Annotated in this window: 59 protein-coding genes, 1 tRNA gene and 1 riboswitch (1 of these 61 only partly in view); of the genes, 32 read left to right on the top strand and 28 right to left on the bottom strand. The window is 68.5% G+C overall.

Annotated elements, in window-relative coordinates; genetic code table 11:
- From EV643_RS38420 to EV643_RS38400, 5 genes are all read left to right on the top strand, one after another.
- Nucleotides 1–1069 carry the 3' portion of an ATP-binding protein gene (locus EV643_RS38420; RefSeq protein ID WP_133805151.1) on the top strand. 125 nt of this gene lie to the left of the window's left edge, so only the last 1069 of its 1194 coding nucleotides appear in the window; the start codon falls outside the window, past its left edge; it ends in the stop codon at nucleotides 1067–1069.
- Between the two features lie 107 nt (nucleotides 1070–1176).
- Complete coding sequence (locus tag EV643_RS38415; RefSeq protein ID WP_133805150.1) at nucleotides 1177–2034, top strand: DUF3152 domain-containing protein; 858 nt, start codon at nucleotides 1177–1179, stop codon at nucleotides 2032–2034.
- Nucleotides 2035–2086: 52 nt separating this feature from the next.
- Nucleotides 2087–2941: a hypothetical protein gene (locus tag EV643_RS38410; RefSeq protein WP_133805149.1), complete on the top strand. Its 855-nt coding sequence runs from the start codon at nucleotides 2087–2089 to the stop codon at nucleotides 2939–2941.
- The gene (locus EV643_RS38405; RefSeq protein ID WP_133805148.1) at nucleotides 2938–3630 is read left to right on the top strand and encodes an alpha/beta fold hydrolase; all 693 of its coding nucleotides are present in this window, start codon (nucleotides 2938–2940) and stop codon (nucleotides 3628–3630) included. The genes EV643_RS38410 and EV643_RS38405 overlap by 4 nt, the downstream gene beginning before the upstream one ends.
- Nucleotides 3631–3654: 24 nt before the next feature.
- Nucleotides 3655–3780: riboswitch (TPP riboswitch) on the top strand.
- Nucleotides 3774–5096 carry a purine-cytosine permease family protein gene (locus EV643_RS38400; RefSeq protein WP_133805147.1) on the top strand — a complete coding sequence of 441 codons (1323 nt, stop codon included), beginning with the start codon at nucleotides 3774–3776 and terminating at the stop codon, nucleotides 5094–5096. Its footprint overlaps the riboswitch before it by 7 nt.
- On the opposite strand, the gene EV643_RS38395 is transcribed toward EV643_RS38400, so the two are convergent.
- The 5 genes from EV643_RS38395 to EV643_RS38375 form a co-directional block, all read right to left on the bottom strand.
- Nucleotides 5044–6255 (bottom strand): cation:proton antiporter, encoded by a 1212-nt coding sequence (locus tag EV643_RS38395; RefSeq protein ID WP_133805146.1) that lies wholly within the window; start codon nucleotides 6253–6255, stop codon nucleotides 5044–5046. The genes EV643_RS38400 and EV643_RS38395 overlap by 53 nt on opposite strands.
- Nucleotides 6256–6335: 80 nt before the next feature.
- Nucleotides 6336–6566 carry an anti-sigma factor family protein gene (locus EV643_RS38390; protein ID WP_133805145.1) on the bottom strand — a complete coding sequence of 77 codons (231 nt, stop codon included), beginning with the start codon at nucleotides 6564–6566 and terminating at the stop codon, nucleotides 6336–6338.
- On the bottom strand, nucleotides 6563–7201 hold the full coding sequence (locus EV643_RS38385; protein ID WP_238166096.1) for an RNA polymerase sigma factor: 639 nt from the start codon (nucleotides 7199–7201) through the stop codon (nucleotides 6563–6565). The genes EV643_RS38390 and EV643_RS38385 overlap by 4 nt, the downstream gene beginning before the upstream one ends.
- A 29-nt stretch (nucleotides 7202–7230) precedes the next feature.
- Complete coding sequence (locus EV643_RS38380; protein ID WP_133805144.1) at nucleotides 7231–7935, bottom strand: flavodoxin family protein; 705 nt, start codon at nucleotides 7933–7935, stop codon at nucleotides 7231–7233.
- A gap of 29 nt (nucleotides 7936–7964) precedes the next feature.
- Nucleotides 7965–9899, bottom strand: a complete 1935-nt coding sequence (locus EV643_RS38375) for a thiamine pyrophosphate-binding protein (RefSeq protein WP_133805143.1) — start codon at nucleotides 9897–9899, stop codon at nucleotides 7965–7967.
- 87 nt (nucleotides 9900–9986) lie between these two features.
- Here EV643_RS38375 and EV643_RS38370 point away from each other — a divergent pair, with 87 nt between their 5' ends.
- Nucleotides 9987–10613, top strand: a complete 627-nt coding sequence (locus EV643_RS38370) for a hypothetical protein (RefSeq protein WP_133805142.1) — start codon at nucleotides 9987–9989, stop codon at nucleotides 10611–10613.
- A gap of 54 nt (nucleotides 10614–10667) precedes the next feature.
- On the opposite strand, the gene EV643_RS38365 is transcribed toward EV643_RS38370, so the two are convergent.
- Nucleotides 10668–11387: an SDR family oxidoreductase gene (locus EV643_RS38365; RefSeq protein WP_133805141.1), complete on the bottom strand. Its 720-nt coding sequence runs from the start codon at nucleotides 11385–11387 to the stop codon at nucleotides 10668–10670.
- Between the two features lie 57 nt (nucleotides 11388–11444).
- Between EV643_RS38365 and EV643_RS38360 the strand changes: the two genes are divergently transcribed.
- Together EV643_RS38360 and EV643_RS38355 are read left to right on the top strand one after the other, a co-directional pair.
- Complete coding sequence (locus tag EV643_RS38360; protein WP_133805140.1) at nucleotides 11445–12005, top strand: TetR/AcrR family transcriptional regulator; 561 nt, start codon at nucleotides 11445–11447, stop codon at nucleotides 12003–12005.
- Nucleotides 12006–12075: 70 nt separating this feature from the next.
- Nucleotides 12076–12756, top strand: coding sequence for a class I SAM-dependent methyltransferase (locus tag EV643_RS38355; RefSeq protein WP_133805139.1), 681 nt, complete (start codon nucleotides 12076–12078; stop codon nucleotides 12754–12756).
- Between the two features lie 22 nt (nucleotides 12757–12778).
- Here EV643_RS38355 and EV643_RS38350 read toward each other — a convergent pair whose 3' ends face one another.
- From EV643_RS38350 to EV643_RS38340, 3 genes are all read right to left on the bottom strand, one after another.
- Nucleotides 12779–13435 (bottom strand): alpha/beta fold hydrolase, encoded by a 657-nt coding sequence (locus EV643_RS38350; protein WP_133805138.1) that lies wholly within the window; start codon nucleotides 13433–13435, stop codon nucleotides 12779–12781.
- Between the two features lie 280 nt (nucleotides 13436–13715).
- A complete protein-coding gene (locus EV643_RS38345) occupies nucleotides 13716–14282 on the bottom strand; it encodes a methylated-DNA--[protein]-cysteine S-methyltransferase (protein ID WP_133805137.1) in 567 nt (188 codons plus the stop codon).
- Entirely contained in the window at nucleotides 14275–14769 is a 495-nt protein-coding gene (locus tag EV643_RS38340; RefSeq protein WP_133805136.1) for an RNA polymerase sigma factor, read from the bottom strand. Before EV643_RS38340 ends, EV643_RS38345 begins: the two co-directional genes overlap by 8 nt.
- A gap of 144 nt (nucleotides 14770–14913) precedes the next feature.
- Between EV643_RS38340 and EV643_RS44465 the strand changes: the two genes are divergently transcribed.
- From EV643_RS44465 to EV643_RS38300, 9 genes are all read left to right on the top strand, one after another.
- A complete protein-coding gene (locus EV643_RS44465; RefSeq protein WP_166665732.1) occupies nucleotides 14914–15060 on the top strand; it encodes a hypothetical protein in 147 nt (48 codons plus the stop codon).
- Between the two features lie 145 nt (nucleotides 15061–15205).
- On the top strand, nucleotides 15206–15760 hold the full coding sequence (locus tag EV643_RS38335; protein WP_133805135.1) for a flavin reductase family protein: 555 nt from the start codon (nucleotides 15206–15208) through the stop codon (nucleotides 15758–15760).
- 31 nt (nucleotides 15761–15791) lie between these two features.
- A complete protein-coding gene (locus tag EV643_RS38330) occupies nucleotides 15792–16847 on the top strand; it encodes an ABC transporter substrate-binding protein (protein WP_133805134.1) in 1056 nt (351 codons plus the stop codon).
- The gene (locus tag EV643_RS38325; protein ID WP_133805133.1) at nucleotides 16844–17692 is read left to right on the top strand and encodes an ABC transporter permease; all 849 of its coding nucleotides are present in this window, start codon (nucleotides 16844–16846) and stop codon (nucleotides 17690–17692) included. The genes EV643_RS38330 and EV643_RS38325 overlap by 4 nt, the downstream gene beginning before the upstream one ends.
- The gene (locus EV643_RS38320; RefSeq protein ID WP_133805132.1) at nucleotides 17668–18426 is read left to right on the top strand and encodes an ABC transporter ATP-binding protein; all 759 of its coding nucleotides are present in this window, start codon (nucleotides 17668–17670) and stop codon (nucleotides 18424–18426) included. Before EV643_RS38325 ends, EV643_RS38320 begins: the two co-directional genes overlap by 25 nt.
- Complete coding sequence (locus EV643_RS38315) at nucleotides 18423–19775, top strand: LLM class flavin-dependent oxidoreductase (RefSeq protein ID WP_255513080.1); 1353 nt, start codon at nucleotides 18423–18425, stop codon at nucleotides 19773–19775. The genes EV643_RS38320 and EV643_RS38315 overlap by 4 nt, the downstream gene beginning before the upstream one ends.
- Before the next feature lie 169 nt (nucleotides 19776–19944).
- On the top strand, nucleotides 19945–20838 hold the full coding sequence (locus EV643_RS38310) for a glycerophosphodiester phosphodiesterase (RefSeq protein ID WP_133805130.1): 894 nt from the start codon (nucleotides 19945–19947) through the stop codon (nucleotides 20836–20838).
- A gap of 376 nt (nucleotides 20839–21214) precedes the next feature.
- Nucleotides 21215–21631 carry an ATP-binding protein gene (locus EV643_RS38305; protein WP_133805129.1) on the top strand — a complete coding sequence of 139 codons (417 nt, stop codon included), beginning with the start codon at nucleotides 21215–21217 and terminating at the stop codon, nucleotides 21629–21631.
- 138 nt (nucleotides 21632–21769) lie between these two features.
- On the top strand, nucleotides 21770–22738 hold the full coding sequence (locus EV643_RS38300) for a DUF5926 family protein (RefSeq protein WP_133805128.1): 969 nt from the start codon (nucleotides 21770–21772) through the stop codon (nucleotides 22736–22738).
- 280 nt (nucleotides 22739–23018) lie between these two features.
- Here EV643_RS38300 and EV643_RS38295 read toward each other — a convergent pair whose 3' ends face one another.
- Nucleotides 23019–24218, bottom strand: coding sequence for an arginine deiminase (locus EV643_RS38295; protein ID WP_133805127.1), 1200 nt, complete (start codon nucleotides 24216–24218; stop codon nucleotides 23019–23021).
- A gap of 280 nt (nucleotides 24219–24498) precedes the next feature.
- On the opposite strand from EV643_RS38295, the gene EV643_RS38290 reads away from it, so the two are divergent.
- Genes EV643_RS38290 through EV643_RS38280 form a run of 3 tightly spaced genes read left to right on the top strand, consistent with a single transcriptional unit; the run spans nucleotide 24499 to nucleotide 27130 of the window.
- Nucleotides 24499–25254, top strand: coding sequence for a glycosyltransferase family 2 protein (locus tag EV643_RS38290; RefSeq protein WP_133805126.1), 756 nt, complete (start codon nucleotides 24499–24501; stop codon nucleotides 25252–25254).
- A complete protein-coding gene (gene mptB / locus EV643_RS38285) occupies nucleotides 25251–26816 on the top strand; it encodes a polyprenol phosphomannose-dependent alpha 1,6 mannosyltransferase MptB (protein ID WP_133805125.1) in 1566 nt (521 codons plus the stop codon). The genes EV643_RS38290 and mptB overlap by 4 nt, the downstream gene beginning before the upstream one ends.
- A complete protein-coding gene (locus EV643_RS38280) occupies nucleotides 26813–27130 on the top strand; it encodes a cupin domain-containing protein (protein WP_202869951.1) in 318 nt (105 codons plus the stop codon). Before mptB ends, EV643_RS38280 begins: the two co-directional genes overlap by 4 nt.
- 24 nt (nucleotides 27131–27154) lie before the next feature.
- On the opposite strand, the gene larC is transcribed toward EV643_RS38280, so the two are convergent.
- Complete coding sequence (gene larC, locus EV643_RS38275) at nucleotides 27155–28474, bottom strand: nickel pincer cofactor biosynthesis protein LarC (RefSeq protein ID WP_133805124.1); 1320 nt, start codon at nucleotides 28472–28474, stop codon at nucleotides 27155–27157.
- A complete protein-coding gene (gene larB, locus EV643_RS38270; protein ID WP_133805123.1) occupies nucleotides 28471–29187 on the bottom strand; it encodes a nickel pincer cofactor biosynthesis protein LarB in 717 nt (238 codons plus the stop codon). The genes larC and larB overlap by 4 nt, the downstream gene beginning before the upstream one ends.
- Nucleotides 29188–29286: 99 nt before the next feature.
- On the opposite strand from larB, the gene EV643_RS38265 reads away from it, so the two are divergent.
- Nucleotides 29287–29793 (top strand): DUF4446 family protein, encoded by a 507-nt coding sequence (locus tag EV643_RS38265; RefSeq protein ID WP_238166095.1) that lies wholly within the window; start codon nucleotides 29287–29289, stop codon nucleotides 29791–29793.
- A 46-nt stretch (nucleotides 29794–29839) separates the two neighbouring features.
- Here the strand turns inward: EV643_RS38265 and EV643_RS38260 are convergent, their stop codons facing one another.
- Nucleotides 29840–31432, bottom strand: coding sequence for a bifunctional phosphatase PAP2/diacylglycerol kinase family protein (locus tag EV643_RS38260; RefSeq protein WP_133805121.1), 1593 nt, complete (start codon nucleotides 31430–31432; stop codon nucleotides 29840–29842).
- Nucleotides 31433–31526: 94 nt separating this feature from the next.
- Here EV643_RS38260 and serS point away from each other — a divergent pair, with 94 nt between their 5' ends.
- Entirely contained in the window at nucleotides 31527–32804 is a 1278-nt protein-coding gene (serS, locus tag EV643_RS38255; RefSeq protein WP_133805120.1) for a serine--tRNA ligase, read from the top strand.
- Nucleotides 32801–33592, top strand: coding sequence for an HAD family hydrolase (locus EV643_RS38250; protein WP_133805119.1), 792 nt, complete (start codon nucleotides 32801–32803; stop codon nucleotides 33590–33592). The genes serS and EV643_RS38250 overlap by 4 nt, the downstream gene beginning before the upstream one ends.
- Nucleotides 33593–33724: 132 nt before the next feature.
- Here the strand turns inward: EV643_RS38250 and EV643_RS38245 are convergent, their stop codons facing one another.
- Nucleotides 33725–34228 carry a WhiB family transcriptional regulator gene (locus EV643_RS38245; protein ID WP_238166094.1) on the bottom strand — a complete coding sequence of 168 codons (504 nt, stop codon included), beginning with the start codon at nucleotides 34226–34228 and terminating at the stop codon, nucleotides 33725–33727.
- A 595-nt stretch (nucleotides 34229–34823) separates the two neighbouring features.
- Here EV643_RS38245 and EV643_RS38240 point away from each other — a divergent pair.
- On the top strand, nucleotides 34824–35627 hold the full coding sequence (locus EV643_RS38240) for an HAD family hydrolase (protein WP_238166093.1): 804 nt from the start codon (nucleotides 34824–34826) through the stop codon (nucleotides 35625–35627).
- A 3-nt stretch (nucleotides 35628–35630) separates the two neighbouring features.
- Here EV643_RS38240 and EV643_RS38235 read toward each other — a convergent pair whose 3' ends face one another.
- Nucleotides 35631–36242 (bottom strand): bacterial proteasome activator family protein, encoded by a 612-nt coding sequence (locus tag EV643_RS38235; protein WP_133805117.1) that lies wholly within the window; start codon nucleotides 36240–36242, stop codon nucleotides 35631–35633.
- Complete coding sequence (locus EV643_RS38230; protein WP_133805116.1) at nucleotides 36239–36814, bottom strand: CGNR zinc finger domain-containing protein; 576 nt, start codon at nucleotides 36812–36814, stop codon at nucleotides 36239–36241. Before EV643_RS38230 ends, EV643_RS38235 begins: the two co-directional genes overlap by 4 nt.
- Before the next feature lie 25 nt (nucleotides 36815–36839).
- Between EV643_RS38230 and EV643_RS44460 the strand changes: the two genes are divergently transcribed.
- Nucleotides 36840–37010 carry a hypothetical protein gene (locus EV643_RS44460; RefSeq protein ID WP_166665731.1) on the top strand — a complete coding sequence of 57 codons (171 nt, stop codon included), beginning with the start codon at nucleotides 36840–36842 and terminating at the stop codon, nucleotides 37008–37010.
- 52 nt (nucleotides 37011–37062) lie between these two features.
- Here EV643_RS44460 and EV643_RS38225 read toward each other — a convergent pair whose 3' ends face one another.
- The 5 genes from EV643_RS38225 to EV643_RS38205 form a co-directional block, all read right to left on the bottom strand.
- Nucleotides 37063–39714: an ABC transporter permease gene (locus EV643_RS38225; RefSeq protein ID WP_133805115.1), complete on the bottom strand. Its 2652-nt coding sequence runs from the start codon at nucleotides 39712–39714 to the stop codon at nucleotides 37063–37065.
- Nucleotides 39714–40436, bottom strand: a complete 723-nt coding sequence (locus tag EV643_RS38220; RefSeq protein ID WP_133805114.1) for an ABC transporter ATP-binding protein — start codon at nucleotides 40434–40436, stop codon at nucleotides 39714–39716. Before EV643_RS38220 ends, EV643_RS38225 begins: the two co-directional genes overlap by 1 nt.
- Entirely contained in the window at nucleotides 40433–41026 is a 594-nt protein-coding gene (locus tag EV643_RS38215) for a PadR family transcriptional regulator (protein WP_133805113.1), read from the bottom strand. The genes EV643_RS38220 and EV643_RS38215 overlap by 4 nt, the downstream gene beginning before the upstream one ends.
- 75 nt (nucleotides 41027–41101) lie before the next feature.
- Nucleotides 41102–41689, bottom strand: coding sequence for a TetR/AcrR family transcriptional regulator (locus EV643_RS38210; protein ID WP_133805112.1), 588 nt, complete (start codon nucleotides 41687–41689; stop codon nucleotides 41102–41104).
- 38 nt (nucleotides 41690–41727) lie between these two features.
- Nucleotides 41728–42303 (bottom strand): TetR/AcrR family transcriptional regulator, encoded by a 576-nt coding sequence (locus EV643_RS38205; RefSeq protein WP_133805111.1) that lies wholly within the window; start codon nucleotides 42301–42303, stop codon nucleotides 41728–41730.
- Nucleotides 42304–42376: 73 nt separating this feature from the next.
- Between EV643_RS38205 and EV643_RS38200 the strand changes: the two genes are divergently transcribed.
- Nucleotides 42377–42793: a VOC family protein gene (locus EV643_RS38200; protein WP_133805110.1), complete on the top strand. Its 417-nt coding sequence runs from the start codon at nucleotides 42377–42379 to the stop codon at nucleotides 42791–42793.
- Nucleotides 42794–42856: 63 nt separating this feature from the next.
- On the opposite strand, the gene EV643_RS38195 is transcribed toward EV643_RS38200, so the two are convergent.
- From EV643_RS38195 to EV643_RS38180, 4 genes are read right to left on the bottom strand one after another with little or no spacing between them, the layout of a single operon-like run.
- Entirely contained in the window at nucleotides 42857–43834 is a 978-nt protein-coding gene (locus tag EV643_RS38195) for an NAD(P)H-quinone oxidoreductase (RefSeq protein WP_133805109.1), read from the bottom strand.
- Between the two features lie 23 nt (nucleotides 43835–43857).
- Nucleotides 43858–44763, bottom strand: coding sequence for a phosphotransferase family protein (locus tag EV643_RS38190; RefSeq protein ID WP_238166092.1), 906 nt, complete (start codon nucleotides 44761–44763; stop codon nucleotides 43858–43860).
- 42 nt (nucleotides 44764–44805) lie between these two features.
- On the bottom strand, nucleotides 44806–45414 hold the full coding sequence (mobA, locus tag EV643_RS38185) for a molybdenum cofactor guanylyltransferase (protein WP_238166091.1): 609 nt from the start codon (nucleotides 45412–45414) through the stop codon (nucleotides 44806–44808).
- A 20-nt stretch (nucleotides 45415–45434) separates the two neighbouring features.
- On the bottom strand, nucleotides 45435–46226 hold the full coding sequence (locus EV643_RS38180; protein WP_133805108.1) for a carbon-nitrogen hydrolase family protein: 792 nt from the start codon (nucleotides 46224–46226) through the stop codon (nucleotides 45435–45437).
- A gap of 172 nt (nucleotides 46227–46398) precedes the next feature.
- Here EV643_RS38180 and cobC point away from each other — a divergent pair, with 172 nt between their 5' ends.
- From cobC to EV643_RS38160, 4 genes are all read left to right on the top strand, one after another.
- A complete protein-coding gene (gene cobC / locus EV643_RS38175) occupies nucleotides 46399–47502 on the top strand; it encodes an Rv2231c family histidinol phosphate aminotransferase CobC (protein ID WP_133805107.1) in 1104 nt (367 codons plus the stop codon).
- Nucleotides 47503–47616: 114 nt separating this feature from the next.
- Entirely contained in the window at nucleotides 47617–48048 is a 432-nt protein-coding gene (locus EV643_RS38170) for a BatC protein (RefSeq protein WP_133805106.1), read from the top strand.
- Nucleotides 48045–49292, top strand: coding sequence for a cupin domain-containing protein (locus EV643_RS38165; RefSeq protein WP_133805105.1), 1248 nt, complete (start codon nucleotides 48045–48047; stop codon nucleotides 49290–49292). The genes EV643_RS38170 and EV643_RS38165 overlap by 4 nt, the downstream gene beginning before the upstream one ends.
- 114 nt (nucleotides 49293–49406) lie before the next feature.
- Nucleotides 49407–50369, top strand: coding sequence for a ferredoxin family protein (locus tag EV643_RS38160; protein WP_166665730.1), 963 nt, complete (start codon nucleotides 49407–49409; stop codon nucleotides 50367–50369).
- Between the two features lie 36 nt (nucleotides 50370–50405).
- Here EV643_RS38160 and EV643_RS38155 read toward each other — a convergent pair whose 3' ends face one another.
- Entirely contained in the window at nucleotides 50406–51008 is a 603-nt protein-coding gene (locus EV643_RS38155) for a gamma carbonic anhydrase family protein (protein ID WP_133805103.1), read from the bottom strand.
- A 501-nt stretch (nucleotides 51009–51509) separates the two neighbouring features.
- On the opposite strand from EV643_RS38155, the gene EV643_RS38150 reads away from it, so the two are divergent.
- A complete protein-coding gene (locus tag EV643_RS38150) occupies nucleotides 51510–52178 on the top strand; it encodes a Type 1 glutamine amidotransferase-like domain-containing protein (RefSeq protein WP_133805102.1) in 669 nt (222 codons plus the stop codon).
- A 63-nt stretch (nucleotides 52179–52241) separates the two neighbouring features.
- Here EV643_RS38150 and EV643_RS38145 read toward each other — a convergent pair whose 3' ends face one another.
- Both EV643_RS38145 and EV643_RS38140 read right to left on the bottom strand, forming a co-directional pair.
- Nucleotides 52242–53459 carry an MFS transporter gene (locus EV643_RS38145; RefSeq protein ID WP_133805101.1) on the bottom strand — a complete coding sequence of 406 codons (1218 nt, stop codon included), beginning with the start codon at nucleotides 53457–53459 and terminating at the stop codon, nucleotides 52242–52244.
- 63 nt (nucleotides 53460–53522) lie between these two features.
- Nucleotides 53523–54755 carry an MFS transporter gene (locus EV643_RS38140; RefSeq protein ID WP_133805100.1) on the bottom strand — a complete coding sequence of 411 codons (1233 nt, stop codon included), beginning with the start codon at nucleotides 54753–54755 and terminating at the stop codon, nucleotides 53523–53525.
- A gap of 335 nt (nucleotides 54756–55090) precedes the next feature.
- Here EV643_RS38140 and EV643_RS38135 point away from each other — a divergent pair.
- Nucleotides 55091–55179 (top strand) — tRNA-Ser (locus EV643_RS38135).
- Nucleotides 55180–55182 lie beyond the last annotated feature (3 nt).

The raw sequence follows: 55182 nt of genomic DNA, 5'->3' as shown, positions 1-55182 counted from the left end.
GCGGAGCCTGGTGTTGTCGGGGCTGCGCGGCGTCGGCAAGACAGTGCTGCTCAACACGTTGCGGAGCCAGGCGATCAAGCGGGCCTGGGGTACCGGCAAGATCGAGGCCCGGCCGGATCAGAGCATCCGGCTGCCGATCGCGCAGGCGATGCACACCGCGATGCGCGAGCTCGGTCACCGGCACCGTGACGACGACCGGGTCGACCAGTTCAGCTCGGTGCTCAAGGCGTTCGCGCTGCGGACCGCGCAGAACGATCGCAAGGGAGTCCGCTGGCATCCACCGGTCGACGTGATCGCCGCGAAGGGGCGCGCGGATTCCGGCGACCTCGAGATGGATCTGATCGAGCTCTTCACCGACGCCGCCGATCTCGCGAACGATCTGTCGGTCGGCGTGGGCGTGTTCATCGACGAGATGCAGGACATCTGCGCCGACGACCTGTCCGCGCTCTGCGCCGCGTGCCATGAGATCTCCCAGCAGAGTGCGCCGCTCGTCGTTGTCGGAGCCGGCCTGCCCCACCTCCCCGCCGTACTGTCCGCCAGCAAGTCATACTCCGAACGGCTGTTCCGCTACATCCGAGTCGACCGCCTCGCCCGGGACGCGTGCGACCGTGCGCTGATGGTGCCGGCCGAGAGCGAGGGAGTGCAGTTCGAGGACGAGGCCCTCGATGAGCTCTACGCGCATACCGACGGCTATCCGTACTTCGTCCAGGCTTTCGCGCACGCGACCTGGGACCACGCGCCCACCAACCCGATCACCATCAAGGACGTCGCGGTCGCGGGCCCCGAGGCGTCCGCCGAACTCACCGTCGGCTTCTTCGGCTCCCGCTACGAACGCGCGACCCCAGCCGAACGTGAGTACATGCGCGCGATGGCCGAGCTCGGTGTCGGCGTAGGCGACGGCTCCGTCCCGACCGCAGAAGTCGCCAGCAACCTCAACCGCAAACCCCAGTCCCTCTCCCCGGCCCGCGACGGCCTGATCAAGAAGGGCCTGGTCTTCTCCGCCGAACGCGGCACAGTAGCTTTCACCGTCCCCCACTTCGGCAAGTTCCTCCGAACCCGAACGGCCTGACCTTCGGTTCGGGTGAGCTCAGCGGTGCCCGGCCGACGGTTCGTTTGTGGACTTGGCAGGAAGATGCACTTTCGTGATCTTGGTGAGAGTCGCTAGGGTGAATCGACATGACCACCGGGCGGACTGGCCAGCGCAGCGCGGCTGCGCGTCGGCGTCGGCGCGGTGGGCGGCACAGCCGGAAGAAACCGCACAAAGCGCAGTGGTTCTCGGTGACGGCGCTGGCCGTGCTCGGCATGGTGATGGTCGTGCACCCGGGCGCCACTGGTCGGCAGAGTCTGGCCGCGCAGTTCAGTGAGGGCGGGACAGCCGTGCGTGACGTCGCGCAGCCGCCCGCCCCGACGCCGACCGTGATTCCGACGCCGACGGCAACGTTCACCACTCCACAGCGACCGGCGCCGACGCTGACCCGGAAGCCGAAGGGCGCCAAGCCCAACGTGACAGTCTCGACCGGGCGGCTCGCGGTGGTGCCGGGGTTCAACAAGGCGTCGGGGATGCGGGACAAGCTCACCTACCGGGTCGAGATCGAGGAAGGACTCTCCTTCAACGGGACCGCGGTCGCCGCGGCGATCCACAAGACGCTGACCGACGAGCGCGGCTGGCAGGCCGTCCACCCGGTCAACTTCGAGCGGACCGACAAACCGGACGCCGACCTGCGCATCATCGTGGCGACGCCGACGCTGACCGACAAGCTGTGCCTGCCGCTCGACACCGGCGGCGAGTTGTCCTGCCGGGTCGAGGACCGGGTGGTGCTCAACGCGAAGCGCTGGATGTACGCCATCCCTTGGTACGCCGGAAAGGTCGAGCTCTACCGCAACTACCTGGTGAACCACGAAGTCGGCCACGCCCTCGGCCACGGCCACTCCACCTGCGCGAAGGCGAACACGCCCGCGCCGGTGATGATGCAGCAGAGCAAGGGCCTCGGCGGCTGCCTCCCGAACGCGTGGCCCACGATCAAAGCCACCTAATTCCGCTCGGCTCGTGAGAACCTGTCGATAGACCGAGTCCGAGGGAGCACCGATGTCGTCACCCCAGTTCCCCACGTACGGCCGGGGCGACGACCCGGACGAGCCCAACGAGGATGAGCGCTACGCCAAACCCGCTCCGTACGGGCACGGCACCTACAGCGAGGGCTCACCCCAGCCACCGGCGCAGTACCAGCCGCAGCCCTACCCTCCCCAGCAGTACCCCGGGCAACAGCCACCCCAGTACCCAGAGCAGCCGTACCCCGGGCAACAGCCGCCGTACGCCGCACAGCAACCGCAGGGGTACACGCAGCCGCCTACCTACCGTCCCGGCCACCCGTACGGCGCTCCGGCGCATCCCCAGCAGCACGAGCTCCCGACGTACGGCCGACCCGCGCCGACCCGCGATCCCCGCGCGGCGCGAGTGGTCCTGATCGCCGCGATCCTGGCCGCTGTCTACGGACTTCTGGTGCTGACCGTCCAGCGGGTGTCGCTCCGCGAGATCGCCCAGGCCCCCGGCTCACCTCTCAACCACCCGCTGCGCACCGACGTGATCGACACGATCGGCCAGTTGCTCCTCGTCATCGTCGGCCTGGCCGCGCTGGTGATGTGGTTCCGCGACCTCACCGGCCGTCGCCGGGCCGGCCACCAACCTGATCCGGTGGAGGTCGTCGGACTCGGCCTGGTCGGCGTCTCACTGATCCCGATCCTGTTCTGGGCGGTGATGGTGCTGAGCACCGGGATGGGCGCGATCGACGATTCGCTCGACCGCCTGCCCACGGCGTACGGGTGGGGTGGAGTCGGCCTGCTGATCCTGGCCGCCGGGTTCGCGCTCGGCTATCGCGAGCTCCGGCCGGAGGTGGCGAACCCAGTGGTTCAGCCGGCCCCCGACCGGCCGCCGTGGGAATGACCGCGCCGATAGTCCTGGTGCCCGGGCTTGGTCTCGGGCCGGAGTCGTACGCCCCGACGTGTAAGCACCTGCAGGCGCAGTACGAGGTCGTCGCGCTGCCGGGCTACGGGATGAAGGCGGGCCGCGACGATGACCTTCACATCGAGGCGCTGGCCGAGCGACTCGTCCAGCAGGTCAAGGAACGGTCCGTCCTGGTAGGGCATTCGGCCAGCTGCGAGATCGTGGTCGAGGCGACCCTCCAGCATCCCGAGCTGGTCGCCGCGCTGGTCCTGATCGCGCCGAGTGGCGACCTGACCGCATCCAGTTGGCCGAGGATGACCGGTCGCTGGCTCCGCTCCGCGCTGTGGAGTCCGCCGACCCTCATCCCGACCCTGACCAAGCAGTACCGGCGTACCGGTGTCACGTCGATCACCCGCGCCATCGAGGCCGCCCGGTCCTACGACCTCGCTGCCGCCGCCTCGAAGCTGGCCGCTGGTTCGGCCGACGGTTCGAGGCCGACCGTGCCGACCGTCGTGATCCGTTCGGCCCACGACAAGCTGGCGCCCGCGCTCTGGACCCAGCAGCTCGCCGACCTCACCGGCGGCGAGGCATGGACCCTGCCGACCGGCTCACATCTGCCGGTGCTGACCAACGGCCGCGAGCTGGCCGCGTTCATCCTGCGAGCAGCGGCTGTGGCCGGCGACGGCTGAAGGGTTATCGTTGACGAGGTAACAACACACCTCCGCGGGAGCTCGCACCGGATTGCGGGCTGAGAGGGCGACGAGCTGGAAGCAGCCGGGTCGCCGACCGCCTGAACCTGACCGGGTAATGCCGGCGTAGGGAGCAGGTCAACATGTCGACGACTGCTGTTCGCAATCCTGGGGATTCGACCGAGGCACCGCTGGTGCTGACGACGGACGCCCCTCGCACCTTGGGTTTCCTCGATCAGTTCACCCTCTGGGGCAATCTCGGGATCTCGTTGTTCGGCCCGGTCACCGGCGCCCTGGTCGCGGCGTACACGGGCTCGTTGGTGCAAGGCCTGCTCGCGGTCGTCGTCGGCTGCGGGATCGGCGCGCTGGTGCTCGGCGGCGCGGCCGTGTTCGGCTCGCAGACGGGTGCGCCCGCGATGGCCAGCCTGCGTGGGTTGTTCGGCCGGCGTGGATCGATGGCGCCGACCGTGCTGAACATCGCGCAGAACATCGGCTGGGCGACGATGGAGATCATCGTCATCTCCCAGGCCGCGGTCGCGGTGACGAGTGAGCGCTGGCGCTGGTTGTTCGTCATCCTGGCCGGGGTGATAGCGACGGCGATGGCGGTCCGGCCGCTCGGCAGTGTCAAACTGCTGCGCAAGTTCATGGTCTGGCTGGTGCTGATCGCGTCGGTCTACCTGTTCATCCAGGTGCTGAGCAAGCCGGTGCACGATCTCCCGCAGGACAGCGTGTTCGGATTCTGGCCGGGCGTCGACCTGGCCGCCGCCGGCGTCGTCTCGTTCGCGCCGCTCGCCGCCGACTACACCCGGCACTCGCGGACCAACAGGACCGCCTTCGCCGGCTCAGCCCTCGGCTACGGCCTGGCCGCGGTCCTGTACTACGGACTCGGGGTGCTCGCGGTCGCGACCCTGCAGACCAACAGCGCCGACGTCATCACCGCACTCGTCACCCTCCCGGCCGGCGCGATCGCGTTGTTCGTGCTGCTGGTCGACGAGGTGGACGAGGCGTACGCGAACGTCTACTCGACCACGATGTCCGCGCACAACCTGATCGGCCACATCGACCGGCGCTGGATCTCGATCGCCATCGGCGTGCTCGCCACGGTGCTCGCGCTGGTGTTTGACCTGGGCAACTACACCCAGTTCCTCTACCTGATCGGGTCCGTGTTCGTCCCGTTGTTCGCGGTCGCGATCGCCGACTTCTTCGTGGTCAGCAAGATGCGCTGGAACGTCAGCGACACCGCCCGCTTCCGCTGGCAACCCGCCGTCGCCTGGGTGATCGGCTTCGTCGCCTACCAGCTCGTCAACCCGGGCACGGTCTCCGGCTGGTCCCCGTTCTGGCTGGATCTCCAGCAGCGCATCTTCGACAACCAGCCCGTCCCCGGCTGGCTCGGCGCGACCTACACCTCGATCATCATCTCGATGCTGGCCGCGGTACTCCTGGGCCGACTCGGTCGCCGCCCCTGAGCAGTCCGAGCGCGAGCGCCGGAAACACCAGCACGGACAGCAGGCCCGCACAGACCAGAGCGGCGGCGGTAACCGGAGCCATCAACCCGGTCACCACGCCGATCTGGGTCGCGGTCACGATGAACGGCAACGAGGTTGCCTGCAGCAACGCCGCGGCGGCCGCCGGTCTCGACCCGAGCTCCCGGACGGCCAGCAGTGCCGGTACGCCGCGCACCACCAGGAGTGCCAGCAGGAACAACGGAACCCGGGCCAGCGCGGCCGGATCTTCCACCAGCCCACCCAGATCGAGCCGCAGCCCACTGGTCACGAAGAACACCGGGATCAGGAATCCGTAGCCCAAGGCCTCCAACTTGATCCGGAACCGCGGGTGCGAGCTCGAGTCCCGATCGACCAGACCGACCACCGCGCCGGCCAGAAACGCTCCCAGGATCGTCTCCAGCCCGAACTGCTCGGCAAGCGCGACAAAGGCGACCAGCAGCACGACCGCCGCTCGTACCCGGATCTCGGCAGTCGTGTCCTGCAACCGGAACAACGTCATCTCGATCCGCTCGGACCTGCCCGCGGCCGCCACCACCAGACCGGTGACGACGACCAGCAAGGCGAAAAGGCCGACCATGATCAGCCGCTCGCCCGCAGTACCGCCCTCGGTCGAGAACACCAGCGACAGCAGCAGAACGGCCGCGAAGTCCGCCACCGATGCCGCCGCGATCGTGAACTGTCCGACCTTCCCGTCCAACTGGCCGGCGTCCTTGAGCACGGGCACCACCAGGCCGAGCGACGTCGCGGACAACGCGACCGCGAGCAGGAACGGGCTGTTCACCCATCCGGCCGCCGAGAAGCCGAACCCCGCGGCGCTCCCGAGCACCAGCGTCACCACATAACCGAGCAACGCCAATCGCAGCACCCGTCCGCGCAGCTGATGGACGTCGATCTCCAACCCGGCGAGGAACAGCAGGAAAGCCAGTCCCAGCAAGGCCACGATCTCGACCGGCAGATCGACCTCGACCAGCCCCAGACCGTGCGGTCCGACGACGATGCCGGCCACGATCTCGAGTACCACGGCCGGGATCCGCAACGACGGCCTCAACCCGAGCAGCAGCGGTGCCAGCAACGCGATCAGCGTGATCGCGAACAGATTCACGAATTCGACGTCCGGCATCAGGTCCCCTCCCGACCCAGGCGCCGCCGTACGACGCCCACACCGGTTCAGTGCCGCCGAGCCACGTCGGTGTTACATCTTCAGTCCGTGCGGAAGCTCCGGAAGGCGTCCAGCAGCCGGTCGCGAGCCTCGTCCGAGAGGCTCTCCGGCGGGAGCTTGCCGACTTCCTCGATCGTCCGGCGCAGCTGCTCGACGTACGTCTCACAGCCGTCGCAGATCTCCAGGTGGTCCTGGAACCGGCGCTCAGTCTCATTGTCCAGCGCGCCTTCAAGGAAAGCGGTGACGAGCTCGACCAGTTCGGCGCAGGTCATGAGTCGCCTCCGGTGGTGGTGAAGTACCGCTCGAGATGGCTGCGCACCGCCGCGCGGGCTCGGTGCAGCAGGACGCGCTGGTTGGCGGTCGTGATCTCCAGCAAGGCGCACACGTCGTCCGCGCTGTGCCCGTCGATGTCGCGCAGGGTCAGCACCACCCGCTGCCGGGGTGGCAGCCCATCGATCGCGGCGGCCACGGTCGCCCGCACCTCATGGGCGAGCACCTCGCTCTCGGTGGTCGGCCAGCGCTCCGGAAAGGCCCGCCAGTGGTCGGGGTCAGGGTCCTCGGGACCGCGGAACCGGCTCGGGTCGACGGTCGGGTCTCCATCCGGGACCAGGCTGGTCCAAGGCACCGTCCGCTGCTCCCGGGCGCCGCGCTTGCGGGCGATGTTGACCAGGATCCGGTAGACCCAGGTCTGCAACGCGGACCGGCCCTCGAAGGTGCCGATGCTCTGGAAGACGGCCAGCCAGGTGTCCTGGACGACCTCCTCGGCACTGGCGGCGGTGGACACGAAGGTGCGGGCCAGCCGCAGCATCGAGCTTGACCAGCCGTCCAGCAGCCGGGCGAACGTCTCCTCGTCGCCGGCCCGGAGACCGGCGATCAGGACCTCGTCCGAGGGCAGCGCCGTCGCCACAGGGCGACGGTACCGGACCGCGACGCTGGTCAGCGGTATTCCGGGTTCTCGAAGTCGAACCGGCAGCCGGCGTCCCACTCCGACCGCTGGTTGCCGTGTGCAGGGATGCCGCCCGCGTCCTTCAGTATCCGGGCGAGGTGCAACAGGTTCCAGGTCATGAAGGTCGTGTTGCGGTTGGTGAAGTCGTTCTCCGGACCACCCGAGCCCGGGTCCAGGTACGACGGACCTGGGCCGGCCTCGCCGATCCAGCCGGCGTCGGCCTGCGGTGGGACCGTGTACCCGAGGTGTTGCAGGCTGTAGAGGATGTTCATCGCACAGTGCTTGACCCCGTCCTCGTTGCCGGTGATCAGACAGCCGCCGACTCGTCCGTAGTACGCGTACTGTCCGTGCTCGTTGAGAATCGACGAGTTGCCGTAGAGCCGCTCGATCACCTGCTTGGTGACGGAGCTGTTGTCGCCGAGCCAGATCGGCCCGGCGATCACCAGGATGTCGGCCGCCATCACCTTCTCCTGGATGGCCGGCCACGCGTCGACCGGCCAGCCGTGCTCGGTCATGTCCGGCCAGACCCCGGTCGCGATGTCGTGGTCGACCGGGCGGATCGTCTCCACCTCGACACCCTGCTTGAACATGATGTTGCGGCTGACCTCGACGAGTCCCTCGGTGTTGCTGCGTTCTGGTGATCGCTTCAGCGTGCAGTTGATGAACAACGCGCGCAGGTCGGCGTACTCGGGCATCACGAAACTCTCCTTCAACGATGGGGATGTCACAGCAGCTCGGCGTCCTGCTCGACACAGAGCAGGGCCGGTCCGGACGCCGCGAACAGGTCGGTCATGGCGGTCTCGAGGTCCTCGCGGCGCTCGACCCGGAGACCGGTCGCGCCACAGAGCCGGGCGTACTCCGCCCAGTCGGGGTTGTGCAGAGCGGTGTGCCAGACGGGATAGTCGGCGGCCAACTGCTCCTTGCTGATCTTGCCCAGTGCGTGGTTGTCGAGCAGGACGTGCTTGATCCCGATGCCGTACTTGACCGCGGTGGTGAGCTCGGCGGCGTACTGGCCGAAACCACCGTCACCGGTGACGGCAACGATCGGCCGGCCGGGTGCCGCGGCCCAGGCGCCGAGAGCGGCGGGATAGCCGAAGCCGATCGAGCCCAGATAGCCCGACATCAGCACCGGCTGGCCTTTCGACTCCAGGTAGCGGCCCAGCGAGTAGGCATGGTTGCCGACGTCAACGGCCACCACGGCCTCCGCGGGCAGGTGGCGGGACAGCGCGTCGAAGACGGCGGCCGCCGAGACACCCCGGCCGCGATCGTCGTTCACCCGGCGGGCCTTCTCAACACGCCAGATCGCCCAGCGTTCCGCCAGATCGGGTCGCTGGTCTTCGGCCTTCGCGTCGGTCACCAGTCCGGCCAGTGCGGTCAGCGTGAGTGCGGCGTCGCCGAGTACGTCGACCGCGACCGCGTCGAACCGCCCGATCGCGGCGTGGTCGTCGTCGATCTGCACGATCTGCTTGTACGCCGCGATGCCGGTGTGGTTCGAGAAGGAGGCACCGACCACGATCAGCAGGTCGGACTCGTTCATCAGCCAGCTGGCCACCGGAGTACCGCTGCGGCCGAGGACCCCGGCGCCCAGCGGATGGGTGTCCGGCACCAGTCCTTTGGCTTTGAAGGTGGTCAGCACCGGAGCGTTCAGCCGTTCCGCGAGCATGCGGACCTCCCGCTCGGCACCGCGTGCCCCATGACCGACGACGAAGACCGGCCGGCGGGCGTCGCGGATCAAGGCGGCGGCGCGGTCGAGCGCGTCCTGGTCCGGGCGGATCCGCCGAGCCGACAATCGCCCATTCGGGGACTTCGGTGGAGCGTCGGAAGGCAGCACCTGGACCTCGTCGGGCAGCACCAGATGGGCGACTCCGCGACCGTCGATCGCGTGCTTCACTGCCAGCCCGGCCAGCTCCGCGTGGTCGCTGCCGGCCTGGATCGCGGTGCTCGACACTGCGACGTCTTTGAAGACCGCGGTCAGGTCGAGGTCCTGGAACGCACCGCGCCCGTGCACCTTCGACGGCACCTGGCCGGAGATCGCAAGCATCGGCGAGCTGTCGAGCTTGGCGTCGTACAGGCCGGTGAGCAGGTTCGTGGATCCGGGTCCGGCGATGGCGAAGCAGGCCGCTGGACGGCCGGTGAGCTTGCCGTAGGCACTGGCCGCGAAAGACGCGGCGCCTTCGTGGCGGATGCCGATGTAGGTCAGCTCACCGCGCTCCTCGGCGCGGCGCATCGCCTCGGCGAACCCGAGGTTCGAGTGCCCGACCATGCCGAACACGTGGGTTATGCCGTGGGCCACCAAGGTCTCCACCAGGACGTCAGAGACCGTCCGGCCCTGGTCCGGCAACTCGGGTAGCTGGACATAAAGCCCATCCGGCCGCTCGTCGACGGAGTACGCCGTGACGCTGTCGGAGAATCCTTCCGGCGGCTGCCCGGTGATCGGGTCGTAGTCGTAGCCGTGCCACGGACAGCGCAGCAAACCCTTCTCGATCGAGCCCTCACCAAGTGGTCCACCCTGATGCGGGCAACGGTTCTCCAACGCCCCCAGTCGCGCGCCGCAGCGGGCCAGGGCGACGCTCCGGCCGTCGACCACCACGCTGCGGACCCGTCCGTCGGCCGGCACGTCGACCGGGTCGACCCGGTGCCAGCTGGTTCCCTCCGACATGTAACGCCTCCCCACCTCGGCGACACGAATGTGTCTGAAGGATCAGTGCCGGCCGGCGGCCAGGCGTTACACGAGGAGACTGGAACCATGGACGAACAAACGTTGATCAGTAGCCGGCGAGCCCTGCATGGGGTGGCCGAGCTGATCCTGGCGGGACCGCAGTATCGGCGGGGTGGTGGGATCAGGCTGCGCGTCGTGCCGGGAGGGTTCAGCACAGTCGCCTGGCCGGATCTGCGGGTCGACGGCGACCAGCTGATCATCCCTTCCGGGCCGCTGGACCTCTCCGGCGGCACCTTCGCCGAGCGGGCGACCGCGGCGGGAGTGGAGGCGAGCAAGCTCGACGACGTCTACTCGGGTGGACCGGGGATCGAGCCGGACGACCGGATCCAGCTCGACCCAGCCGCGGCCCGGCTGCTCGCGGACGCGTTCTCCGTGGGCGACGCTGCCCTGCGGGCGCTCGCGCCGGACGAGCAGCCGATCCTCTGGCCTGAGCACTTCGACGTCGGGATCACGTTGGACGAGGTCAACTATGGGGTCTCTCCAGGCGACGAGGGCATCAGTACTCCGTACGCCTACGTCGGGCCGTGGACCCCGCGGACCGGCGACTTCTGGAACGCGCCGTTCGGCGCGAGCCAGTTGCTCAGCGAGCTGCCCGACGCGGCGGCCGTGCTGGAGTTCTTCCGTGCCGGGCGTGACCGGGCTGCCGCGGGCTGAGAGCCGTCCCCGAAACAACCTGCCCTCGGTCAGGTGATGATGACCGTTCGCCGACTATCCGAGCGTGATCAGGCGCGCGCCGCCGTCGGCCTCGAGGACCGTGCCGGTGAGATTGCCGTTGGTGGCAGCCAGTACGACGACCTCGGCGAGCTCGTCGGCGCTGGCGACGTGGCCGACGGGGAGCGCCTTGGCGGCCGCGGCGAAGTAGTCCTGCCGGGCTTCCTCGGGCAGCGCGCTCCACCAAGGCGTGTCCACCAGGCCGGGAGAGACACCGTTGACGCGGATCGGGGCGAGCTCGATCGCGAGGGGTTTCACCAGCGCCTCGATCGCGCCGTTGAGGGCGGCCAGTCCAGCGGTCCCGGCCATCCCCATCCGGGCCGTGATGGCACCGAGCACGGTGATCGAGCCGTCGGCGGTGAGCCGCGGCAGCACAGCCTGGATGGTGGTGAGCTGAGCCCAGAGCTTGGCGTCGAACGCCCGCCGGAGGGTGCCGAGGTCCAGGTCCGCGATCGGCCCCTGACCCTCGCTTCCGCTCAGGGTGAGGACCAGCCAGTCGATGCTGCCGATCTCCTCGGCGACCGCGGCCATCCGGTCGCGATCACCGCCGTCGGCGTGGTGCCGGATGAGGCCGGGATCGCTTTCCGCGAGGCCGTCGAGCGTCTGCCGGCTCCGGCCGGCGACGTGAACCTCGTGGCTGAGCGCCTGGAGCTGCCGGGCCGTGGCCAGGCCGATGCCCGAGGTGCCGCCGACCACCAGCGCAGTACGAGCTGTCATTGTTTCTCCTAATTCGAACCGAACCGTCTCGTTTCAAAATAGGCTAGCATCGCGTCCGTGAGCACCCAAGAGCCGGTCCGGCCGGGCCGCAAGCGCAGTGAGGAGAGTCGGCAGGCGATCCTCCGGGCGGCGTTCGAGATCGTGGCCGAGCAGGGTTACTCGGTGCTGACCGTCGAGCGGATCGCCGCGCGGTCCGGGGTCGGCAAGCAGACGATCTACCGCTGGTGGCCGGGTAAGGCCGACGTGCTGCTGGAAGCCCTTGCGCTGAAGGCAGAACTGCACATCCCGGCACCGGATCTCGGTGACCTGGCGTCCGATTTGCGCGCCTTCCTGGCGGCGACGTTCAAGCTGGCCCGCAATCGGCAGATCGTCGCGGTACTGCGGTCGTTGATGGCCGAAGCGCAGATCGACGAGGGATTCGGGCAGCGCTTCCGCGAGTCGTTTCTGCACAGCCGGCGGGAAGCGTTGCGGGAGGTGCTTGACCGGTCAGGCGGTCACCGGGCGTCGACAGAGGTGATGGTGGACGTTGTCTTCGGCATTCTCTGGTACCGCCTGCTCGCGGATCACCGCCCGCTCGACGACGACCTGGTGGACGAATTGGTCACCATGTTGACCTGAAACGCGACTGGCCGTTGGAAAATCTTGCCTGCCCTTTGGCCTGACCCGGCTGCGTCGAGATACTTACGCAATGTTGAACTCCGCACTGCGCAGCCGGGCCGAGTACGAAGAACTCGGGGTGGAAGGGCTCGCCAGTCGCACCACACCCGAGCGGGACGCCGCCACCGTCAAGGCCGTCGAGGAACTGCTCGAGGGTCGCGAGTCCGTCCTGGACCTCTGCTGCGGTTACGGGCGGATCGCCTTGCCGTTGCGCCGGGCCGGGAAGGTGGTCCGGGCGCTGGACATCACGCCGAGCCTGGTCGAGGCCGGTCGCGCCAAGGCGGTTGAGGAGGAACTGCAGATCGACTGGGCGATCGGCTCGATGACCGATCTGCCGTACAAGTCGGACTCCTTCGACGCGGTGATCTGCCTGTGGACGGCCTTCCACGAGCTGTTCGCCGAGGACGAGCAGCTGTCGACGATCTGGGAGATCTCCCGAGTACTGCGGCCCGGCGGGCTCGCCATCATCGAGGGCCCGGTCTGGGGGCCGGCCACGGCGGCGGAGATCGCGAACGGCCTGCGCCAAGGACCGGAGCACCGGATCGTCACCACCGAACACTTCGGCACCAGCAGCATCCACTTCATCCACGACGAAACCAGCTACGGCCGGCTCTGCGCGGCGGCCGGCATCAAGGACTACAAGGTCTACAAACGCGAGTGGGGCGGCCGCCGGCGCCTGATCCTGGAGATCCACCAGCCGGCGGCCGAGTAAACCAGTCCCAGACTGAGTTGATTCAGTCGAGGAAGGCGGTCAGCGCGGCACCCACCGCCTTCGGGTCGGCCAGCATCGGTAGGTGTCCGGTGGGCAGGGTCTGGGTCCAGGTGGCGCCGAGAGTGGTCGCGAATTTCTCCTGCAGCGCCAGCGGCATACCAGGGTCGTTGGCGGTGTGCAGGTAGCCGCGAGACGCCGGGAAGGTCCGGGCCGGGACGGGGTCGCGATAGAGGCTCTGCGACTCGGGCGAGAAGTCCTCGACGATCCGGTCGGCCAGCTCCTGGCTGAGATCGCCGGCCAAGCCGGAGCGGAGGGCGCTGGCCGGTGGACGGGTGCCCGCCAGCCGCATCACGAGGCTCATCATCAGCTTGGTCCGGAAGGGAAGCGCGCCGAGGAAGGATTGACCGGCCTGCGGAATCAGCGCGGCGATCCCGAAGAAACCCTCCACCCGCTCGGGCGCCTGCGCGACGAGCTGGGAGCCGACCACGCCGCCCAGCGAGTGCGCGACCACCACGAATCGTTCGGGTGCCGCGGCGAGCACACCTGTCGCGCAGTCCGCCAGTGAACCGTCCTTCGCGTACTCCGCGACCGTGCTTGGGCGGTCGACCACAGTCCGAACGTCGTCCCAGATCCACGCCGGCAGCCCAGCGCCACTGAGGAACAGCAGAGGTGTATTCATGCCCCCAACCTAGATCCCACCACCGACAGGACCGCGACGGAATCTGCACGCACCGGAATGCGCAAACTAGTGGCTGCACTTGGGCCGGATTCCTGACGTGTCAGTTTCCTCCGCCGGGATAATCCGGTCAATTGTTGCCGAAGGGATTTCTTCCGACTGGTTCGGTGGGCCGGATCGCCTTGCAGACAAGGGGAAAACAAGAAGCAGATCCCCACTCCACACTGGGGATCTGCTCCTTTATTCGTTCAGTGTAAATGCTGTCAGGTGATTCGCGGAAAACTCAGCTTTTCGATTCAAGATTCAAAAGGAAGCGTTTCGCATCCAGTCCGCCGGCGTACCCGGTGAGCGCGCCGTTCGCGCCGATCACCCGATGGCAGGGCAGTACGACGCAGAGCGGGTTCGCCCCGAGCGCCGTACCGACCGCGCGAGCCGCCTTCGGCCGGTGGATCTCGCCGGCCAGTTCGCCGTACGTCGTGGTGCGGCCGTAGCTGGTGTGAGCCGGCAGATCGGTGAGCACCAGTCGCTGGAACGGGGTGGCCAGGGTCAGGTCCACCGACAGGTCGAAGGTGTGCCTCCGGCCGGCCAGGTACTCGTCGAGCTGGCGGCGGACGTCGTCCAGGCGCGCCGGCTGCCGGAGTACGCGGGGTGAGATGGTCCGGGCCAGTCGGTTGGTCATCGTCTCCTCGTCGCCGAACGAGCTGGCCACCACCTTCCCGGCCGCGGTCGCGAGCAACATGGTGCCGATCGGGGTGTCGTGCAGGGCGTAGGAGACGTCCCCGTCCGGCATTACCGGCGGCTTGAACTCAGGACCGCCCAGTCGGGTCAGTCGGGCTTCGAGGTCATTCATGGTCTTCTCCGAACTTGGTGCGCAGTGTCGCCAGCGCGTCGCTGACGAGCCGGCGGGACGCGGCCGGGGTGGTGTCCAGGGCCGCGGCCACGCCATGGTGGTCGAGATCGCCGACGTATTTCAGCGTGACGGCGAACCGCTGCCGTTCGGGCAGCTCGTTCACCGCCTTCCAGAGGTCCGGATCGGGCCAGTCGGCCGCGTCCGGACCGGCCACGGTGACCGGTGGAGCGTCCTCCAGTGGGGTCTGCGGTCTGCGTGCGCGATGCAGATCGGTGGCACAGCGAGCCGTGATGGTCAGCAGCCAGCTACGCAGGTTCTTCGCGGAGGTGAGCTTCGGATAGGCGGCGAACGCCTTCTCCCAGGCCCGCTGGGCGACATCGTCCCCGTCCACCGCCCCCGCCAGCGCTCGCGCCAACCGGGCCACGTCCCGCCAGTGCTCATCCACGAGCACCTGGAACGGTGGCAACGAAACCTGCTCTCTGACCATCACGCCAGTAGAACGCAGCCGCCGGCCACCGTGTGAGGGCAACCGGGCGGCGTGTCGTTTCAGCCAGTGGGCAATTCGGGACGGCTGTCCCGGATGGCGAGATTGTCTAGTTCTTCAGTCGACTTTGATGAGAGAGTCGTTGACATGACGAAGATCCGGCAGCGATACGAGGGTGGATCGGTGGCGTCCTGCCGCCGGTGCGACCACCTGCTGCCGGTGCTGACGAGCAGTCTGCTGACCCGCCGGCGCGTGATCGACCAGATGCGCGTCGCCTCCGCGACCTGTCGCTGATCCGTCGCTCTCGCGGCCCGTCGCGGCCCGCTCATTGATCCGCCTGTTGATCCAAGGCCTCGCTGAGGCCCGCTGAATCCCACCCTGTCCGGTTGCGGTGTTCCTGCCTGTCCGCGGCCGGTTCGTCCCTGCCCGAGGGAGAGACATGTCCGTTCACGCGTTCAACCCTGCCCACCAGACAGACCGGCCCGGGCTCAGCGTCGTACCCGACCGGATCGAGGAGCGGCCGGTCGACGCCGACGTGTTCCGGTCGGTGTTCCGCCGGCACGCGGCCGGGGTGGTGGTGATCACTGCCGACTCCGGTCACGGCCCGGTCGGGTTCACCGCGACCTCGCTGGTCTCGGTCAGCCTGCTGCCACCGCTGGTGTCGTTCTCGATCGCAACCACCGCGTCCAGCTGGCCGACGGTCAACGCGGCCGACAGCCTGGTGATCAACTTCCTGGACGCCGGCCAGCGCGACCTGGCCGGCCGGTTCGCCACCAGCGGGATCGACCGGTTCGCCGACCCGACCCGGTGGTCCCGGCTGCGGTCCGGTGAGCCTGTCCTGGACGACGCCCCGAGCTACCTGCGCGCACTGGTCGAGCACCGGTTCGCGGTCGGCGAGAACCACATCGTCGTGGCTCGTCTCGCCACCCACGCCGAACGCCGCGAGCACAGCCCGTTGCTCTACCACGACGGCCAGTACGTCACCACCACCTGAACCTTCAAGACCCGAGGAGGGGCAACCGCCCATGCCTAAGAAATCATTCGCAGTACTCGCCGTAGCCGTAGCAGCAGTGACGCTGCTTGCGGGTTGCGGTAGTGATGCCGAGGCCGGGGGCGGCCCCAAGCTCGCGCTCGACGCGGCCCTGCCCACCGAGGTCCCGGACGGCGCCAAGATCATCGTCGGCGACCCGCAGACCCAGAAGGCGCTTGAGCTGTCCGGACAGGTCGACAAGGTGTCGAAGTTCGTCCAGTTCGCCAACCTCAGCGGCGGTCCGCAGACCACCGAGGCGTTCCGGGCCAAGGCTCTCGATGTCGGCTCCGTGGCCGAGATCCCGCCGATCCATGCGACCTGGACCGGGCTGAAGGTGAAGATCGTCGCCTCGAAGTTCCGCCAGGACCCGATCAACCACCCGATCTACAAGCTCGGCATCGCGCCCGGCGTCGAGGTCAAGACACTGGCCGACCTGCGCGGCAAGAAGGTCGCGTACAGCCCCGGCCAGGCCCAGGGCGCCCTGATCCTCAAGGTGCTGAAGAAGGCGGGGCTCACCAAGGAGGACGTCGAGCTGATCGAGCTGCCGAGCACCGGCGACGTCTACCCGAACGCGCTGGCGGCCAAGCAGGTCGAGGTCGCCCCGATCGGCGGCGTCTCGATCAAGCGGTACGAGTCCAAGTACGGCAAGGACGGCGCCACCACGATCGACCACGGTCTGCGCGACGACGCGGGTCACCTGTATGTGGCGACCGAGTCGCTGGAGGACCCGGCGAAGGCTGCCGCGATCCGCGCGTACGTCGCTGCCTGGGGCGTCGCCCAGGACTGGATCGACAAGCATCCGAAGGAATGGATCGAGGGGTACTACGTGAAGGACCAGGGCCTGACCACAGCGGATGGCCAATGGCTGGTGGACAACGTCGGCCATCCGGATATCAGCAGTGACTGGAGTGACGCGATCAAGCGGCAGCAAGAGACCATCGAACTGCTCGCCAAGGAGACCGATAACCCGGTGATCCAGGCCGCCGACCTCTACGACCTGCGCTTCCAGTCCGTCGCCGCGGACGCGATCAAGGCAGGTGTGGCGAAATGAGCGGCCAGGCAGCCACCCTCACCGGCGTACGGGCTGACCGTGAGCAGATCGTCAGCCGGCCGGTACGACGCCGCCGGCTCGGCCCCGGCAAACCGATCAAGTTCGGCGCGGCCATCGGACCTGTGCTTCTCCTGGTGATCTGGAGCATCGGCTCCGCCACCGGCTGGCTCGACCCCCGCGTCCTTTCGGCACCGTGGACAGTCGTCACCACGACCGGCGATCTGATCGCCGACGGCCGGCTCCAATCGAACCTGCTCACGTCGACTCAGCGAGCCTTCGTCGGTCTCGGATTCGGCGTCCTGCTCGGGGTCGTCCTGGCCCTGCTGTCCGGGCTCTCCCGGCTCGGCGAGGCGATCCTGGACGGGCCGATCCAGATCAAGCGGGCGATCCCGTCGCTCGCGCTGCTGCCGCTGCTGATCCTGTGGCTAGGCATCGGCGAATCGATGAAGATCACCACCATCACGCTCGGCGTCTTCGTGCCGATCTACATCCATACCCACAACGGCCTGCGCACCATCGACAGCCGGTACGTCGAACTCGCCCAGACCGTCGGCCTGTCCCGCTGGGACTTCATCCGCCGGGTGGTCCTGCCGGGTGCGCTGCCGGGCTTCCTGCTCGGTCTGCGGTTCGCGGTGACCGGAGCGTGGCTGTCCCTGGTGGTGGTCGAGCAGATCAACTCGACCAGCGGTATCGGCTACATGATGGAGCTGGCCCGGACGTACGGGCAGACCGACATCATCATCGTCGGCCTGGTCCTGTACGGAGCGCTGGGTCTGCTCTCCGACGGTGCCGTCCGGCTGATTCAGAGGAGGGCGCTGTCATGGCGACGCACACTGGCGGACTGACGCTGACTCGTACTCCGGCTAGCGGCGGCACGACGGCTCACGGTACGGCGGTCGAGGTGCGCAACCTGGTCCGCTCGTACGACGATCGCGCGGTACTCGACGAGTTGGACCTGACCATCGCGCCGGGCGAGTTCGTGGCGTTGCTCGGCAAGAGTGGTTCCGGGAAGAGCACGTTGCTCCGGGCGCTCGCGGGACTCGACTACGACGTGTCCGGCAGCGGCGAGCTCGTCGTACCGGAGAACGTGTCCGTGGTCTTCCAGGATTCGCGGTTGTTGCCGTGGGCCCGTGTCCTGGAGAACGTCGTACTGGGACTGCATAGCGCCGACGAGCGCGGGCGGCAGAGTCTGGCCGAGGTCGGGCTGGCCGGCCGGGAGAAGGCGTGGCCGAACGAGTTGTCCGGTGGCGAGCAGCAGCGGGTCGCGTTGGCGCGGTCGTTGGTGCGGGAGCCGGCCTTGTTGCTCGCGGACGAACCGTTCGGCGCGCTGGACGCGTTGACCCGGTTGAAGATGCACGTGCTGTTGCGGAAGCTCTGCGAGGCCCACCAGCCCGCCGTACTGCTGGTCACCCATGACGTCGATGAGTCGATCGTGCTCGCCGACCGGGTGATCGTGCTGGACGAAGGGCGGATCGTCGCCGAGGAATACATCGACCTGTCCACACCCCGGAGTCCGGCCGACCCGCGGTTCGCCGCGGTCCGGACCCGGTTGCTGGATGCTTTGGGGGTTTCGTTGTGACCAGCAGTGTTGTTACAAGAAGGCTGCACCTGAACGCGTTCCTGATGAGCACCGGGCACCACGAGGCGTCGTGGCGGCTGCCGGAGAGCAACCCGTTCGCGAACACCGATGTGGAGCACTATCGCGAACTGGCCCGGATCGCCGAGCGCGGTACGTTCGACTCGATCTTCTTCGCCGACTCGCCGGTGCTGTTCAGCGATGTCGGTCGCCGTCCGGCCGGATCACTCGAGCCGACGGTGTTGCTCACCGCGATCGCGGCCGCCACTTCCCGGATCGGGTTGATCGCGACCGCGTCCACGACGTACAGCGATCCCTTCAACCTGGCCAGGCGGTTCGCCAGTGTGGACCACGTCAGCGGCGGCCGGGCCGGGTGGAACGTGGTGACGACCGCGGGACCGGATGCGGCGAAGAACTTCAACCTCGCGGACCAGCCGGCCCACGCGGAGCGGTACGACCGGGCGGCCGAGTTCCTCGAGGTCGCGTTCAAGCTGTGGGACTCGTGGGAGGACGGCGCCGCGATCGCCGACAAGGCGGCCGGCGTCTGGGGCGACAACGCGAAGGTGGAGCCCATCGACCATGTGGGACGGCACTTCCAGGTGCGTGGACCGCTCAACGTGCCTCGTTCGCCGCAGGGGTATCCGCTGATCGTGCAGGCCGGTTCATCCGAGGACGGGAAGGGCCTGGCCGCTCGGTACGCCGAGGCGGTGTTCACGGCGCAGCAGACCCTGGCGGACGCACAGGAGTTCTATGCGGACCTGAAGGCACGGACCGCCGCGTTGGGGCGTGATCCTGCTGGGCTGAAGATCCTGCCCGGGATCGTCCCGGTGATCGGGTCGACGGAGGCCGAGGCGCTCGCATTGGAACGCGAGCTGGACGAGCTGATCAAGCCGGAGTACGCGAGGGTGCAGTTGGCTCGCACGTTGCGGGTGGCGCCTGAGGATCTGCCACTCGACCAGCAGTTGCCGGCCGACCTGCCGGACGAGGACGAGATCGAGGGCGCGAAGAGCCGGTACACGTTGATCGTGACGCTGGCCCGGCGGGAGCACTTGACCGTCCGCGAGCTGATCGGCCGGCTGGGTGGTGGCCGTGGGCATCGAACCTTCAGCGGTACGCCGGACCAGGTGGCCGACGCGATCCAGGAGTGGTTCGAGGGTGGCGCGGCGGACGGCTTCAACATCATGCCCGCGGTACTCCCGTCCGGCCTGGTCACCTTTGTGGACCACGTGGTCCCGTTGTTGCGGAAGCGAGGGCTGTTCCGGACGGAGTACGAGGGAACCACCCTGCGGGATCACTATGGCTTGGCGCGTCCAGGTGGCCGCGCCAAGTCGTTGCGAGAAGCAACGGCATGAGGCGGTGATGGGCTGGGGTGGCGGCCCCAGCCCATCACACCGCTAACCCGCACCATCCTCCGCCACCTACCCCAACCACAATCCTCTGCCGGGCTGCTCATGTAGCCGGTTTCCGGCCTCGGCGAGCCTGCGTGACTTGCGTACCGCGGACCGTGCCAGAGTTGTCCTCATGGCGAAACGCCCGAGCGTGCTGGCCCATCGCGGCGCGAGCGAGATCAGTCCCGAGCACACGCTGGCGGCGTACCGTCGAGCACTCGAACTCGGCGTCGACGGCTTCGAATGCGACGTCCGCCTCACCTCCGACGGGCACCTGGTCTGCGTCCACGACCGCCGGATCGAGCGCACCTCCACCGGCCGCGGCGTACTGTCCACGATGAGGCTGGAGGAGTTGGAGAACTTCGACTGGGGCTCCTGGAAGAATCCCTGGTCAGACCTCGACGAGGACGCCGAGCTCCCCAACCCCGATCTCACCAAGGTCCTCACCCTGGAGAATCTGCTCGCGACTGTCCGCGACGCCGGCCGCCCACTCGAGATCGCCATCGAGACCAAACACCCCACCCGGTACGCCGGCCTGGTCGAACGCCGCCTGATCGAGACCCTCGACCGCTTCGGCTGGGCCCACCCCAAGATCGGCACGGAGTCACCCGCCCGCGTCATGTCGTTCTCCTGGCTCTCGCTCCGCCGCCTCCGCACCATGGCGCCCGGCCTGCGCACCGTCCTCCTGATGGACCGCGTCCCGCTCCGCTTCCGCGACGGCTCCCTGCCCACCGGCGTCTCCCACGCCGGACCCAGCCTGGAGATCGTCACCGCTCATCCCGAGTACGTCGACCGCGCCCACAAACACGGCCACCAGGTCCACGTCTGGACCGTCAACACTCCCGACGCTGTCCGCCACTGCCGCGACATCGGCATCGACGCCATCATCAGCGACCGCCCCGACCTCGCCCTCACCACCCTCGCCGAACCCTCACCCGCCGCCGCCTCCTCCGGCCGCCTGCCCCAACCCCTCCGCCGCCCCAACCCCCTACTCCCTCGCCTCCGCCGAAACCCCCGCTCCGCCTAACCCCTCGCCCACCCGCACCGCCCTTTCCCGCAATCTCAGCCGGGATCAGCTCAGTTGCAGTACCAACAGCGAGGCCGTAGTACACCAATTGGTACTGACAAGCCCCGACTCGCCCGCCGACACCCCCTGACCCGGCGAAAAGCCTGCCTGGTCAGCGATTGCGGCCCGTTCGTGCGCTGTCTCTCACTTGTCGTGCTGCGTAGTCATCTGAATGCAGTGGGTTATTTGCACGTTAAATCCCGGGGCTTTTATCACGGTTTCTCTGCTAAACGTGTGATCTTCCGCGCTGATGTGTAACGGAATACCCGCCGGTGTTTTCAAGGGCTTGATCGTGGGCAGAAGGCTAAGTGCTGTTCCGATGATGAGGAGACCCTGCTTGTCCTCTGCGACCTTGCCCGCCGACGTGAGCGTTGTGGATGTCGTCCTGCCGCACGAAGTGTCCGCGGTAGCGGATGCCCGCCGCCGTCTGGCCGGCTATCTCAAACGGGCTCGGGTTGCCGAGAACGCCCGCGACGACGCGCAGTTGGTCCTTTCCGAACTGCTGTCGAACGCAATCCGCTATGCCCCCGCCCTCCCCACCGGCGACGTCCGGGCCGCCTGGTGGGTCGACAAGGCCGGGATCCACCTCGAGGTGACCGACGGCCGCGGCGAGACCGAACCCCAGCGGATCACCGACGCCCACCCCGAATCGGTCGGCGGCCGCGGCCTCGCCATCGTCGACATCCTCGCCTCCAACTGGGGCGTCCGCACCGCCGATACCCAACGCACCGTCTACGCCGTCCTCCCCAGCTGACGCCCACCCGCCTGTACTGCGCACCCGCGGCGGTCGCCACCCACAGCGCCCCCACTCGTACTGCGTACCTCGGCGCGCGTCGCTGTTCACGGCACCGCTGACTAACCGGGTGCGGCGAGTTGCTGCAAGACTGCGGGCATGGGAAAGAAGTCGCGTAACCGCGCCAAGAACACCGCCACCGTGACGCTCGACCCGGCCGACCTGGTCGACGTCGGTCCGCGCGAACCCTGCCCGTGCGGTTCGGGCAAGCGGTTCAAGCAGTGCCACGGCCGGGAGCAGGCGCAGGCCGCGGACACGTTCGTGGTCCGGCCGTTCGAGGGGTTGCCGTCCGAGTGCGACCTGATCGCGTTCCGGGAGATCGTGCCGGCCGGGACCGCCGAGGTGACGCTGGCCGGCGAACACAAGGACAAGAAGGTCACCCTGGTCACTCTGCTGCCGATGGCGATGCCGGGCCTGGTCCGCGACGACGAGTCGATCTGGATCGGATTGCAGACGCACGCCGCCTCCGGCGACCCGAGCCGCGACCTCGGCCACGCGATCACCGCCGCGCTCGCCACCGAGCCGGGCAACCCGATCGAGCTCGGTGATCTGATGAAGGACGGGCCCCGGCTGCAGGACCTGATCGACACCAGCAAGCCGATCGCCGTCAAGGTGCACGAGGGCTTCGACTACTGGGTCGGCGAGAACGTCGAGGACCCGACGGGCGAGGTCGCCGCCGGTCTCGAACGCGCCAACGACGCCGCGTCCCCCACGGTCCGGCTGGAGTCCGTCGAAGCGGCGTACTGGACGCAGATCGGCGACCGTCGCTACCTCCGCTGGGTGCTTCCGCATTCCGAGGACACCCTCCTCAACGCACTCGCCCGCCTGCACGCGGCCGGTTCCTCCGCGCTGACCGACGGCAGTCGCCTGATCGGCTCGTTCCGCGCCCTCGGCGTCCTGGCCCCGGTCTGGGAGCTCCCCGCCGATGCTGAAGCCGCCGACCTGGAGAAGCCCGCCGCTGAGTTCGCCGTCGCCCTCGAGAAGGCCCTCGCCACCGAGGCTCCCCTCAGCACCGAAGAACGCGCCGCCCGAGCCGGCCTGGCCAGCCGCCAACTCACCATCCGCTGAACCCGCTGTCCCCGCCCTGCCCACGCCGACACAACGCCTGGGTGGGGTGGCGATCGGCTAGGTCTGTACATGACGAAGGGGCCCGCGCTTGGCGTGGGCCCCTTCGAGCGCGTGAGCGGACTCACGAACGTGGACGGCCCAAGTCCTGCTGACGGGGGAGCAACAGGGCCTGGGCCTAGACAGGAAGAGTACTCATAACAGTGGCCGCCGACAACCCCCGATTTTCACTGCGCGTGTCGTAGGGCTCACTTGACCGGCCGCTACCGGGGGTGACGAACCGTCAGCCGGTGGTGAGTGGCGCGCGGTGGATCGGGCAGGACATGCAGCGCGGACCGCCCCGGCCGGAGCCCAGTTCGGAGCCGGAGATGCGGATGACGTCTATCCCGGACTCCTCCAGCCGGGCGTTGGTCTCGACGGTCCGTTCGTAGGCGATGCAGACGCGTGGGGCCAGGGCGAGGGTGTTGTTGCCGTCGTCCCACTGCTCGCGTTCGGCGGTGACCGGGTCGAGGCCGGTGTCGATCCGGCGGAGGGTGTCGATCCCGAGCGCCTTGGCCGCGGCGACCAGGAACGGCTCGGGCTCGGCGACGTGCAGCTCTTCACCGTCCGTGGTGACGGCGAGGGCGCGCATCTCCTCTGCCATGTTCGGGTACATCAGCACAGCGTCAACGTCGACCATCGTGCAGACCGTGTCCAGGTGCATCGTCGCGCGCTGCTGGGCGATCGGTACGGCGAGAACGGTGTGCGCCAGCCCCTTCGCGAACACCCGGCGCGCCAACCGCTCGACCCCCGCAGGAGTGGTCCGCTCGCCGACGCCGACGGCCAGTACGCCGGGGCCGAGTGCGAGCACATCTCCGCCCTCGACGTGTTCGAGCTGGTGGTCGTAGACCTTGTCCGCCCCGGCGAACCGTGGGTGGTACCGGTAGATCAGCTCGGTCAGCTGCGTCTCCCGGACCCGCGCGGGCATGGCCAAGGACGTGACAGCGACCGCGTCGCGGATCCAGACGCTCGAGTCGCGGGTGAAGAGCAGGTTCGGCAGCGGGTCGATCAGGAAGTCCTCGTGGGCGAGCAGCGAGGTCACGAGCCCGCCGGCGCGCACCTCGTCGTTCCGGACGCCGGCCATCAGGGCTTCGGCGAGGCTCGCCGGGTCGAGCGAGGTCAGACTGGTCCGCAGGTAGTCGCGCAAGGTGTCGCCCAGTCGGAGGTCCTCGATGGCGCCCTCGACGGCCGATGCTCGCGCCTCCGGATCGGCGAGGGCTGCCGTCAGCAACTCGCCCAGGTAGAGCACCTCGACATCGCGATCTCGCAGCGCCTGGGCGAAGGCGTCGTGCTCGTCCTGGGCCCGGCCGACCCAGGGGATGCCGTCGAACAGGAGTTTGTCGTTGTTCCGTGGGGTCAGCCGGCGGAGCTCGTTACCGGGTCGGTGCAGCATCACGGTCCGCAGCGGCCCGACCTCGCTGTCGACGCCAAAAGCCTCAGTCATGCCGGTGCCCTCTCTTTCGAGTCCGTCCCACCAAGCTACGGCAGGCCCGCTGGGGATGCGGGAAACCACGCGAATATGTCTGATTGTCCGACAATGTACCGATCTTGCCAACTCGGCCACAGCGTCGACCAACCTCTTGACAGAGAAGATGCACCGAACATGCCCGGCCCCAGCCGGTTATCCACAGGTCCGCGGCCTGATCGTTCGAAAGGACGAGATATCCACAGCCACCGGGTACTGAGGACAGCGATCGGCTCGGGAGCAATTAGGCTGCGGTGCTGTGTCCGGGAATGATCAGCCGTCGGTCGAGCAGCAGCGTGGAGTCGCGTGTGTGATTCCGGCGAAGGACGAGGTCGCGCGGATCGCGGCGACCGTTGACGCCGTCAGCAAGATCGTCGGCGTCGATCTCGTCGTGGTCGTGGACGACGGGTCCACCGACGGCACGGCCGACGCGGCCGAGCGGGCCGGCGCCGTCGTAGTACGGCACGAGCAGAACAAGGGCAAGGCTGCCGCCATGGAGACCGGTGCGGCCGAGGTGGCGCGGCGAGATGGGGCAAGGGCGCGGCATCTGTTGTTCCTGGATGCCGATCTGACCGACTCCGCGACCGGCGCCGAGCCGTTGATCGAGCCGATCCAGGCCGGCCGCGCCGACATGACGATCGGCACTCTGCCGGTCCAGATCCGCGCCGATGGCAGCAAGGCCGGCGGCCACGGATTCGTCGTACGGCTGGCTCGGGCGGGGATCGAGCAGGCCACCGGCTGGGCGCCCGAGCAGCCGTTGTCCGGTCAGCGGTGCCTGACCCGTGCGGCCTTCGACGCCGCCCTGCCGCTGGCCGCCGGATTCGGGGTGGAGACCGCCCTAAGCATCGATCTCGGGCGCAAGGGTTTCCGTATCGTCGAGGTCCCGATCGACGTCCGCCACCGCGCCACCGGGACCGACCTGCGCGGTCAGCTGCACCGTGGCCGTCAGTTCCTGCACGTACGCCGCGCGCTGGCCGCCCGTAGTGCGTTGCCGGCCCGAAAGCCGGGCAGATGAGCACCACCGAAACCACCACCGCGACCCCTGAGCAGGCCACCCGGGACGGCCGTCGCGCCGTCGGGCTGTACCTGGCCTCGACCGCGCTGATCGTGGCCACCGGGCTGCTCGGCCCGTCCGTCGTCGTCCTGACCCTGACCAACCGGCACGACTGGCTGCCGTCCTACTGGTTCGACACCAAGTCGAACGACTGGCTCGTCACGGTGATGATCTACGTGGCGATCCTGCTCGGCGGGTACGGCGTGTTCCTGGCCGTCCGCGCGCTGAAGAACGGCTGGGCGCCACGCGTCGACCGTTTGGTTGCCCTCGGCATCGGTACGACGGCCGCCATCACCCTGGTCCCGCCGATGGCGTCCGGCGACGTGCTCATCTACGCGGCGTACGGGCGGATCATGTCGCTCGGCGGCAACCCGTACACGACGGCGCCGGCGGACACCATCCGGCTCGGGTACGACCCGGTGATCGCGGCCACCGAGCGGCCGTGGCAGGGCGCGAAGAGCGTGTACGGCCCGATCGCGACCTGGATCCAGTGGTTCTCCTCCTGGGTCGGCGGCGACTCGATGCAGTTGACGGTGTGGATGCTGCAGTTGTCGGTCGCGGTCAGCCTGATCGTCTCCGGTCTGCTCCTGCTCAAGCTGGTCGGCCCGGATCTGGTCAACCGCCGCCGCGTGGTGATGCTAGGCCTGGCGAACCCGCTGATCCTTTGGACCGTCCTGGCCGGTGCGCACAACGACGCGATCGCGGTGATGTTCGCGGTGATCGCGCTCGTGCTGTTCCGCCGGCACGTGTTCTGGGCGGGCATCATGCTCGGGGTCGCGGGCTGCACCAAGCTGTCGATCGGGTTGATCGGCGTCGCCATGCTCTGGTCGCTGCGCGCGGACCGGCGAAGGGCGATCAAGTTCTGCCTCGGCGGCGGGATCGCGATGGCCGGCCTGTACAGCATCGTCGGGCTGCAGGCGTTCCAGCAGGCGCGATCGCAGACGTCGTTCATCTCGACCGGGACGCCGCACAAGGTCATCTTCAGCCTGTTCGACCTGTTCCTGCCCGGGCCGTTGGTCCGGACCGTGATCGGGATCGCCGCGTGGGTCGGGCTGGTGTTCGTCGCGATCCTCATCTCGCAGGTGTTCCCCAAGTCGCTGGTGCCGCAGACCCACCCGGACGACCGGACGCCCGACGCGATCCGCTACACCGCGATCTACGCGGTCGCCTGGTTGCTGACCGCGATGTACACGCTGCCCTGGTACGACCTGATCGCCTGGATCGCGCTGGCAGCGGTGGCGGGTTCACAAGTGGACAAGCTGATGGTGGTGCGGACGACGATGCTCGCGATCGCCTATGTGCCAGGGCGAGATCCGAACGCCCGGCAGGTCGCGGCGTCGTTGTCGGATTCGCTGGAGTGGTTCAGCGCGAGGCTGCGGGACACGATCTGCCCCGCGATCGAGCTGGCCGTGCTGGTCGGGCTGATCATCTGGGCCCGCCGCGGCGGCGCCCAGTGGTGGCCGTACGACTGGCCAAAACGCAAGCAGAAAACCGTGCCGGAGAAGGCTAACCTCGGCGCGTGAAGAAACTGGTGGGGGCGGGCGTCTTCGTACGCCGCGAACCGAACGACTACGTCGAACAACTCCGGACCGGGTCGATGTCCGTCGGCACCTACTCGATCCCGGTCGGCGGTGTCGACGACCAGTCCCCACACCACGAAGACGAGATCTACGTCGTCACCACCGGCCGCGCGACCCTGGTCACCCCGAGCGGGACCGAGTTGGTCGGCCCCGGCGACGTCCTCTTCGTCCCGGCCGAGGAGGAGCACCGGTTCACCGAAGTCACCGAGGACCTTGCCCTCCTGGTCTTCTTCGCCCCGCCGTACTCCGGCCGGTGAGCGGACGCGTCGGCCGACGACGGTTCAGCCCCAGAGGTCGTGGCCGGCGGCGATGGCTTGGGCGAGGACGGACTTCACCGGCCGGTTGAGGGCGGTCGCGGCGGCGGCGACGTCCTCGTACTCGGGCTGCACGTTGACCACCTGCCCGCCGTACCGGGCGATCTTGACGTGAATCAGCTGGCCGCTGACCTCAACGGTGGCGAACTCCCGATCGGCGGCGTGCTTGAGAATTCCGAACTCGCGCAGGCCGATCGCGGACGTCTCGGTCAGGATCACCGCCCGGACCACCTCCGCGTTCGCGCTGCTGACCAGGACCGACAGGGTGTGCGCCGGCCGGCCCTTCTTCATCAGGATCGGGGTCAGCCAGGCGTCGGCGGCGCCGGCCTGCATCAGCCGGGCCAGGACCTGCGGCCAGATCCGCGGATCGAGGTCGTCCACGTTCGTCTCGTAGACGAGCTCGGTCGCGGCCTGCTGGATCGACTCGCCGACTACCACTCGGACGATATTCGGCACCTCGACGGGATCCCGCCCGCCGGCGCCGACGCCCGTCTGCTCGATCCGCATCGGCGGCATCAGCCCGAACTCGTCCGCCAGCGTGGCGAGCAGGGCGGCCCCGGTCGGCGTGGTCATCTCGTACGGCGCGGTGCCGCCGGTGACGGGTGCTTCGGCCTCGGTCAGGAGATGGAGTACGGCGGGTCCGGGGACCGGGATTCCGCCGTGCTGGCCGCGGACCTGGCGGCCGCCGCCGAGCGCGATGGTGGAGACGACGATCCGGTCCAGGCCGAGGGATACCGAAGCGGCAGCGACGCCGACGATGTCCGCGATGGCGTCGAGGGCGCCGACCTCGTGGAAGTGCACCGCGTCCGGCTGGACCCCGTGCGCCGACGCCTCAGCCCGGGCGAGCCGGGCGAACGTATCCAGCGCCCGCTCCCGCACAGCCGTATCCAGCCCCGCCCCCTCAATCACCCCCCGAACCTCAGCCCACGTCCGAGTCCCGCCCGCACCATGCCCATGCCCGACCGCCTGACCCTCACCGGCGCCGTGCCCATGTCCGTGGCCGACCGCCTGGTACGGACCGTGTCCGTGCCCGCTGTCCGAGGGGCCGGGTGTGAAGTAGGCGGCGCTCGGGTCGTTTTCTGGGTGTGGGTCCTCGCCGACGAAGACCGAGGCCTTCGTCGCCGCGATCTGGTGCCGCATCGCCCGCTCGACCCGGACCGAGAGCGACGGATCCACCGCCCCCACCGCCGCATTCACCACCGCGAGATCGGCTCCAGCGTCCAGGAACGCCCCCAGCAACATGTCCCCCGACGCCCCGGCCGAGCAGTCGATCCAGGCGATCCTCATCGCTCCTTCACCTCCGCCGGCGCCGCCCGCCGCGCGACCCGGGCGGCGAACACCCCGGCCCCGAAGCCGTTGTCGATGTTCACCACCGTCACCCCCGGCGCACACGAGTTCAGCATCGCCAGCAACGCCGCGACTCCACCGAACGACGCCCCATAACCCACGGACGTCGGTACTGCGACCAACGGCACACCAACCAGCCCGCCGACCACGCTCGGCAACGCCCCCTCCATCCCGGCAACGACGACCAAACAATCCGCCGCAGCAAGCCGCTCGCGTACGCCCATCACCCGGTGCAACCCGGCCACACCCACATCGGTGATCAGGTCGACCCCCGCGCCGAAAACCCGCGCAGTCGTCGCCGCTTCGGCCGCCACCGGCGCATCCGACGTGCCGGCGGACACGACCGCGACCGTGCCGCTGGCAGACGGCGGCTCGCCCAGGACCGCAGTACGACCAACCGGGTCGACGACAGCGGCGGGAAGCTCAGCGACGACCAACTCCTGCGCCGAAGTGCTCAGCCGGGTCGCGAGGACGGGGTGACCCGGATGGGTTGCGTGCAGGGTACGCAGCAGTTCCACGATCTGGGCGGGCGTCTTGCCGGCGCCATAGACCACCTCGGCGTCGCCGGTGCGCTCCAGCCGGTCCGTGTCGAGTCGCGCGTACCCCAGGTCGTGGACGCCCGGCTGAGGGCCGGGATCAGGCAAATGAGTCACGCTGCGAATCTACGTGCCGTCACCCCGATCCGCCGATTCCGCCCACTCCCCGGTCGCTCAAAGCACGTGACTCGACACCGAACGGTTAGGCTGCGGTGCGTGTCTTCGACGTTAGCCGGTGCTTTCGGGATCGCCGCTCTGTTCGTGGCGGTGCTCGCCCTCGTGTTCGCCATCCAGGCGTTGCGCGGGCAGACCGGTACGCCCAAGACCCCGGCCGCCCCGCCCGTCGTACCGCAGCCGGAGCCGGAACAAGCACCGCAGCCGGAGCCCAAACCGGGCACGGTGAAGTCGGAGTTGCGCCGGCTGAGCAAGGAGCTCGAGGCGGCGCGCGGGGAGATGCGGGAGACGCTGCAGCACCTGGCCGTGGTCCGGTACGACGCCTACGGGGACATGGGTGGGCGGCTGTCCTGGTCGATGGCGCTGCTGGACGACAAGGGTGACGGGGTCGTGCTGACCTCGATCAACAGCCGGAACGACGCCCGCTCGTACGCCAAGGAGGTCAAGGCCTTCGAGAGCGACACCAAGCTTTCACCGGAAGAGGAAGAGGCCATCGAAACCCTCCGCAAGGAGGCGACCCCCCTCCCAACCAACCCCGAACAGCCCTAAGTCGCGCCGGCCCCGGCCCTCAGCCCGGGCACCGCATGACCAGCACTCAGCGCCGTTTGGGCACCCGAACGACCAGCGCCCCCGGCTCGACCTCCGCCGACAGCGAGCGCCCCGGCCCGATTCCGTCGCCGTCCAGCTGCCGCTGTACGTCCACCGCGGCCGTGATCTCCACCTTCCGCCCGGTGAACCGCTCCAGGTACATATCCGTCCCCTTCGTCCGCGTCATCACCCGCCAGAACAGCAGCGGCCACTGCGTCACCCGGCGCGGCGCGATCACCACCACGTCGATCAGCCCGTCGTCCGGCCGCGCGTCCGGCAGTAGCGGGATGTTCGCCTGCAGCATCCCCACGTTCCCGACCACCACGGTCCGGACCCGGCGCTCCAGCGGTTCGGCGTCATCCAGCGCGACCCGGACCTTCACCGACGGGTGGTTGATGTTCTTCGCCGCCGACACCAGGTACGCCGTCCACCCGATCTGCGCCTTCAGGTGCGGTGGCGCGTCCGAGATGATCGCCGCGTCCAGCCCGAGCCCGGCCATCACCGCGAACCGGTCGGTGTCCAGCCCGTCGCCGTGCACGCTGACCAGGTCGATCCGCCGATCCCGGCCGTCCAGGATCCGCTCCAGCGCGTCGTCGAAGTCCAGCGGGATCTGCAGGTTCCGGGCCAGCAGGTTCCCGGTGCCGGCCGGGATCACTCCGACCGGGATTCCCGTGTACGCGAGCGCCGCGCAGACCACCCGGACTGTCCCGTCACCACCGGCCACCAGGACCAGGTCCGGCTCAAACTCGATAGCGCGCTTGGCCATCGCGTTGCCCGCGTCGTCCTCCCGGGTCTCCAGCCACAACGGTTCGTCGTACCCCCGGACCTCGAGCGCGCGGCCCACCTTCCGCCGGAACGCGACCCCGTCGCCGACCTTGATCGGGTTGACGATCACCGCGGCCCGGGGCGGCACCGCACCCTCCTCGGCCGGCTCGACCGTACGCCGACGGAGCCGCCGCAGCCCCGGACGCAGGCCGAAGCAGATCGAGGTGGTGGTCAGGATCGCCAGGCCGAGCGCCCAGCCGCCGAGCACGTCGGACACGTAATGGACGTTCAGCATGATCCGGCCGTTCGAGGCCATCAACACCGCCGCGAGGGCCGGCAGGCTCACCAGCAGCCGGAACCGGCGCCGCCAACCGCGCACCGAGGGCAGTACGACGCCGAGCGCACCGGCCATCACGAACGCGGCGGAGGCATGGCCGGACACATAGGACCAGGACTCGTTCTCGACCAGCATCTGGGCCGGCCGGGCCCGGTCGAAGATGTGCCTGATGGCCTGGTCCAGCCCGAGCTCCGCCCCGGCGGTGACGAGCAGCCAGATCGTCAGCAGCCGGGCCCGCCGGTGCCACAGATAGATCGCGACGGCGACGATCAGCCCGCGACAGGTCCACGGCAGGACCACCGCCCCGATCACCTGCCAGAAGTCCACCCAGCCCGGCCGGGAGGCGCCGTACGCCGCGATGCGGTCGGCGACGGACAGGTCCCACCGGCGCAGCGGCGGCCAGTCGCCGACCACCAGCAGGGTGATCACGATGAACGGCAACCACGCCAGCACGACCGTCAGCGCACGGCCGACGTGACTGGGTGGATGGTGGTTCATGACCTGCTCGATTCCCCCTGGTCGTCGACTGGTGCAAGCTCATCATCCCGAATAAAATTCCGCGCCTTCGACACACCCCGCTAACCTGACCCTTGTGATTGACGCGAAACTGCTCCGTGAGAACCCCGATGTCGTCCGCGCGGCTCTGTCCAAGCGCGGTGAGAACCCGGAGGCGGTCGACCAGATCCTGGTCGCCGACAGTGAGCGTCGATCGTCCATCGCGGCCTTCGAGGCACTGCGGGCGGAGCAGAAGACGCTCGGCAAGCAGGTCGCGCAGGCCAAGGGCGACGAGCGGACCGCGCTGCTGGAGCGGACCAAGGCGCTGGCCGCCGACGTGAAGGCGCGCGAGGCGGCGGCGAACGAGGCGGAGCGTCGCTTCGACGAGCTGTCCCGCGCCCTGCCGAACCTGGTGTCCGACGAGGCCCCGGTCGGGGGCGAGGACGATTACCGGGTGATCGAGGAGATCGGCAAGCCGCGTGACTTCGCAGCCGAGGGTTTCGAGCCGCGTGACCACCTGGAGCTCGGCGAGCTGCTCGCCGCGATCGACATGGAGCGCGGTGCGAAGGTCTCCGGCGCCCGGTTCTACTTCCTGAAGGGCGTCGGCGCGCTGCTCCAGCTGGGTCTGCTGCAGCTCGCCATCGCGCAGGCGGTGGAGAAGGGCTTCACCCCGATGATCACGCCCAGCTTGGTCAAGCCCGAGGTGATGGACGGCACCGGCTTCCTCGGCGCTCACTCGGAGGAGGTCTACCGGCTGGAGGCCGACGACCTCTACCTGGTCGGCACGTCGGAGGTCCCGCTCGCGGGCTACCACATGGACGAGATCCTCGACCTATCCGCCGGCCCGAAGCGGTACGCTGGCTGGTCCTCCTGCTACCGCAGCGAGGCCGGCTCGTACGGGAAGGACACGCGCGGGATCATCCGCGTCCACCAGTTCGACAAGGTCGAGATGTTCTCCTACTGCAGCCTGGAAGACGCCGCCGCCGAGCACCAGCGGCTGCTCAGCTGGGAGAAGGAGATGCTCGACAAGATGGAACTGAGCTACCGGATCATCGACACCGCGACGGGTGACCTGGGCACCTCGGCGTACCGGAAGTTCGACTGCGAGGCCTGGGTGCCGACGCAGGGCCGGTACCGCGAGCTCACCTCGACGTCGAACTGCACCGACTTCCAGGCCCGCCGGCTGAACATCCGGCACCGCGACGCCGACGGCAAGACCCAGCCGGTCGCGACGCTGAACGGCACGCTGGCCACCACCCGCTGGATCGTCGCCATCCTGGAGACGCATCAGCTGGCGGATGGCTCGGTCCGGGTACCGACGGCGCTGCGGCCCTTTGTCGGTGGGCGCGAGGTCCTCGAACCGGTCGGCAGATGACGAAAGGTCCACGGCCCGGGGCCGTTGCCCTCGACATCGACGGAACGCTGATGGACCACGACGAGAACCTCTCGCCGGCGGTCGTCGACGCGGTACGCCGGGCCGCGGCGCAGGTGCCGGTCATCCTGGCCACCGGACGGTCCTGGCAATCCACCAAGCCGGTCGCGGACGTGCTCGACCTGCCGGACGGATTCGTTGTCTGTAGCAACGGTGCCCGGACGCTGCGGTACCCCGGCGGCGAGGTGGTGGACGAGCGGACCTTCGATCCGAGGACGGTGATCGCCTCGGTCCGCGAGCACGCGCCGAACGCCCGGATGGCGGTCGAGGAGCACGACTTCGGCTACCGGGTGACCGCACACTTCCCGGACGGCGATCTCGGCGACGGGAGCGGGATCCGGGTGGTGACCGACGAGGAGCTGGCGCCGGAGCCGGTCACCCGGTTGATCATCCGCGATCCCGACCAGTCCGAGGCGGAGTTCGTCGAGCTGGCCGAACGCCTCGGCCTGCACGGGGTCAGCTACTTCGTCGGCTGGACCGCGTGGCTCGACATCGCGCCCGAGGGCGTGGACAAGAGCACCGGCCTGAAGGTCGCGCTGGCGCAGTACGACCTGGCCCCGGCGGACCTGCTCGCCATCGGTGACGGGCGCAACGACATCGAGATGCTGGTGTACGCCGGTCACGGGGTCGCGATGGGCGCCGCCCCGGACGAGGTCAAGGCGGCCGCCGACGAGGTGACCAAGTCGGTCCAGGACGACGGCGTCGCGGCCGTCCTCAACCGCTGGTTCTGATCCCCCAAGCCGCCCGGACGACTTCCGGATAGTTAACCCAGGCAACCAAAAGGCCCGGAACCCCTGCTGCTACAGGGCTTCCGGGCCAGATCTTCCACGAGTTGATGGTCCGCTGGCGGGCCGATCATCAACTCAGGCGACGCGAGTGCTCCCGCTCCGCGGGGACGGCTGGTCCACCACGGTGTCGAACGCGTCCAGGACGGCGCTGACCTCCGGACGGACACGCGGTGCCTTGGTCGCGGGACTCTGCCCCCGCCTGGCCCTGCGCAGGTGCCGCTTCACTGTGGACAGCGAGCATCCCAGCCGCATGGCCAGGGATTCCAGGCTGTCGTTCGGGTACTGCGTCCGAAGCCGCAGCACTTCTTCGTGGCTGACCGGCCGTCGGGTCCCACGGGCCCCGGCGAGCTGGTCGAAATCGTCGGCTTGCACCTCGACGTCGAGCAGGTTGCGCATCGAACGCCGCTGCGCCGCCGTCGTCCCGGCGACGAAGCCGGTGACGTCGTGTTCGGCCACCGCGCTGAACAGGCAGTCGGTGAACAACGGGCAGGAGGCACACAGTTTCTTGGCTTCCCGAACCAGTTGTTCGTAACGCTCTCTGGTCCGCCGAGTCGCCGATGCGGGCGGCGGATCCTCCATCAGTCGGTGCTGGAAAATGTCTGATCGAGCAGTACAGCCGGTCATTGCCCCTTCCATGATGGAAGATGTGTCGACAGCCGCTCGGGAGGTTGCGGCTCTGGGCCGCGGCAGATTGGCGGTGTTGACAGTCATCGTGGCTCCCCAAGTTCCAGGACCCGTATGAACGAACGATGAATGCCGTTCGTACACGCGAGCCCACTAGCTGATGGACCGAACGTTGTGTTGCCGACCCACCCTGTCGTCCGGCGCAGCACGCACCGATCCTGCACTGTTGACGTCACCAGTACGGTTTTGGTTGCACCCAATTCCGCAACAGTTTCCTCAACCTCTGGCGTGGGTCGCCCCGGGCACGGTGGTCCGGAACACGGCGTACGACGCGGCCGAAACGCCCTTGGTTCCCCGCCAGCCACCGCATGAAATCATGCGCAAACCCTTCAGCGCATGGGAACTTGCTGCCTTTGCAGCATCCTGCCGTAACGGTCTGGTGACGTAGTTCAAAGGTCAAGGAGAGTTGCCGGAAAGCGATGTCCGCCCCGTTGCGCGAAGGGCCTCCGGGAGGGTAATGGGGTGTCCCGCGGCCGGATACGGTAGGGGCGTGCCACACCGCCGAACACCCCGTCTGGTAGCCACCGATCTCGATGGCACCCTGGTCCGCAGCGACTACTCGATCTCGGCCCGGACCAAACGAGCAGTGCTGGCCATTCAGGAGACAGGCACTGTTTTCGTGATGGTCACCGCCCGTCCACCCCGCTGGCTGCACGACCTGACCGACCTGGTCGGCGCACACGGGATCGCGATAGTTGCCAACGGCGCCATTCTGTACGACGTCACGCAGCGCAAGGCGATCCGGACCCGGCTGATCGATCCCGTGGTCGCGCTCGACGTGGCGCAGGCGATCCGGGCCGAGATCCCCGAAGTGGAGTTCGCCATCGAGCGAACCGATCGCTACGGACAGGAACCGCGGTACCTGAACCGCTGGCCGACTCCGGAGAACACTCTGGTCGCGGCGATTGATGTCCTGCTGGCCGAGCCCGCGGCCAAGTTGCTCGTCCGGCATCCGAGCTGGCACTCCGACGACCTGCTGGCCAAGATCGCGCCGCTGGTCGGCGAACGGGTCGCCGCGAGCCACAGCGGCGGTCACAGCCTGGTGGAGATCTCCGCGAGCGGGGTCTCGAAGGCCGCGATGCTGGCCGATTTCGCTGCGGAGCTTGGGATTTCGGCGACCGAGACGATCGCGTTCGGTGACTCGCTGAACGATCTCCCGATGCTCGCCTGGGCCGGTACGTCGTACGGCGTGGCCAACGCGCACCCCGAGGTGCTGGCCATAGTCGACAGGGTATGCCCCACAAATGACGAGGACGGTGTCGCCACCGTCCTCGAAGAAGTCTTCAACCTCTAGTAGCTACAGGTACATCCCACCGCTGCCCTGCCCGTCGGTGTTGCCGTTGGCCTGCGGTGCGCCCGGGAACGGAACGCCGTCCTCGTGGTGCGTCGACTGGCCGCCCGGCAGTGCGCGCCGCATCTGCTCCAGCTGCTGGCGTGCGGCCATCTGCTGGGCGAACAACGCCGTCTGGATGCCGTGGAACAGGCCTTCCAGCCAACCGACCAGCTGGGCCTGCGCGATCCGGAGCTCGGCCTCGGTGGGCGTGCTCTCGTCATCGGTGAAGTCGAGGCTGAGCCGCTCCAGCTCCTCGACCAGCTCCGGCGCCAGGCCGCTCTCCAGTTCCTTGATCGAGGCCTTGTGAATCTCCTTCAGCCGCTGCCGGGACGCCTCGTCCAGGGGCGCGGCCTTCACCTCCTCGAGCAGCTGGCGGATCATGTTCCCGACCCGCATCACCTTGGCCGGCTGTTCGACCAGCTCGGTCACCGAGCGCGGCTCGTCGTTCTGCTCGTCGTCGTCCCGCGGCGGCCCTTCGACGGCCATCCCGTCCGGTCCAACGATCAGCACCTTGCCGTCTTCGGTCCGGGCCCCGGCCATCGGGACTTCCTGGCGGCCCTCGCTGCTCTCGGTCATTCCCCCATCGTAGTGCGCCCGCTGCCGCCGCCGGCTTCCGCGGATCCGGCCCGCGCACGATGCCGCCGTACCGCATCCCGGTTCGAGCAGGCGGGGCTGCAGTACCGTTGCCGACCGCTGCGCGACAGATCGGCGTACACGTTGTTGCAGCCGTCGGTGGCGCAGCGGCCCAGTCGGGTGATGCCACGGCCGGCCAGATGCAGCGCCGTACCGGTGCTGATCAGCGTCGCCACGAGCCGCCCGACCGGTACGTCGTCCGGTCGGTAGTGCATGTGCCATCCGTCACCCGCGTGGTTCGTGAGCCGCGGATGCTCGGTGTACTTCGCGAGCATCGCGTTGACCAGTTCGACCCGCTTCCTGTCGTCGGTGGCGTCCACCACCGCGAGCCATTCGTCCAGGGCGACTCGTACGGCGGCCAGGTCGGCTTGCGTGACGTGTCGATCCCGGACCAGGCGGCTCTCGACGCCGCTCTCCTCGCACCGATCGGCCAGCTCGGCGGGTGTGGTCGCGGGTTGCGTGACCAGGTTCACCGCCAGGAGTACGGCGTCGGCTCCGTAAGGGTTGAGATGCACAATGGCATTACATCACGATGGATCCATGACCACCAGAGAAGAACATCATCGGCACCGTTGGCAGGTGGCCTCGTCCCACCAGGTCAGTGAGGGAATGGTCGTGTACCAGCGCTGCGACTGCGGCCACTGGCGGATCGCGAGTACTCCGGCCTATCCGGTTGCCTATCCGGATGTCGCCGAATCGATAGGGGCCTGAAGCAATGAAAACGGCGGACCCGGAAAGATCCGGGCCCGCCGTCGACGGTGTGTCAGTCGATCCGGCTCACCATCGGCAGCCGCGACCGGGTCAGCACCCAGGCCAGCAGTCCGGCGATCAACGGGACCACCACGATGATGCCGACGATCTCCCGCCAGGGCACCGCGAAGTGCGGCGAACCGAAGGCCGCGTGGGCCGTGTAGCCGTAGAGCGCGCCCACTCCGACGCCGAGCACGCATCCCAGCTGACCGAGTACCCAGGCCTGTGCCGCAGCCAGGTTCCGCCGTCGCCTCGGTGGTGCGCCGATCGCGGCCAGCGTGGCCAGATCGGCCCGCCCCTCCGCCGCCGACAACGACACGGAGATGGCGACACCGAGCAGGGTCACCACGGCCGCCGTGCTGAGCAGCCCGATCAACCAGGCCCTCGCGGGACTCTGGTAGCCGCGCTCGACGGTCAGCGCCTCCTCACGGCCGAGCAGTCGAACGACCGCGTTCAGCTCCTCCTTGTTCGGCTCCCGGGTCAGCTCGTACTGCGCCTCGAAGACCGCCACGTTGCCGAGCTTCTCCGCGGCCGACTTACTGATCAGGGCAGCCATCCAGAGCGGGCCGACGTCGGGCGGCGTCCCCACGAAGGCGGCCGGATGCCGGAACGGCTTCCTGCCTTCGGGGTCGGAGTCCTCGGTCACCGCCGCCGTACCGTCCTTCAGTTGGTCGGCTTGCGGCACCAGGATCTTGCCGGCCCGCAATTCGGCGGCCGCTTTCGGCCCGAACCCTTCGAAGCGGGCTATATATGCGGGATCGACGACCACCAAGCTGTTGTTGTACGCGCCGTCGGTGGTCGGTGGCGCCACCGTCATCAGGGACGGCAGGTAGCCGTAGGTCGCTTTGGCGGTCGAGAGCGAGACGCTGCCGAGCTCCCAGGTGTGCCGGGTCGGGAGCAGGCCGGCGGTCCGCTCCACCGTGCTCTCCGAGTAGGAGGGCCAGTTCGGATCGCCGGTGGCGAAGTTCAGCACCGCGTCGCCGTGCCGAGCGTTCGGTCGGTAGCCCTTGGCGTCCGCGGCCACCATGTTGGCGATCGCGAACGACATTGCCGCCGTCGCGGCCACGGCCATCATGATCGCGGCTGCCGCCGGACCGGTGCGATGGCGGTGCCGGGCCGCGTCGCGAAGGGCCAGCCGGGCGCTCAACGGCATCACACCGGCCAGAGCGGCCGTCTTGGCGATCAGCCCTGGCAGCAGCCAGATCAACGCGGCGACCACCGAGGTGATGCCGAGCAGGACGAGCGCGATCGGACCCGTCGGGGTCACGGTCGCGGCGTAACTCTGATCCGTGTGCGTCCGCTTCGCCTCCTCGAAAGCGGCCGCGATCAGCCCGCTGCCGAGGATCGCGCAGACCAGTCCGCCGGCCAGCAGGAGCAGCGCCGGACGACGGATCCGCGCCTTTCCCGCGGTCACCGCGAAACGTCCGGCGAGCGCCGACAGTGGTGCCTGGCGGCCGGCGCTGATCGCTGGAATCACGGCTGCCGCGAGGCCGGCGAGCAGGCCGAGCAAGGCGATCACCGCGAGATTCAGCCACGGGATCTGCCAGGACACGAACAACGTCGCCGTCATCCGTTCCCACAGAGACTTGCCCGCGAACGCGACCACCAGAGAGAGTGCGATGCCACCACCCGCGCCGACGATCCCCGCGAACAACCCCTGCGCCAGCACGATTCGCCGTACGTCGCGAGGGGTGCCACCGGCCGCGGTGACCAGACCGAGTTCACGGGTCTGCCGACGGGCGCCGACCGCGAACGCCGTACCGGCCAGCAGGACGATCTCCAGGATGCCGAAGCCGATGACCAACGCGACCACCGCGACACCACCGGCGTCCTGGCCGCCGCCACCGCCGTACGGGTCCGGCGGTGGGTTCACGATGTTTGCCCGAGGCAACACGGTGACACCTTGGCTGTTCAGCTGCTCGACCAGCTGAGCCGGATCAGCGCCGGACGGCAGATCGGCCAAGTAGCGCGCATAGGTACGCGGATCCGCCTTGACCAGCGGCGCGTCCGGAACGGCGAACAGCATGCGGGTGTTCGGCTCGTTCCACGTCCGGGCGATCCCGACCACGGTGAATCGCTGGTCCGCGGTGGTGACGAGTGCGGAACCGGCCCGGACCTGGTCACCGTCCAGGATCCCGAGGTACTTCGCGAGCGACGGCGTGACCGCGACCTCGTCGGCCTTCGCCGGGAACCGGCCGCTGTCGAGGCGATAAGTGCCCTTGGTCAACGGGCTCTGCCCATCGCCGGTGGTCACCCGGGCTGAACTGTTCACCTGCGGACCACGGATCTCGACAGTGCCGGCCTCCACCAACTGGCGAGCCAGCTGCGTACCAGGGGGCAGCAGCGGCCGCGGGTCGAAGGTCGCCGGATCGCGGACCGGGTCTTCCGCTCCGGTTGCCGGAGGCTGGTCACCCCCTTGCAGACTTGGTGGATTGGTGATCGGCGCGAAGGCCTTGTACGGCGAGACGTCGAGCCGTGCGTCGGCCGGTCCGATCACCGTCCCCGCGAGCGCCTCGCCGTCCGGATTCGTCGCGCCATCGATCACCTGGATCCAGGAGGCGGCCATCACCGGCACGCCGATCAGTGCCGCGACCAGAAGCGTTCGTCCGAGCGCGCGGCGAGTGGTTCTCCGCGCGATCCGGAGTGGTGGACCCCAGTTGCCCATCAGTGCGTCTCCAGCAGAACGTCGGCCTCCGGCAGCGGACCGGACTGACCTACCAGCACGCCATCGCGCAGGTAGACGACCCGATCGGCCCACGCGGCGTGCCGGGCGTCGTGGGTGACGAGGACACCGGCGATGCCGTGCTGGTCGCACCGGTCGCGGAGCAACTGGAGGACGGCCTCACCGGTGTCGGAGTCGAGTGCGCCGGTGGGTTCGTCAGCGAGCAGCAGCCGGCGCTCCCCGACGATCGCGCGGGCGATGGCCACCCGCTGCCGCTGACCACCGGACATATCGTCCGGAAACCGGTCGGCCAGCTCCGGAATGGCCACCTCCCCGAGCGCGGCCTCGGCGTACTTGCGGGCGGCCCGGGCGCGCATGCCGTCGAGCTCCAGCGGCAGGGACACGTTCTCGGCGGCGGTCAGGGCGGGGATCAGGTTGAAGTCCTGGAAGACGTAGCCGATCCTGCGTCGGCGCAGGGCGGCGACCGCGTTGCGGCTCAGCGTGGTGAGGTCGTTGCCGTCGACAATGACCTCGCCGCCGGACGGCTGGTCGAGGCCGCCGGCGCAGGTGAGCAGGGTCGACTTGCCGGAACCCGACGGTCCCATCACGGCGACCAGTTCGCCGGACCCGACGGACAGGTCGACTCCGCGAAGTGCGTGCACGGCCTGTTCGCCGGAGCCGTGCACCCGGGTGAGATTGCGGATGTCAAGGATCGTCGTCGTCATCGTTTCGCCCCCGCGTCGGTTTGGTGTCGGTCACTGCGGATTTGCTGCGCTGCCTTCTGCTGCCCGGGTTTGGGCTTGTGCTGCCGCGAGAGCATCGCCTCGCAGTGGTCCAGCCAACGGATCTCCGCCTCGGCGGCGAAGATCATCGACTCGATCACCAGCAACCAGGAGATGCCGCCGTCCGCGCTGACCCGCTTGAGCCGGGTCAGCTCCTGCAGCGACTGCATGGTCGCCATCCGCTGCCGCTGGACCACCGCGGCCACGTCCACACCCGGTACTGCGAGGGCCAGAGCGAGCTTGATCGCGAGTTCGTCCCGGGGTCGCGCCTCGCGGGTGACCGGGGTCTCGAACCAGCTCACCAACTCGGCCCGGCCGGCGTCGGTGATCTCGTACATGGATCGCCCGTCACCGCCGTCACCCGTCGCGGCCTCGACCAGGCCGTCGCGCTCCAGCCGGGTCAGGGTCGTGTAGACCTGCCCGATGTTCAGCGGCCAGGTGGATCCGGTCGCCGCCTCGAACTCGGCGCGCAACTGGTAGCCGTACTTCGCTTCCGCTCGCAGTAGTGCCAGCAGTCCATGCTTGATCGACATGGATACTGAGTATGCATACCCGGTATCCCCGGGTCAATTGCCAAGGTCGGTCGGTCTGTCGGTCAGTGCCGTCGGTCAGTGCTGGAATAGGCGGGCGAGGTGGGTGTCCAACGAGAAGGTGACGAACTCTGCTCGCTCGGTCTCGGGCAGCGCGAGCGCCTGGATGACGAGTCCGTCGACCACGGCGAGCAGCAACGCCGCCTCGGCCTCCGTGTCGGCCACCTCGGCCAGCTCGCCGTCCGCGATCGCGGCGTCGAGCAGTCGCGCGAAGGCGAACCTCAGCTCGGTGTCCGTCGCCGCCGCGATCTGCCGGAGCGGAGTCGAGGTCGCCGCGGCCGCGCTGAACGCGAGCCAGACGCGCGCGTCCCGGGCCCGCTCCTCGTCGAGCGGCAACCACAGGTCGAGCGCCTCGCGGAGAACCTTGCGGGGCGGACCGGAAAGGTCGATCGTGGCCAGCTTCTCGTCGAAGCGTTCAGTGAGATGCCGGTACGCCGCGGCGACCAGCTCGTCCTTGCTCCGGAAGTAGTACTGGACCTGGGCCAGCGAGATCCCCGCGGCCGCGGCGACCGTACGCAGGGTGGCCGCCTCGAGCCCTCGATCGGCGATCACCTCGAGCACCGCCGCCAGCACGTGGACCCCGCGCCTTTGCTGTTCCCCGTTCACACTACAGACAGTAACGCGATTGGCTGTCCAACAAGTGTTTACTCGTCGGCGCGGATCAGGCGGCGTACCAAGCGTGCGGTGATGGCGTCGACGTCGTACCGGCGGCCGGTGCCGGGGGTGAGCTGGTCCAGGACGAGACCCTCGATCGCGAAGCGCAGTAGGCGAACCTCCTCCGCGCCGCCGGGCAGTCCGGCCTGAACGTGGAACGAGATGTCGGTGTCGAACCCCTGCTGCAGCGTGCGCGTCAGGATCTCGTGCAACTCCGGCCGCCTGGTCGCCTCCAGCCGCAGCTCCAGCAGCGCGAGCGTGAGCTCGGATCGGCCGAGCAGCCGCTCGACGATGTACCGGACGTAGTCGACCACGAGCTCGACCGACGGCTCCCGCTCGGCCAGCGGCGCGAGTCGCTCTTCGTCGGGGGCCAGTCGCTCGAAGATGCGCTCGCCGAGTGCGCCGAGCAGGGCGTCGCGGGAGCGGAAGTAGTTCGACGCCGTCCCGGCGGGCAGTCCGGCAGCGGCGTCGACAGCTCGATGGGTCAGGCCGCGCGCGCCCGACTCGGCCAGCACGGCCAGGCCGGCGTCGGCTAGCTGCGCGCGACGTTCGGGGTTCCTCGGCATGGTTGACACCGTAGCAGCTATCCACTACAAATGTCGTTGTCAATCACAACACCTGTAGTAGTCAGGAGCTCGTATGCAACCCGCAGCCTTCGGCGCGACCGTTGTCACCGCACGACCAGCGGAGGTCGCCGACTTTTACGAACAGCATTTCGACCTGAAGAGGACCATCGACCTGGGCTGGTTCATCTGTGTACGCCGCGGCGAGGCCGACTGGGAGCTGGCCATCACCGAACGTGGGCACGCGTCGGTACCGGCGGCGGTGTCCGCGACCACGGAGAGCTCGAACGTCTTCGGCTTCGTCGTCGACGACGTGGACGCGGTCGCTGCGCGGCTGACCGAGGCCGGCGTCGAGTTGGCCGTCGACGTGGTCACCGAGCCTTGGGGTCAGCGGCACTTCTTCGTGCGTGATCCGGAGGGCACTTGGCTGGACGTGATCCAGCTGGTCGCCCCCGACCCCGAATGGCTCGCCGCCAACATGCCGGCCTCATGAGCCAGGTCACCCCGTGCTGCGTACCGACGGCCGCCAGCCACCGGTACGCAGTACGGAAGGAGTTCAGAGGGTGAGTAGAACCTTGCCGATCTGGGTGGATTGCTCGAGGGTCTCGTGTGCTCGCGCGACGTCGGCCAGCGGGAAGGTGGTGTGCACGATCGGGCGCACCTTCTTCGCCTCGATCAGCGGCCAGACGTGGCCGACCACTTCCTCGAGGATGCGGCCCTTGTCCTTGACCGAGCGGAACCGCAGCCCGGTCCCCGTGACGGACGCGCGCCGCGACAGCAACCGGCCGAGATCCAGTTCCGCCTTCGCGCCACCCTGCATCCCGATCACCACCAGCCGGCCGTCGAAGGCGAGGGACCTCACGTTGTCGGCCAGATACTTCGCGCCCATGATGTCGAGGATCACGTCGGCCCCGGCCTTCCCGGTCGCCTCGTTCACCACCGAGGCCCACTCGGCTTCCTTGTAATTGATCGCGACGTCCGCGCCGAGCCGGGTGCAGAAATCCATCTTGTCCCTGCTGCCGACTGTGCACAGCACACGCGCCCCGTGCGCGACCCCGAGCTGGATCGCCATCGTGCCGATCCCCGAAGCGCCGCCGTGCACCAGCAGCGTCTCGCCCGCCTTGAGATGGGCGGTCATGAACACGTTCGACCAGACCGTCGCGACCACCTCGGGCAACGCCGCCGCACTGATCAGGTCCACGCCGTCCGGCACCGGCATCACCTGCGGCGCTGGGACGACCACCTTCTCCGCGTAGCCGCCGCCCGCGAGCAGCGCACAGCACTCGTCGCCGACCGACCAGCCCTCGACGTCGGCACCGACTGCGGCGATCGTGCCGGACACCTCCAGGCCGATCGTCCCCGGCGCACCCGGCGGTGGTGGGTAGTGTCCCTGCCGCTGGAGCAGGTCGGCCCGGTTCACCCCGGCCGCGACCACGTCGATGACGACCTCGTCCGCTGCCGGAATCGGGTCCTCGATCTCGCCGATCGTCAGGACCTCGATGCCACCAGCACCATCACACACGACAGCTCGCATGCGTGCCACGGTACTGGGTTCAGTCAGTGCCGGTTGCGAGTTATCCCCAGAATCGACCGGAGGTCGCCGGCGATGCTGTCGAGCGGATCGACGGTGCCTATCGAGTGGAGCCAGTCCCATAGTTCGAGCGCGTGGTAGAGGCGGTAGAGGGTGGTGCGTTCACGCCACTCGGGTGGGAGTTCGCCGTACCCGTCGAGCAGTCCGTCGAGCTTGGCCTTGTCGTCGTGGATCGAGTAGTAGTCGGTCTTCGCGAGATCCATCAGCGGGTCGGCGGCGATCGCGTTCTCGACGTCGACGAATCCGCGCACCTGCCAGGTGTTGGGGTCCACCAGCACGTTGCCCTCGTGGAAGTCGTTGTGACACAGGACCGGTTGAACGTTGCGCTCGAGGAGGGCGGCGCGCTGGTCGACGTACTGCGCGATGTGTTGCTTGAGCTCCGGATCTCCGTGGAACTCGTCTATTTTCTTGGCGAACTGGCGTCGCATGTACTGCGAGTTCGTCGGCAACGGGTCGATGATGTGGTCGGTGAGATACCCGTACGCCGGTTGCCGGATGCTGTGGATCTTGGCGAGCAACGCGCCGAGTTGTCGGTAGATGGGTCGCCAATCGGGCGGACTCGTCTCGGACAGCGGCACCCCGTCGAGCTTGGTGAGCACGGTGAACGCGTCTGTCTCGTCTGTCTCATCGGTCTTGTCGGGCGGCTCGGCGTGGACGACCTGCGGGATCGCGTCGCCGAGCTCGTGTGCGAGGAGTCCGTAGACGTGGATCTCCTTGGCCTGCCTCCAGGTCGACTCGGGCGCGTAGACCTTGACGATGAGCTGAGGGCCGGCGGATCGGCGTACCTCGAAGACCGTATTCAGCTCACCACCGGATCGCGGCACGATCTCGCTGTCTGGGTAGGCCTTGCGGGTCAGGTCCTCGACGCGCACGGCCTTACGGTATTGGGATCCGGGCGTCGATGGCGACCGGATTCAGTCGTCGAAGTCGGCCCAGGTGTCGACGTCGTCGCCTGCTCTGGTTGGTTCGCTCCAGCCCAGATCGAGGCCGGCCAGGAGTCGCCGTACCGACTGGTCCCTGGGGTCTCCCAGTTTGTCGAGTGCCCTGGTCAACGCCGTACGCCGGTACGCCGCGGCCAGGGGTTGCTCGCGACCGTCGGAGTCACGGAGTCCGTAGCCGTCGTGGTCGGTGATTCCGGCGACGAGGCCGGCCACGTCCGTCGTGGTGAGCCAGGGGAGGTCGCAGGAAACCAACACGACGACGGGGGAATCGCCTTGACGCAGGCCGGCGGCGATCCCCGCGACCGGTCCGCCTGCGGGTGGTTGCTCGCTGGTCCAGGCGACTTCTCTGCTGGTCTTCCGGTGCGGGCCCACGACGGTGGTGATCCGGCCCTGTTTTGTTGCCTCGAGCACCCGATCGAGCAACGAGACGCCTTCCAGCACGAGCATCGCTTTGTCGACACCACCGAATCGCGTCGAACCACCACCCGCCAGCACCACCGCGTCGAAGTCCACCCGAGCAACGCCTCCACCCACGCCTTGCCCCACCGCGTCGAAGTCCACCTGGTGAGCGCCTCCACCCACGCCTTGCTCCACCACGTCGCTCAGCGCGGGGTGACGGTGAACCGGCGGTTCTGGAGCGACGGGTTTCGCTTGCGGACCTCGGCCAGACGTTCGGCGGAGATCTCCGCGGTCGCGAACCCGTCGGCCTCACCCACCGCCGCAATCGCGATGCCCTGCGGATCGATCACCTGGCTGAGGCCCGAGTACTTCTTCCCGTTCTGCGCCGCCGCGGCTACATAACAAGTGTTCTCTACCGCCCGGGCCGTCAGGAACGTCGTCCAGTGGTGCTCTTTCAACGGCCCGCGAACCCACGCCGCCGGGACCACCAGCACCTCGGCGCCCGCGTCCACCAGCGCCCGGGACAACTCGGGGAACCGCAGGTCATAACACGTCATCAGCCCGAACTTGTGTGCCCCGATCCGGACCACGACAGGCGCGACGTCCCCGGCGGTCAGCTGGTCCGACTCCTTGTAGCCGAACGCGTCGTACAGGTGGATCTTCCGGTACGCGCCGATCAGTTCGCCGTCGGCGCCGACCGCGAGCAGGGTGTTGTACGGGCGGCCCTCGTCGCAGCTCCGCTCGAACATGCCGGCCACGATCGCCGTCCCGTGCTCGACGGCCGCCTTGCGCAGTACGCCGACGAACTCACCATCCAACGCTTCAGCCTGCTCGCCGACCGACCCACCCTCGGCCGCGAAGTCAGCCATCATCGCCTCCGGCAACACGACCAACTCAGGCCTCTCCCGCGCCGCCTCAGCCACCAGCCGCCTGACGGCCTCCCGATTGGCAGCCTTGTCATTACTACTGGCGGTCTGAACCACGGCAATCTTCACCCCACCATGGTGCCGCAGCCGCTCCACCGCACGACACCTCCACCACGCCAACGCCTCTGGCGTCTGCGCAGGCCACCGCGTCGGCGCAGGCCACCGCCGGATTGATCGCGTGCTGAGTGTCCGGCGGGTGGACCGGATGGGGTGACTGGGTGTGGGCGGTTAGCCTCCTGGGGTGCGAGCGGATGGATTCGACCTGGATCATCACGGTGACGTCGAGGTCGGCGACGGGCTGGTGGATCTGGCGGTCAACGTGCGGGCCGGGACTCCACCGGCCTGGTTGATCGACGAGATCAGCAGCAGCCTGACCGAGCTCGCGGCGTACCCGAGAGCGGATGCCGCCGTCTCCGCCGTCGCCAGCCGGCATGGTTGTCAGCCGGCCCAGGTGCTGCTGACCGCTGGTGCGGCCGAGGCGTTCGTGCTGATCGCTAGAGCGTTCCGCCCGCGCCATGCAGTCGTCGTACACCCTCAGTTCACCGAACCAGAGGCCGCGCTCCGCTCCGCCGGCCACCTGGTCGATCGGGTGATCCTCGACCCCGCGAACGGTTTCGTCCTCGACCCGAAGGCGATCCCGGCCGACGCCGACCTGGTCGTGATCGGGAACCCCACCAACCCGACCTCCGTCCTGCATCCTGCCGGCATCCTGCGCGACCTGGCCCGCCCCGACCGCATTCTGGTCGTCGACGAGGCGTTCATGGACGCCGTCCCCGGCGAGCCCGAATCCCTCGCCGGCGCCGCGATCCCCGGCCTGATCGTCATCCGCAGCCTCACCAAGACCTGGGGCCTAGCCGGTCTGCGCGTCGGCTACGTCCTCGCGTCGCCCGCCTTGATCGACCAACTGGCATCAGTCCAACCCCACTGGCCGGTCTCCACCCCCGCCCTGGCCGCCGTCCTCGCGTGCACCACCCCCGCCGCCCTCGCCGAATCCACCGAAGCCGCCCACGCCCTGACCCACCACCGCACCCACCTCCTGACCGGCCTCCTCCACCCCGGCAGCCCGTTGCCTCAGCCAACCGTCGCGCCTGCGACGCACGAGCCCTCTGGGGTCGTCCGCCATGGCCCCGGCGGCCTGCAGATCTACGGCGAACCCCGCGCCCCCTTCGTCCTGGTCCACCTCCCCGGCGCGGACGCCCACCGGGAACGCCTCCGCGAGCGGGGCTTCGCAATACGCCGGGGCGACACCTTCCCCGGTCTGTCCCCCGACTGGCTCCGGATAGCCGTCCGCCCCGAACCCACCACCGACGCCTTCCTCAAAACCTGGCACGACCTCCTCGCCTGAGCCGACCGCCGGATCGGGGTGGAACCGTGGGGTGGTTGTAACCCGGAATTGGGTTTAAGGCCGATCTACTTTGCGCACTGGGGGACCACACGGCGTCTCGAAGGGAGCATCATCATGGGCTTGAACGACGACGACATGACCACCTCGTCGAGCGAGGGCGAAGGTCTGGCGGACGGGGGCGCGACCCCTGGTGCGACCGACGGAGGCGCGGATGGTGGAGCCGACGGTGGTGCGGGCGGCTTTGGCCAGGAATCCCAGGAAGGTCCGGCAGATGGTGGCGCGGCGCCCGGCGTGAGTGACGGCGGTGCTGACGGCGGAGCCGGCGGTTCGGGTGAGGGTCCGGCCGATGGCGGGGCGACGCCTGGCGGGACCGACGGTGGTGCCGATGGTGGCGCTGGTGGTGGCGATGAGGGTCCGGCTGACGGCGGGGCGACGCCTGGTGCGACGGATGGTGGCGCCGACGGTGGCGCAGCGCCTGGTTCCGGTGACGGCGGTGCCGATGGTGGTGCGGACAGTGGTGCCGGCGGGAACTCTGGGAGTTGGTGAGTCCGGTGCCGGGGGCCGGGTGGCTGGCGGACGGGCGCCCGGCTCTCCGGCGCTGCTTCGCGGGTGATGCGGAAGAGTTCGCGAGCAACTACTGGGGTTCGCGGGCGTTGTTTTCGACTGCTGCCGAGCTGTCCGGTTCGTTCGACGACCTGTTCAGCCTGGAGGCCGCTGACGAGTTGCTGTCGCGCCGCGGGCTCCGTACTCCGTTCCTGCGCATCGCGAAGAACGGTTCGGTGGTGGGCGACAGCCAGTTCACCGGTGCCGGAGGTGTCGGTGCGGAGATCGGCGACCAGGTCCGCGACGACAAGGTGGCCGCGCTGTTCGCGAGTGGCCATACCGTCGTACTACAGGCACTGCACAGGACCTGGCCGCCGCTGATCGACTTCGCCACGCAGTTGTCGGCCGATGCCGGTCATCCCGTACAGATCAACGCCTACATCACCCCGGCCGAGTCGCAGGGCTTCTCGGCCCACTACGACGTACATGACGTGTTCGTCCTGCAGATCGCCGGCGAGAAGCACTGGACTGTCCACGAACCGGTCCACGTCGACCCCCTCCGCAACCAACCGTGGACGGATCACTCCCAGGCTGTTGCCGCCGCAGCGCGCGACCAGCAGCCGGTCGTCGACGCGGTACTGCGGCCGGGTGACTCCCTCTACGTCCCGCGCGGTTTCCTGCATTCCGCCAAGGCGCTCGGTGGAGTCAGCGCTCACCTGACGGTCGGCCTCCACACGATGACGCGCTACCTGCTCGTCCAGGAACTGGCCGCACTCGCCGCTGACCAGCCCGAGCTCCGAACCGCTCTCCCACTCGGTTTCGACCCGGGCGATCCCGCCCAGGTCGCCACCGAGCTGGACAAGGTCGTTGCTCTCCTCACCGACCACCTCCGGACGGCCTCCTCCGACGATGTCGCCGCGCGCCTCCAACGCCGTACCTGGTCCGGCAACCGCCCTGCCCCGTTGCCGCCCTTGGCCCACGCCGCATCGATCGCCAACCTCGCGCTCGGTACGTCTCTCCGCCTCCGTCCAGGTCTCCGCCATCGCCTGGTCCCTGGTGACCCGGTCCGCCTCCACCTCCCCGATCGCACCATCTCCTTGCCCAAGACAACTGTCGACGCGGTGACACGTGCCTGCTCCGGCGAGCCCTTCACGGTCGGCGACCTCCCCGCCCTCGACCCCGCCGATCAGCTGGTTCTGACCCGCCGCCTCCTCACCGAAGGCGTCCTGGTCTCAAGCACCGCGTAGGCGAGCTGCGGCACTCCGCGCGGCCCACCGAGCGCGGTCGGAAGGTGATCTGCCGAAGGTCTGACGGTCAGGATGGGGGCTACCGGGGTGGGGGCGAGAGTGGAGGACGTGCGGGTGGTGGAGAAGTATCAGGCGGAGACAGGGTGCGCGGCGTTGGCCGAGCGGCGCGGGGATCTGCTGGTTGCCACGGCGCCGCCGGTTGAGCGGTGGTTGTTGATCGAGTGCCGCGAAGCGTGGCCGCGGGATGCGCTGGCGGCTCTCCGGCACTCGCCGACGGATCCCGAGGGCAACGATCACTCGCCCGCGAGCGAACGGCTCTCGGCGGCGGGCAGTCTCGGGGCTGAGGTAGCACGGTTGTGTTCGGTACTGCGGTGCCGGCCGGTGCTGATCCGTCGGCATGGGCGGGTGGATCGGAGTACGCCGAGGCAGTGGGCGATGGTCGACAGCCGACCCGGGTACGAGGCTGTGCGGTGGGGCGAACTGCCGTCGGACGAATATCTGCTTGATGTGCTCATCGGAGCTGACACCGGTACGCCCAGCAGTGAGCCCGTCTATCTTGTCTGCACGCACGGCCGGCATGACGCCTGCTGCGCTGTCCGCGGTCGGCCCACCGCGGCTGCATTGTCGGCGGCGTACCCAGACCGCACGTGGGAATGCAGCCATGTTGGCGGCGATCGCTTCGCGGCAAATCTCGTACTCCTGCCACACGGACTCTTCTACGGTCATGTTCCGCTCAGCCGAACCGCCGAACTGGTCCGCGCGTACGACGCAGGCGAGATCGTGCCCGACTGCTTCCGCGGATCAGGTGCGATGTCGTCGCCAGTCCAGGCCGCACAGCACTTCGCCCGGGAACAGGGTTTCTCCACGGCGATCGACGCTCTCCGGCCGGTTGCGGTCGACCACCTGGCGCCCGACCGCTGGCGAGTCGCACTGGATGACCACGGCCGCCGGGTCACCGTCGACGTCGCCTCTCGCATCATTACCGTCGACGGCCAGCTCACCTGTTCGTCGAAGCCGTCCGGCACTGTCCGCCGCTTCACGCTCGAAGGGCTCAGCCGTGAAGCGCGCAGTCGTTGAAGGGCGCAGTCGTTGAAGGGCTCAGCCGTTAAGGCGTTAAGGCGTGTCGTTCACCAAGCGGTCCTCCAAGTGGGCTCCGTAGAAGGTCGATTGGCGGGACATGATGTCGCGCATGGACGTGCCTCGTGCGACGCCGTAGACGGTGCCGGGGAAATCCAGAGTGCGTTGGACCTCCCAGAGTTCGTCGTGTTGGTCGGGGGAGAAGAGTTGGGCGGGGTTGCCAGCCGCGATCCAGCCGATCGGCAGGACAGCGCCGGAGGCCAGGTGTGAGTTGACGTGCAGGACGCTGTGGATGCGGAGTTCGGCACCGGCACCGGCGACCGCACCGGGGAAGAGCGCGGCGCCCGTGGCGATGAAGACTTCGTCCTCGACCGTGGCGCCGTTCACGTGGGCGTGCGGACCGACCAGGACCGCGTTGCCGATCAGTGCGGGGTGGTCCGCCCGGCCGCGCACCAGGGCGTTCTCCATCACCACACTGTTCTCGCCGACGCGGATCTCACCGTTCTCTGCGGTCAGTACGGCGCCATGCAGCACTCTGCTGCCTTCGCCCAGCACGACTGCTCCACAGAGCACGGCTGACGGCGCGACATACGCGGACTCCGGCACGACCGGCTGACGGCCGCGGTGTTCCACCAACATGGCGAATCCTCTCGTTACCTACCACCTCGACATTCCTGCTCGCAGTTTTACCCGTCGTGTTCGCGCGGTTCTCCACAGCACTTCACAACCAGCAACTTCACAACCACCACAGCCCGGGGCCTCACTCCCCGGGCGGCCATCGCCCGGCACCGGCCGTCCACGTCGGAGGTGGGAGGTTCGGCCGCTGGGGACGAAGGTCTGGGATGGAAGGGAGAACCAGGAACTACAGGCAAACATTAGAACACGTGTTCCCTTAAGCCTTCGTAACGATGTCTTTGATGTAGCCGACGAAGATCAGGTGCTGTGCAGCTGTGGTCACCGACTGTCGTATCTGGGGTGTTGTCCACGCTCCGGAGGTTGTCGGATCCGGAACGTAGTGTGCGTAGAACAGGTGAATGGCGGCCATTCGAGGGCGCCACAGGGCGAGACAAGGAGTCAGGCGATGACGCGTCCGCGGTGCATACGTCACACGAATCCGTCGCACTCAACTCGGGAGGCGTTGTGAAGCTCCTGCTCACATCCGGAGGCGTTACGAACGAGAGCATCCGCGATGCGCTGGTCGATCTGCTGGGCAAGCCGATCTCCGAGTCCCGTGCGCTCTGCATCCCCACGGCGCAGTGGGGCCAGCCGATGCTCGGGCCCGCCTCGGTGCGAAGCTTCGTCGCCGGCGAGCCTCCGTGGCACATGATGACCAGCCTGGGCTGGGCGTCCTTGGGCGTCCTGGAGCTCACCGCGCTGCCCAGCATCGGCGAGGAGCGGTGGGTGCCGTGGGTCCGAGAGGCCGACGTGCTGCTGGTGGACGGCGGCGAAACGACGTACCTGTGCCACTGGATGCGGGAGTCAGGGCTGTCGCGGGTCATGCTGTCGCTGCCCGAGACGGTCTGGGTAGGGATGAGTGCCGGCAGCATGGTGATGACACCGCGGATCGGTGACGACTTCGTCTCGTGGCCGTCTGCCCTGGACGACCGCACGCTCGGGGTCGTCGACTTCTCGATCTACCCGCACCTGGATCACGAGCAGATGCCGGGGAACACCATGGCCGATGCGGAGAGATGGGCCGCCGACATCGCAGGTCCGGCGTACGCGATCGACGACCAGACCGCCATCAAGGTGACCGACGGCACCGTCGAGGTCATCTCCGAAGGGCACTGGAAGGCCTTCCCCGCATAGCCGCCGACCGCTATCGGAGTGTCCCAGCGCCCCTCCTGCCCCGACCAGCGTTGATGAGGCCGATCAGGTACGCCGTGTCGTCGCGTTCGGCAGGGCCCGGTCGAGTACGAGGATCGTCAGCGAGGCGAGCAGCGCTAGTACCGAGATCGCGAGCCACGGGAACTCCCGGCGTACCTCGAAGAGCTGGGCGAAGAACGCGGGTACCAGCACGCTCGCGAAGGTGAACGAGTACTGCCAATAGGACAGGTACTTCCCATGCCCCCGCACCGGCGCGACCGCGGCGGCCAGCGCGTTCGATGTTGCCGCATGCAGCACGTCCGCACTGGCGAAGACGGCGGTCGCCAGGATCAGCCCCGGCACCACCAGCCCGGCAGGGATGTGCAGCAGCCCAGCCATCAGGACGCCCCACAGCGCCCACAGCAGACCGGCCACGATCATCACGGTTGTCCGCCGCCGCCTCTCCGTGTGCCGCACCACCAGCGTCTGCCCAGTCGCGAGCACCACCGAGGTCGCGGCCAGCAGCACACCGACCAGCCACTTTGGAGCGGGCAGCGCCTCGGTCACGTACACCGGCAGTCCGATGCCCATCACCATCGTGCACAGCGCCAGCACGGTGTTCGCCCCGATCAGCACCAGGAACGCCTTGTCCTTCCGCAGCAACGGTGCCGGCCCGCTGTCCTCGACGGATCGCCCGGCGTGCCTGGCGTGGATCCGCAGCAGCAACAGGCCGGCGGCGAAGAACGTCACGGCGTTCACCGCCATCGCCACCAGGAACGGCCCATCGCCGGAGAAGCTGAGCAACGCCCCGGCCACCAGGGCGCCGAGCCCGAACCCACCGGCCTGCATCATCCCGCCCAGACCGAACCAGCGATCCCGGTCACCCGGATCCGCGACGTCCGACAGCAGGCTGAAGATCGACGACCAGAACACCCGCTGCCCCGTCGTCATCACCAGCGCACCGAGGAACAGCAGCCACAGCGATCGCCCGAAGAAGAACCCGACGAAGGCCAACCCCTGCGCGAACTGCGCCCCGATCACCAGGTTCCGCGGGCCGACCCGGTCGATCACCACACCGACCGCCGCAGGCGCAGCGAGGGAGAACAGTGTCGCGACGGTCAGCAACAGACCCGCAGTACCGAGTGGGATGTCAGCGACGCGCACGAAGAAGAGCAGCACCAGCGGACCGGCACACCCGCCGCCGAAGGAGTCGATGGCAAGTCCGGCGAGCAGCGGGACGCGGCCGCGGACGTTCGGCAGACCGAGGGAGGAGGCAGTAGACATGGGCTCGCGGCCGACAGTAACAACTCCCGGCCGCGAGCCTCCAACGCATTTCCGACCAACGGGTCAGCTCTGCTGGGTCACCGCACGCACAGACACATGCCGCAACGGCCGCCACGCAGCAGCGGTCATCACGACCATTCCGACAAACGCAGTGGCGAACGGTGCAACCAGTCCGAACCGCTGAGCCAGTACGCCGCCCAGCAGCGACCCGAGTGCCGCACCACCCACAGACGCCAGTAGGTACACGCTGTTCACCCGTCCCAGCAGCACATCGGGCGTAGCCAACTGACGAGCAGTAGTGGACACAGTGCCCCACACAACGGCGTGCACCCCGAACACGACCATCGTCGCGCCCACCACCCACGGACTAGTGGTCAGCGCCAGGATCAGGTGCACCGCTGTCTCGATGACGAGCCCGGCTCGCAGCAGGGTGAGACTGCCGAACCGGGGCTCGAGCAGGTGGTACACGGGAGTCCCCGCGATCGCCCCGATCGCTCCCACCGACACCAGCAGCCCGTACTGCGTATCGGTGAGCCCTAGTCGTTCCTTGGCGTACAGCACCCAGGTCGCGAAGGCGGCCATGAAGGTGATGTTCATGACGAGGATCGCCCACGCCAACGTCCGTACGCCCGAGTGGTTCCACACCCAATGGATCCCCTCGCGCACGTCGGACCACAGCGCGGTACGGGTGTCGGATGCAGCTGGTCGGACGCTGACGCGGGACATCAGTACTGCGGCCGCGCCGAACGTCACCGCATTCAGCACGAGCGGCACACCCGCACCAACCGCAAACAGGAGCGCGCCGATCGGTGGACCGCCCAACTGGTTGAGCAGTGTGCCAGTCGCAAACAGTCGCGCATTCGCCAGACCGAGGTGCTCCCTCGGTACGGCGGTCACCAGCAGCGCACCGGCCGCGTTGTCCGCCAGGGTCTCGGCCGACCCGAGCAGGAACAGCGTCACGTACACCGCCCACAACGGCGACGCGTCCAGCAGTACGGCGGTTGCGAGTGCGCCCATCACTACGGCTCGGAAGATGTCGGCGGCAACCACCATCAGGCGACGGTCGAGCCGATCGGCCAGAGCCCCACTGAACAACGCGAACAGCAACCACGGGAGTTGCTGCACGAACACCGCTGCGCCGACGGCAGCGGGTTCGGTCGTGATGGAGGCGACGAGGAGTGGTCCGGCGGCGAGCAGGGCACCGTCGCCGAGGTTCGAGATGGCCGCGGCCGGCCAGATCTTGCGGAAGTCGCTGCCGAGCTCGATCGGCAACAGGACAGAACGGAGGGATCGCATGCATGTGCTCCAGAGGGCATGACGGCAGAACAGGACAGCCGACGTCAATCCACGTCGGCGGTTCGCCCAGTCGGCGCCCTGGATTCCGCTACATCAGCGAATGATCAGCGCGCGAACCGAACGGCGCGGGCCACGTCCTCGAACAGCCGAGACATTGCTCCACCTCCCGTCCATCACCTCAACCAGGCAGTCCCTCCACCCAGTCACCGCAGACCCTATCGCCACCCCACCCACCCAGCACCCCCTTTCTCCCACCCGCAGACACCAACCCGCACCACGCAGTACGAGGGGCGCTATCCTCGACGATCGGTGGCCCCGCACGCGCGGACGCACCTGGAGGGTTCGCATAGTGGCCGAGTGCGCTGGTCTTGAAAACCGGTATGGCGGGTGACCGTCATCGTGGGTTCGAATCCCACACCCTCCGCTC

The sequence above is a fragment of the Kribbella caucasensis genome, assembly GCF_004361855.1.
Taxonomy (GTDB): domain Bacteria; phylum Actinomycetota; class Actinomycetes; order Propionibacteriales; family Kribbellaceae; genus Kribbella; species Kribbella caucasensis.
Note: the sequence above shows the minus strand (reverse complement) of the source record. Positions and strands in the feature narration are given on the sequence as shown.

Excerpts from the sequence above, each read along its gene's own strand:
- EV643_RS38145 (WP_133805101.1), bottom strand. The coding sequence starts at position 53,459 with ATGTCTACTGCCTCCTCCCTCGGTCTGCCGAACGTCCGCGGCCGCGTC.
- EV643_RS38300 (WP_133805128.1), top strand. The coding sequence starts at position 21,770 with ATGGGAAAGAAGTCGCGTAACCGCGCCAAGAACACCGCCACCGTGACG.
- EV643_RS38375 (WP_133805143.1), bottom strand. The coding sequence starts at position 9,899 with ATGTCGGAGGGAACCAGCTGGCACCGGGTCGACCCGGTCGACGTGCCG.
- EV643_RS38155 (WP_133805103.1), bottom strand. The coding sequence starts at position 51,008 with ATGTTGGTGGAACACCGCGGCCGTCAGCCGGTCGTGCCGGAGTCCGCG.
- EV643_RS38170 (WP_133805106.1), top strand. The coding sequence starts at position 47,617 with ATGGGCTTGAACGACGACGACATGACCACCTCGTCGAGCGAGGGCGAA.
- EV643_RS38390 (WP_133805145.1), bottom strand. The coding sequence starts at position 6,566 with ATGACCTGCGCCGAACTGGTCGAGCTCGTCACCGCTTTCCTTGAAGGC.
- EV643_RS38380 (WP_133805144.1), bottom strand. The coding sequence starts at position 7,935 with ATGCCCGAGTACGCCGACCTGCGCGCGTTGTTCATCAACTGCACGCTG.
- EV643_RS44465 (WP_166665732.1), top strand. The coding sequence starts at position 14,914 with ATGACGAAGATCCGGCAGCGATACGAGGGTGGATCGGTGGCGTCCTGC.
- EV643_RS44460 (WP_166665731.1), top strand. The coding sequence starts at position 36,840 with ATGACCACCAGAGAAGAACATCATCGGCACCGTTGGCAGGTGGCCTCG.
- EV643_RS38260 (WP_133805121.1), bottom strand. The coding sequence starts at position 31,432 with ATGAACCACCATCCACCCAGTCACGTCGGCCGTGCGCTGACGGTCGTG.
- EV643_RS38325 (WP_133805133.1), top strand. The coding sequence starts at position 16,844 with ATGAGCGGCCAGGCAGCCACCCTCACCGGCGTACGGGCTGACCGTGAG.
- EV643_RS38415 (WP_133805150.1), top strand. The coding sequence starts at position 1,177 with ATGACCACCGGGCGGACTGGCCAGCGCAGCGCGGCTGCGCGTCGGCGT.
- EV643_RS38330 (WP_133805134.1), top strand. The coding sequence starts at position 15,792 with ATGCCTAAGAAATCATTCGCAGTACTCGCCGTAGCCGTAGCAGCAGTG.
- EV643_RS38370 (WP_133805142.1), top strand. The coding sequence starts at position 9,987 with ATGGACGAACAAACGTTGATCAGTAGCCGGCGAGCCCTGCATGGGGTG.
- EV643_RS38195 (WP_133805109.1), bottom strand. The coding sequence starts at position 43,834 with ATGCGAGCTGTCGTGTGTGATGGTGCTGGTGGCATCGAGGTCCTGACG.
- EV643_RS38295 (WP_133805127.1), bottom strand. The coding sequence starts at position 24,218 with ATGACTGAGGCTTTTGGCGTCGACAGCGAGGTCGGGCCGCTGCGGACC.
- EV643_RS38320 (WP_133805132.1), top strand. The coding sequence starts at position 17,668 with ATGGCGACGCACACTGGCGGACTGACGCTGACTCGTACTCCGGCTAGC.
- mptB (WP_133805125.1), top strand. The coding sequence starts at position 25,251 with ATGAGCACCACCGAAACCACCACCGCGACCCCTGAGCAGGCCACCCGG.
- EV643_RS38350 (WP_133805138.1), bottom strand. The coding sequence starts at position 13,435 with ATGAATACACCTCTGCTGTTCCTCAGTGGCGCTGGGCTGCCGGCGTGG.
- EV643_RS38205 (WP_133805111.1), bottom strand. The coding sequence starts at position 42,303 with ATGCCGAGGAACCCCGAACGTCGCGCGCAGCTAGCCGACGCCGGCCTG.
- EV643_RS38200 (WP_133805110.1), top strand. The coding sequence starts at position 42,377 with ATGCAACCCGCAGCCTTCGGCGCGACCGTTGTCACCGCACGACCAGCG.
- EV643_RS38225 (WP_133805115.1), bottom strand. The coding sequence starts at position 39,714 with ATGGGCAACTGGGGTCCACCACTCCGGATCGCGCGGAGAACCACTCGC.
- EV643_RS38395 (WP_133805146.1), bottom strand. The coding sequence starts at position 6,255 with ATGCCGGACGTCGAATTCGTGAATCTGTTCGCGATCACGCTGATCGCG.
- EV643_RS38235 (WP_133805117.1), bottom strand. The coding sequence starts at position 36,242 with ATGACCGAGAGCAGCGAGGGCCGCCAGGAAGTCCCGATGGCCGGGGCC.
- EV643_RS38140 (WP_133805100.1), bottom strand. The coding sequence starts at position 54,755 with ATGCGATCCCTCCGTTCTGTCCTGTTGCCGATCGAGCTCGGCAGCGAC.
- EV643_RS38215 (WP_133805113.1), bottom strand. The coding sequence starts at position 41,026 with ATGTCGATCAAGCATGGACTGCTGGCACTACTGCGAGCGGAAGCGAAG.
- larC (WP_133805124.1), bottom strand. The coding sequence starts at position 28,474 with ATGAGGATCGCCTGGATCGACTGCTCGGCCGGGGCGTCGGGGGACATG.
- EV643_RS38245 (WP_238166094.1), bottom strand. The coding sequence starts at position 34,228 with ATGGAGGATCCGCCGCCCGCATCGGCGACTCGGCGGACCAGAGAGCGT.
- EV643_RS38410 (WP_133805149.1), top strand. The coding sequence starts at position 2,087 with ATGTCGTCACCCCAGTTCCCCACGTACGGCCGGGGCGACGACCCGGAC.
- EV643_RS38400 (WP_133805147.1), top strand. The coding sequence starts at position 3,774 with ATGTCGACGACTGCTGTTCGCAATCCTGGGGATTCGACCGAGGCACCG.
- EV643_RS38405 (WP_133805148.1), top strand. The coding sequence starts at position 2,938 with ATGACCGCGCCGATAGTCCTGGTGCCCGGGCTTGGTCTCGGGCCGGAG.
- EV643_RS38220 (WP_133805114.1), bottom strand. The coding sequence starts at position 40,436 with ATGACGACGACGATCCTTGACATCCGCAATCTCACCCGGGTGCACGGC.
- EV643_RS38340 (WP_133805136.1), bottom strand. The coding sequence starts at position 14,769 with ATGGTCAGAGAGCAGGTTTCGTTGCCACCGTTCCAGGTGCTCGTGGAT.
- EV643_RS38310 (WP_133805130.1), top strand. The coding sequence starts at position 19,945 with ATGGCGAAACGCCCGAGCGTGCTGGCCCATCGCGGCGCGAGCGAGATC.
- EV643_RS38365 (WP_133805141.1), bottom strand. The coding sequence starts at position 11,387 with ATGACAGCTCGTACTGCGCTGGTGGTCGGCGGCACCTCGGGCATCGGC.
- EV643_RS38355 (WP_133805139.1), top strand. The coding sequence starts at position 12,076 with ATGTTGAACTCCGCACTGCGCAGCCGGGCCGAGTACGAAGAACTCGGG.
- EV643_RS38345 (WP_133805137.1), bottom strand. The coding sequence starts at position 14,282 with ATGAATGACCTCGAAGCCCGACTGACCCGACTGGGCGGTCCTGAGTTC.
- EV643_RS38335 (WP_133805135.1), top strand. The coding sequence starts at position 15,206 with ATGTCCGTTCACGCGTTCAACCCTGCCCACCAGACAGACCGGCCCGGG.
- EV643_RS38250 (WP_133805119.1), top strand. The coding sequence starts at position 32,801 with ATGACGAAAGGTCCACGGCCCGGGGCCGTTGCCCTCGACATCGACGGA.